The following is a 57,671-nucleotide window of genomic DNA, read 5'->3' as shown; positions in this document are numbered from 1 at the left end:
TCCGCAAGAACGGCCTCCGTCGTGGCGACGCCATCACCGGTGCCGTGCGGGTGCCGCGCGAGGGCGAGAACACGGGGAGCAACAGCAACAGCAACAACCCGCGTCAGAAGTTCAACCCGCTGGTCCGCATCGACACCATCAACGGTGGCCCGGTGGAGGACGCCAGGAACCGGCCGGACTTCACCAAGCTCACCCCGCTGTACCCGAATCAGCGGCTGCGCCTGGAGACGACGCCGGATCGCATGAGCACCCGCGTCATCGACCTGATCATGCCGATCGGCAAGGGCCAGCGCGCCCTGATCGTGTCGCCGCCCAAGGCCGGCAAGACGATGATCCTGCAGGACATCGCCAACGCGATCGCCACCAACAACCCCGAGTGCCACCTCATGGTGGTGCTGGTGGACGAGCGGCCCGAAGAGGTCACCGACATGCAGCGCAGCGTCAAGGGTGAGGTCATCGCCTCCACCTTCGACCGGCCGCCGTCAGACCACACGCAGGCCGCCGAGCTGGCCATCGAGCGCGCGAAGCGCCTGGTGGAGCAGGGTAAGGACGTCGTGGTGCTGCTCGACTCGATCACCCGTCTGGGCCGCGCGTACAACAACGCGTCGCCGGCATCGGGCCGCATCCTGTCCGGTGGTGTCGACTCCACGGCGCTGTACCCGCCGAAGCGCTTCCTCGGCGCGGCCCGCAACATCGAGTTCGGTGGGTCGCTGACGATCATCGCCACCGCGCTGGTGGAGACTGGCTCGACCGGTGACACGGTGATCTTCGAGGAGTTCAAGGGCACCGGCAACGCCGAACTCAAGCTCGACCGCAAGATCGCCGAGCGCCGGGTGTTCCCGGCCGTCGACGTCAACCCGTCGAACACCCGCAAGGACGAGTTGCTGCTCTCCACCGACGAGTTCGGCGTCGTGCACAAGCTGCGCCGGGTGCTGTCGGGGCTCGACTCGCATGCGGCCATCGACCTGCTGATGAGCCAGCTCCGCAAGACGAAGACGAACTACGAGTTCCTGGTGCAGGTCTCCAAGACCACGCCGGGCACTGATCGCGACTGACCGACACGGTTCGCCTCGACGGCCCCGCACGCTCCGGCGTGCGGGGCCGTCGTGCGTCGCGGGGGTGAGAGTCAGCCGGCGGGATCGGCACGCAGGCCGGGCATCACGTACCGGCGGACGTGGGTCAGCACCGCCGCCGGGTCGTCGACCTCGAAGTGGGCGCCGGGGACCGTGGTCAGCGACAGGATCGCCCGGGCGATCCACTCACTGGCCTCGTCGAGGTACACGTCCGGATGGACCTCGCCCGCATCCCGCGCGGTGAGCAGATACCGCTTCCAGAACGCGGCGAGGTCCGGCACGAGTCCGAGGACGCCCGCCCCCGCGCACGCGGCGAACTCCTCGGGTTCGTCGACGCGCAACTTCATCAGGATCGTGCCCGGATCGTCGTAGGCGGTGCGGCCATGGGTGATCCCCGCGGCGATCTGCTGGTCGAGCCCCTCGACCCCGGCGAGCAGCTGATGTGACTTCGACCAGTAGGCGTCGTTGAGGCGCACGATCGCCGCGCCCAGCAGCGTCGCCTTGTCGGGGAAGTGGCGATAGAGCCAGCCGCGCGAGACCCCGGCCACCTCGGCGACCTCGGACACCGTCGTCGCCCGGATGCCCCGCGCGCGCAGACACACCTCGGCCGCGTCGATCAGCCGATCGCGCACGCTGACGGGCCGCGGCGTCGACTCTGCCGACGCGTCGGCCGGGGTGGTGGTCACGGGAGTTTCCTCGTCATTCGTCTGCGGGTCGGTACGACACGGAGGCATTCTGCCAGTGCCAGACGGTACCGCTCGGCGGTCCGGCGATGGTAGACACTTCACGAGATCTGTTCACTACGCAGGACCGAGGTGGTCGAGGATGACGGACACGCTGCAGCAGCTGTTGCGCGAACGTGCCGAGGTGGACGCCACCGCGATCAGGCACGGCGATCGCACGTGGACGTGGCGTGACCACGTCGCCGAGGCATCCGCCCACGCGGCGAGCCTGATCGCCATGGCGGCCGGCGGACGTCCACTGCACGTCGGGACGCTGATGGGCAACACGCCGGACATGCTGACCGCGCTCGCGGCCGCCGCGCTCGGCGGATACGTCCTGTGCGGGGTGAACACGACCAGGCGCGGCGACGCGCTCGCCCGCGACGTCGCCCGCGTCGACTGCCAGATCCTGCTGACCGACGCCGAGCACCGTCACCTGCTCGACGGCGTGGAGCTGCCCGGCGTCACCGTCGTCGACGTGTCCACGCCCGCGTGGGCCGAAACGGTCTCCGCCGCACCGCCACTCACCCCGCACCGCGAGGTCGCCGCCGACGACACGTTCATGATGATCTTCACCTCGGGTACCAGCGGCGAGCCCAAGGCCGTCGAGGTACCCCACGCGATGGTGTTGTTCGCGGGCACCGCGCTCGTCGAGCGATACGGCCTCGGCGCGTCGGACGTCTGCTACCTCGCCATGCCGCTGTTCCACTCGAACGCCGTCTACGCGGGCTGGAGCGTCGCGCTCGGCGCCGGCGCGACGATGGTGCCGGCGATGTTCTCCGCGTCCCGGTTCCTGCCCGACGTGCGGCGGTACGGCGCCACCTACATGAACTACGTCGGCAAGCCGCTCGCGTACATCCTTGCGACGGCCGAACGCCACGACGACGCGGACAACACCCTGCGCATCGCGTTCGGCAACGAGGCGGCCGACCGCGACATCGAGGAGTTCGGGCGCCGATTCGGGTGCACGGTGTGGGACGGCTTCGGCTCCACCGAGACCGCGGTGATCATCACCCGGCCCGACGACTGTCCCACCGGGTCGATCGGCAGGGGCTTCCCCGGCGTCGCGATCTACGACCCGGAGACCGTCCAGGAGTGCGAGATCGCCCGCTTCGATGAGACGGGAGCCCTGATCAACGCCGACGCCGCCACCGGTGAACTCGTCAACACCCAGGGCAGCGGCCTCTTCCGCGGCTACTACAACGATCCCGGCGCCACCGACCAGCGGATGCGCCACGGCATGTACTGGTCGGGGGACCTCGCCTACCGCGACGCCGACGGCTGGATCTACCTGGCCGGGCGCACCGCGGACTGGATGCGGGTCGACGGCGAGAACCTCACCACCGCGCCGATCGAGCGGATCCTGCTGCGACTGCCGGTCATCAGCCGGGTGGCGGTGTACCCGGTACCGGACGAGTTCGTCGGCGACCAGGTGATGGCCGCGATCGTGCTGCGCGACGACGCGCATCTCGACGCCGACGAGTTCGCCGACTTCCTCGCCGCGCAGCGGGACCTGTCGCCCAAGGCGTGGCCGCGGATGGTCTGGCTGGCCGACGACCTCCCCAGCACCGCGACCAACAAGATCCTCAAGCGCGAACTCATCGCGATGGGCGTGGACCCCGCCGGCCGGACCCTGTGGCGCCGCGACGGCAAGCGCTTCCATCCCGTCGACCAGCGGGCGGTCAGCGGAACGGATCGGTGATCTCGCGCAGTTCGAGCAGGAGGTGACGGAGTCGGTCGTAGCCGGCATCGCCCAGGTGCTCGCGCCATTCGCGTTCCACGGCCGCCACCTCCGCGGCCGCCGCGGCGCAGAGCTCGCGGCCGCGACCGCTCAGGGTCACCAGCCGGGCGCGGGCGTCGGCGGGGTCGGCTGTCCGCTCGACGTACCCGTTGCGCTCGAGTTCGTCGACGAGCGCGCCGGCGGTCTGCTTGGTGATGCCTGCCCGCTCGGCCAGGTCCGTGACGCGGATGCCCTCGGGGTCGAGCCGCTGTGCGAGCTTCGTCTGCGCCGCGGTCAGGTCGCCGAAACCCGACGCGCGGAGGGCGGCGTGCACGCGGGACTCGGCGGCGCGGTGCGCGACGAACATCAACGTGGGCGTGGTCGGGTGGTCCATCGACGTCGACTCTAGCTTGCGATGGTCAGGATGACTGACTACATTGGTCAGGAGTCCTGACCAATCGAGGGAGTCCCGATGCACGACGACGACGTCTGGCGGCACATCGACGAGCAGCGGGCCGGCCTCGCCGACCTCCTCGACACGCGCACGCCGTCGCAGTGGTCGACACCGTCGCTGTGCGAGGGCTGGACCGTCCGCGACGTCGCGGCGCACCTCACCCACGCCAACGCACCCTGGGGTCAGATGGCCTGGCAGGCGCTCCGGTCCGGCTTCCGGTTCAACGCGATGATGCGTCGCGTCGTCGAACGCGACGTGCGCACCGCCGACGAGATCGTCACCGCGCTGCGCGCAATGGTCGGCGAGCGACGCCGGCCGCCGGGCACCGCCGTCGTCGACCCACTGCTCGACGCCCTCGTCCACGGTCAGGACGTCGCACGGCCGCTGGGGATCTCGCGGCCCATGCCACCCGACGCCGCCGTGGCCGTCGCGCACCGGCTCTGGGGTTCGAGCTTCCCGCTCAATCCGCGCAAGCGCTTCCCGGACATCGCATTCGTCGCGACGGACGCTCCGTTGACCGTCGGTTCCGGCAGCGTCGCATCCGGTCCGGTGGCCGACGTCGTGCTGGTGCTGGCCGGTCGCCGGGCAGGGCTCGGCGGGCTCACCGGAGAGGGCGCCGCCCTGGCCTCCGCCCGGGAATAGCAGCCGCTGCGCACTCGTTTATGACACTGACGGCTGACCTGGCATAATGGGCCGTCGACCTCGGTTCCGGTTCACGTTCGACATCTCCCAGGTCAGGGAGCGGGCGACCCGGCGACCACCCAACGAAGAGGACCTGATTATGAGAACGGGCATTCACCCCGCATACAACGAGACCAACGTGGTCTGCGGCTGCGGAAACACCTTCACGACGCGTAGCACGAAGGACAACGGCCACATCGTGGTCGAGGTCTGCTCCCAGTGCCACCCGTTCTACACGGGCAAGCAGAAGATCCTCGACAGCGGCGGCCGCGTGGCCCGCTTCGAGAAGCGCTACGGGAAGCGCAAGGCCGACGAGAAGGCCGACGCCGACAGCTAGCTACGTCAACGGCGCCCGACTCGACGCATCTCCGCGTCGGGTTCGGGCGCCGTTTTCGTTGATCAGTACCGACGGCTGAACAGAGAGGCCCAGCGTGAGCGACAACGCTCCCAAGATCGAGGCGCTGCTCGACGAGCACGCCGACCTCGAGCGGCAACTCGCCGACCCCGCACTCCATGCCGACGCCACGGCCGCCCGCCGCGTGGGCAAGCGGTTCGCCCAGGTGGCGCCCGTGGTCGCGGCCTACCGCAAGCTCGACGCCGCTCAGGGCGACCTCGAGACCGCGCGCGAACTCGCCGCCGACGACGCGTCGTTCGCCGAGGAGGTGCCCGAACTCGAGGCGCGCGTCCGCGAACTGGACGCCCTGCTCACCGACCTCCTCGCGCCGCGCGACCCGCACGACGCCGACGACGTCGTCCTCGAACTCAAGTCCGGTGAGGGCGGCGAGGAGTCGGCGCTGTTCGCCGCCGACCTCGCACGCATGTACATCCGCTACGCCGAGCGCCACGGGTGGACCGTCACCGTGCTCGACGAGACCACCTCCGACCTAGGTGGCTACAAGGACGCGACGCTCACGATCGCCAGCAAGGGCGACTCCATCGACGGCGTCTGGTCCCGGCTCAAGTTCGAGGGCGGCGTGCACCGCGTGCAACGCGTCCCCGTCACCGAGTCGCAGGGCCGCGTGCACACGTCGGCCGCGGGCGTCCTGGTGTACCCGGAGCCCGAGGACGTCGCCGAGGTCCAGATCGACGAGTCCGACCTCCGCATCGACGTCTACCGCTCGTCGGGCAAGGGCGGGCAGGGCGTCAACACCACCGACTCCGCCGTCCGCATCACCCACCTGCCGACCGGCATCGTCGTGACGTGCCAGAACGAGCGCTCGCAGCTGCAGAACAAGGCGCGCGCCATGGTGGTGCTCGCCGCCCGGCTCCAGGCGCTCGCCGAGGAGCAGGCCAACGAGAGCGCATCGGCGGACCGGGCCAGCCAGATCCGCACCGTCGACCGCAGCGAGCGCATCCGGACCTACAACTATCCCGAGAACCGCCTCGCCGACCACCGCATCAACTTCAAGGCGCACAACCTCGACCAGGTGCTCGACGGCGACATGGACCCCGTCCTGGACGCCCTGGCCGCGGCCGACAAGCAGGCGAGGCTGCAGGAGGCGTGATGCGCGTGCGGCAGGCCGTCGCCGCTGCCGCCGACCGGCTCGCGACCGCGGGGATCGACAGCGCCCGGGTCGACGCCGAACTGCTGGCCGCCCACGTCTCAGGCGTCGACCGGGGACGGCTGTTCATCACCGACCCCGGCGACGACTTCGAGTCGAGGCTGAGCGACCTGGTGGACGCGAGGGTCCGCCGCATCCCGCTGCAGCACATCGTGGGCACGGCGGCATTCGGTCCGGTCACGCTGGCCGTGGGGCCCGGAGTCTTCACCCCCCGCCCCGAGACCGAGGCATTGTTGGAATGGGCGCTCGCACAACGCCTTCCGGCGGCCCCGGTGGTCGTGGACCTGTGCACGGGATCCGGCGCGTTGGCCGTCGCGCTGGCGCGTGCCCTCCCCGCGGCCACCGTCGTCGCCGTCGAGGATTCACCCGCCGCGCTCGAGTACGCGCGCCGCAACGTCGCGGGAGTCCAGGTGGACCTGCGGGCCGCCGACGTCACTGCCGACGGGCTGCTCGCCGAGTTCGACGGCGCCGTCGACCTCCTGGTGGCCAACCCGCCGTACATCCCCGACGGTGCCCACCTCGATCCCGAAGTGGCCGACCACGACCCGGCGCGGGCACTCTTCGGCGGTCCCGACGGGATGGCGGTGATCCGGCCGATCGTCACCCATGCGGTCCGGCTGCTGCGCCGGGGGAGTGGGCTCATCGGCATCGAACACGACGACACCACCGCCGCCGCGACCGTCGCGACGTTCGAGCGGACGGGCGCGTTCGGCGCCGTCACCCCGCGACGGGACCTGACCGGCAGGCCGCGCTTCGTCACCGCCGTCCGGGCGGAGTGAGAAACTGCTTCACATGACACTCGACGACCACGCGCGCGAGGCGACATGACCGAATCGTTCGACTGCGCCGACCCCGGGCAACGCGCGACCGGCATCGCCTCGGCGGTCAACGCCCTCAAGGGCGGGCGCCTCGTGGTCATGCCGACCGACACCGTCTACGGCATCGGCGCGGACGCGTTCGACGGCACCGCCGTGTCGTCACTGCTGGCCGCGAAGGGCCGCGGCCGCGACATGCCGGTCCCGGTCCTCGTCGGGTCCTGGCACACCGTCGACGGTCTCGTCTACTCGGTGCCGGCAAGTGCGCGCGAACTGATCCGCGCCTTCTGGCCGGGCGCGCTGAGCCTCGTCGTCCGCCAGGCGCCGTCGCTGCAGTGGGACCTCGGCGACGCGAACGGCACCGTGATGCTGCGGATGCCGCTGCACCCCGTCGCCATCGAGTTGCTGCGCGAGGTCGGGCCGCTCGCGGTGTCCAGCGCCAACGTGTCCGGCCAGCCCGCCGCCGTCACCGCCGCCGAGGCCCGGGCCCAGCTCGGCGACCTCGTCGAGGTGTACCTCGAGGCCGGCCCGTCCGCGCGGCAGGCGGCGTCCACGATCGTCGACCTGACCGGTGCGCAGCCACGCGTGCTGCGGCAGGGACCCATCACCGCCGCGGCGATCGCCGACGTGCTCGGCGTCGACGCGGAATCGCTGGTCGCCGACGAGGACTGACGCGACGACGTTCGTGCTCTCAGCCGGGTCAAGTACGGTTCACCGGGTGGAGGGCCTGCTCGCGTTGTCCGACCGCGGCGCCGGCGTGCCGCTGCGGGAACTGGCGCTCGTCGGGCTCACCGCGGCCATCATCACCTACTTCGCGACGGGCTGGGTGCGCGCACTCGCCACCCGCTGGGGAGCGGTCGCCTACCCGCGGGAACGCGACGTCCACGTGCAGCCGACACCCCGCATGGGCGGGCTCGCGATGTACATCGGCGTCGTCGCCGCCGTGCTGCTGGCCTCCCAGCTGCCGGCGCTGACGCGAGGGTTCGTCTACTCCTCGGGCATGCCGGCCGTCGTGGTCGCAGGCGGCCTCATCATGGCCATCGGATTGATCGACGACCGGTGGGGCCTGGACGCGCTCACCAAGTTCGCTGGCCAGATCACCGCCGCCAGCGTGCTCGTCACGATGGGCGTCGCGTGGAGCGTGCTGTACATCCCGATCGGCGGCGTGGGCACCATCGTGCTCGACCAGGTAACGTCGATCCTGCTCACGCTCGCGCTCACCGTGTCGATCGTCAACGCGATGAACTTCGTCGACGGGCTGGACGGCCTGGCCGCCGGCCTGGGCTTCATCACCGCGGCGGCCATCTGCATCTTCTCGGTGGGACTGCTGCGCGACCACGGCGGCGACGTGCTGTTCTACCCGCCCGCCGTCATCTCGGTGGTGCTCGCCGGTGCGTGTCTGGGGTTCCTGCCGCACAACTTCCACCGCGCCCGGATCTTCATGGGCGATTCCGGATCGATGCTCATCGGGCTCATGCTCGCCGCGGCCTCCACGACCGCGGCCGGACCGATCTCGCAGAACGCGTACGGCGCGCGTGACGTCTTCGCGCTGCTGTCCCCGTTCCTGCTCGTCGTCGCCGTCATGTTCGTGCCCGCCCTCGACATGTTGCTGGCGATCGTCCGGCGCACGCGTGCGGGTCGCAGCCCCTTCAGCCCCGACAAGATGCACCTGCATCACCGGCTGCTGCAGATCGGACACTCCCACCGGCGGGTGGTCCTGCTCATCTACCTATGGGTCGGCATCGTCGCGCTGGGCGCCGCGAGCACCATCTTCTTCGACCCCAGATACACCGGCGCCGTCATGCTCGGAGCGATCGTCGTCGCGATCGTCGTGACCCTCATCCCGCTGCTGAACCGCCGCAACGAGGCTCCCAGCGACTTCGCAGACTAGGTCCGCGAATCCATGGCCGACGGGCTATACGACGTTTCGTAGTAGGCGCGTGATTTGGCTCTCTACCTTGTGGTACGTTACTCGCAGAACCCGAAAAACCTCGCGGGTTGCCGGCCCGGCCCATCGGTCAGGAAACACCGATCGGCGCCGACTTACGACCGACAAAGGGAGCTACCCCTTGGGTGATTCCAGTGCGCCGCCTGCCCTCCGATACGCTCGTCGGGCACGGCACCGGAGCATCGGCATTCAAAGGGGAATGGTCTCTCGTGGAAGCGGGATTGGGATGACGCAATGACGACGCCAGCGCAGGACGCGCCGTTGGTGTTCCCGGCAGTGGCCTTCCGGCCCGTCCGCCTCCTCATCGTCTGCGCCGCACTCACCGCCCTCGCCGTCGCGGCCTCGGCATTCGTCGGCAACGTGCTCTTCGGCGCGTTCTTCGGCGTCGGCCTGCTGCTCGGTTTGCTCAACGCCCTCATGGTGCGCAAGGCCGTCGAGGCCATCACCGCCGAGGACCACCCGCTCAAGAAGAAGATGGCCGTCAACTCGGCAACCCGCCTGTTGGCCATCACGGCGATCGCACTCACCATCGCGATCGTCTTCAGGACACACGGCGGCATCGCAGTGCTCTTCGGCCTCGCGATCTTCCAGGCACTGCTGGTGATCAGCACAAGCATCCCGGTGCTCAGGAAGATCCGCGGCGAGGGCCTGCACGTGGAAGACCATGACGTAGCCGCCACGGAATCGAAGGACTGATGACTGACACGATGAACCAGATCGTTCTCGCCGCCGAAGAGGGCGGCCCCGCCATCGAGGTCGGCCACCACATCCTGGTGTTCCAGCTGTTCGGCATGACGTTCAACGGCGACACCATCATCGCCACGGCCATCACCGCGCTCATCGTGATCGCGCTGGCGTTCTTCCTGAAGTCGAAGGTGACCTCGACGGGCGTTCCCGGTGGCGTGCAGCTGTTCTGGGAGGCGCTGACGATTCAGATGCGCCAGCAGATCGAGGGCTCGATCGGCATGAAGGTGGCGCCGTTCGTCCTCCCGCTCGCGGTGACCATCTTCGTCTTCATCCTGGTCTCGAACTGGCTGGCGGTCTTCCCGCTGCAGTACGGCGGACCCAACGGCGCGGCGGCGGAGCTGTACAAGGCACCCGCCTCCGACATCAACTTCGTGCTCGCGCTCGCCCTGTTCGTCTTCATCTGCTACCACGCAGCGGGCGTCTGGCGTCGCGGCATCATCGGACACCCGATCAAGGTCGTCAAGGGACACGTCGCGTTCCTGGCGCCGATCAACATCGTCGAGGAACTCGCCAAGCCGATCTCGTTGGCACTGCGACTCTTCGGCAACATCTTCGCCGGTGGCATCCTCGTGGCGCTCATCGCGATGTTCCCCTGGTACATCCAATGGCTGCCGAACGCGGTCTGGAAGACCTTCGACCTGTTCGTCGGCCTGATCCAGGCCTTCATCTTCTCGCTGCTGACGATCCTGTACTTCAGCCAGTCGATGGAACTCGATCACGACGAGCACTGACCACCCCTACCGAACCACGCACGATACGACCCGAACTCTGGTGGCACGGCCACCAGCTATCAAGGAGGAATAAGGAATGGATCCCAACGCCATCATCACGGCTGGCGCGCTGATCGGTGGCGGCCTGATCATGGGTGGCGGTGCCATCGGCGCCGGTATCGGTGACGGCATCGCCGGTAACGCGTTGATCTCCGGCATCGCCCGGCAGCCCGAGGCCCAGGGCCGGCTGTTCACGCCGTTCTTCATCACCGTCGGTCTGGTCGAGGCCGCCTACTTCATCAACCTGGCGTTCATGGCGCTGTTCGTCTTCGCCACGCCGGGTCTGCAGTAACTCGTCGGCATGGGTGAACTGACCGCAACAATTCTCGCCGCGGAAGAGGGCGAGGGGACCAGTAACTTCCTGCTCCCCAACGGCACCTTCTTCGCCGTGCTGCTGATCTTCCTGATCGTGCTCGGCGTGATCACGAAGTGGGTCGTGCCGCCGGTCAGCAAGGTTCTCGCCGAACGCGAGGCCATGCTGGCCAAGACCGCAGCGGACAACCGCAAGTCGGCGGAGCAGGTCGCAGCCGCGCAGGCGGACTACGACAAGGCGATGTCCGGCGCGCGTGGCGAGGCCTCGGCGATCCGCGACGAGGCCCGCAACCAGGGCCGGCAGGTGGTCGAGGAGAAGCGTGCCGAGGCCAGCAGTGAGGTCGCGGACACGGTGCGGTCTGCCGACGAGCAGTTGTCCCAACAGGGTTCGGCCGCACAGTCCGAACTCCAGTCGTCCGTCGACGGGCTGTCCGAAAGGCTGGCCAGCCGGATCCTCGGTGTCGAACTGAACTCAGGCGGGAGTCGCTAGGTGTCGATCTTCATCGGGCAGCTGATCGGCTTCGCGGTCATTGCCTTCATCATCTTCAAGTTCATCGTCCCGCCCGTGCGCAACCTGATGCACAAGCAGCAGGAAGCGGTTCGCGCAGCGCTGGCGGAGAGCGACGAGGCCGGCCGCAAGCTGGCCGACGCCGACGCGATGCACCAGAAGGCGCTGCAGAACGCGAAGGCCGAGTCGGAGAAGGTGACCGACGAGGCCAAGCACGACTCCGAGCGGATCGTCGAGCAGCTCAAGGAGCAGGCGGGCGCCGAGGCCGAGCGCATCAAGGTGCAGGGCGCACAGCAGATCCAGCTGATGCGGCAGCAGCTGATTCGTCAGCTGCGGGCGGGTCTCGGTGACGACGCCGTGCAGAAGGCAGCCGAGTTGGTGCGTTCGCATGTCTCGGATTCGGGAGCCCAGGCGGCCACGGTCGACCGCTTCCTCGACGAACTCGACCAGATGGCGCCGTCCGAGATCTCGATCGAGACCGGTGCCACGGCACGACTGCGTGCCGCGAGCCGCGACGCCCTGGAGGCCCTCACCGCCGAGTTCGACACGGCGGCAGGCAACCTGGACGCCGACGGCCTCACGACGCTGGCGGACGAACTCGTGTCGATCGCCCGTCTGCTGCTGTCGGAGCCCACGCTCAACAAGCACTTCGCCGGGCCCTCCGACGACGACACCGCCAAGGTGGCGCTCGCCGATCGGCTCTTCACCGGCAAGGTGGGCGACCCGACGCTGACCCTGCTGCGCACCGCGGTGTCGCAGCGCTGGTCCGCGGTGAGCGACCTGGTCGACGGCATCGAGCACACCGCTCGGTTGGCACTGCTCAAGCGTGCCGAGACGGCCGGCGAGGTGGACGAGGTCGAGGATCAGCTCTTCCGGTTCGGCCGGATGCTCGACTCCGAGCCGCGTCTGACCAGCCTGCTGAGCGACGACACCGCTCCCGTCGACGATCGAATCCAATTGCTGGACAAGGTCGTGACCGGCGGAACCGACGTCAACGGCACGGCTGCGGCGCTGCTCAAGCAGACCGTCGGCCTGCTGCGCGGCGAACGTGCCGACGAGGCGGTCGTGGACCTCGCCGAACTGGCGGTCGCCCGACGTGGCGAGATCGTCGCGCACGTGACCGCTGCCGCCGATCTGTCGGATGCCCAGCGCACCCGGCTCACCGAGGTGCTCACCCGTATCTACGGGCACCCCGTCGCCGTCCAACTCACCGTCGACCCCGAGGTCCTGGGTGGCCTGACGATCGCCGTCGGCGACGAGGTCATCGACGGCTCCATCGCATCCCGGCTGTCGGCCGCACAGACGCAGCTACCGGACTGACGAGCGCTTGCGCGACGACCCGATGGCACTGACTCAGACGCTTCATCAAAGACAAAGGTAGGAAGACGAGAACATGGCAGAGTTGACAATCTCCGCTTCTGACATCGAAGGCGCCATCGAGGACTACGTGTCCTCGTTCAGCGCCGACACGGAGCGCGAGGAGATCGGCACCGTGATCGACGCCGGTGACGGCATCGCGCACGTCGAGGGCCTGCCCTCGGTCATGACCCAGGAACTCCTCGAGTTCCCCGGTGGTGTCCTCGGTGTGGCACTGAACCTCGACGAGCACAGCGTCGGCGCGGTGATCCTGGGCGACTTCGAGAAGATCGAGCAGGGCCAGCAGGTCAAGCGCACCGGCGAGGTCCTGTCGGTCCCCGTCGGCGACGGCTTCCTGGGCCGCGTCGTGAACCCGCTGGGCCAGCCGATCGACGGTCAGGGCGACATCCAGACCGACAAGCGTCGCGCCCTCGAGTTGCAGGCCCCCTCGGTGGTCCAGCGTCAGGGCGTCGAGCAGCCGCTGCAGACCGGCATCAAGGCCATCGACTCGCAGACGCCGATTGGCCGCGGACAGCGCCAGCTGATCATCGGCGACCGCAAGACCGGCAAGACCGCGGTCTGCGTCGACACGATCCTCAACCAGCGGCAGAACTGGGAGACCGGCGATCCGGAGCAGCAGGTCCGCTGCGTCTACGTCGCGATCGGCCAGAAGGGCACCACGATCGCCAGCGTCAAGCGCGCCCTCGAAGAGGGCGGCGCGATGGAGTACACCACCATCGTGGCGTCGCCGGCATCCGACCCCGCCGGCTTCAAGTGGCTTGCGCCCTACACCGGTTCGGCCATCGGCCAGGAGTGGATGTACGACGGCAAGCACGTCCTCATCGTCTTCGACGACCTCTCCAAGCAGGCCGACGCGTACCGCGCCATCTCGCTGCTGCTGCGTCGCCCGCCGGGTCGCGAGGCCTTCCCCGGTGACGTGTTCTACCTGCACTCCCGTCTGCTGGAGCGGTGCGCGAAGCTGTCCGACGAACTCGGTGGTGGATCGATGACCGGCCTGCCGGTGATCGAGACCAAGGCCAACGACATCTCGGCGTTCATCCCCACCAACGTCATCTCGATCACCGACGGCCAGTGCTTCCTGGAGTCCGACCTGTTCAACCAGGGCGTGCGTCCGGCCATCAACGTCGGCGTCTCGGTGTCCCGCGTCGGTGGTGCCGCTCAGATCAAGGCGATGAAGGAGGTCGCGGGCTCACTGCGCCTCGACCTGTCGCAGTACCGCGAGCTGGAGGCGTTCGCCGCCTTCGCATCCGACCTGGACCCCACGTCCAAGGCGCAGCTCGAGCGCGGTGCCCGCCTGGTGGAGCTGCTCAAGCAGCCGCAGTACAGCCCCCTGTCGGTCGAGGAGCAGGTCGTCGCGATCTTCCTCGGCACCAAGGGCCACCTGGACTCGGTACCGGTGGAGGACGTGCAGCGCTTCGAGACCGAGTTCCTCGAGCACGTGCGTGCCTCGCACGAGGACGCGCTCACCCAGATCCGCGAATCCAAGAAGTTCCCCGAGGACGCCCAGGAGTCCATGGAGGGAATCGTCAACGAGTTCAAGAAGGGCTTCTCGGCCACTGACGGCAGCTCGGTCGTCGTCAACGAGTCCGAGACCGAAGCCATGGACCCGGATGACGTCGAGAAGGAATCGGTCAAGGTTCGCAAGCCGGCTCCGAAGAAGAACTAGGTAACCGATGGCAGCCACACTGCGAGAGTTACGCGGGCGCATCCGTTCCGCCGGGTCGATCAAGAAGATCACCAAGGCCCAGGAACTGATCGCGACGTCGCGAATCGCCAAGGCGCAGGCCCGAGTCGAAGCGGCTCGGCCCTACGCCGGCGAGATCACCAACATGCTCACCGAGCTTGCGGGCGCCAGCGCGCTGGACCACCCGCTGCTCGTCGAGCGTGAGTCGCCCAAGCGCGCAGGGGTCTTGGTGGTGTCGTCGGACCGCGGTCTGTGCGGCGCCTACAACGCCAACGTGCTGCGTCGCTCCGAGGAACTGTTCTCGCTGCTGCGCGACGAGGGCAAGGAGCCGGTGGTCTACACCGTCGGCCGAAAGGCGCTCGGCTACTACAACTTCCGTGGCCGGGACATCGTGGAGTCGTGGAGCGGCTTCTCGGAGCGTCCCACCTACGAGCAGGCCAGGGAGATCGCGGAGGTGCTCGTCTCGGCGTTCATGTCCGGTCAGGACGACGACGGCGACGACGCGGGCGATGACGGCATCCTCGGCGTCGACGAGTTGCACATCGTGTTCTCGGAGTTCAAGTCGATGCTGTCGCAGTCGGCGGAAGCCCGCCGGATCGCACCGATGGTCGTCGAGTACGTCGAGGACGCACCGGACGAGGGCCCGCAGACGCTGTTCTCGTTCGAGCCCAACGCGGAATCCCTGTTCGACGCGCTGCTGCCGCGGTACGTCGCCACCCGCGTCTACTCGGCGCTGCTCGAGGCCGCAGCGTCCGAATCTGCTTCGCGCCGCAGGGCGATGAAGTCGGCCAGCGACAACGCCGACGACCTGATCAAGGCACTCACGTTGGAAGCCAACCGCGAGCGCCAGGCCCAGATCACCCAGGAAATCAGCGAGATCGTCGGCGGCGCCAACGCGCTCGCCGACGCCAAGTAAGCCCCCGAGGAAGCGAAGAAGAGACATGACTGCCACCGCAGAGAGTTCCAAGACCGCAGGGCGCGTGGTCCGCATCACGGGCCCGGTCGTCGACGTCGAGTTCCCGCGCGGCTCCGTGCCGGAGCTGTTCAACGCGTTGCACGCCGAGATCACCTACGAGGAGATGGCGAAGACGCTGACCCTCGAGGTCGCGCAGCACCTCGGCGACAACCTGGTCCGCACCATCTCGATGCAGCCGACCGACGGTCTGGTCCGTGGCGTCGACGTCGTCGACACCGGTGCCTCGATCTCCGTGCCCGTGGGCGACGGCGTCAAGGGCCACGTGTTCAACGCCCTCGGCAACTGCCTCGACGAGCCCGGCTACGGCGAGGACTTCGACCACTGGTCGATCCACCGCAAGCCCCCGTCATTCGACTCGCTCGAGCCGCGTACCGAAATGCTCGAGACCGGTCTGAAGGTCGTCGACCTCCTCACCCCGTACGTCCGTGGCGGCAAGATCGCGCTGTTCGGCGGCGCGGGCGTGGGCAAGACGGTGCTCATCCAGGAGATGATCAACCGCATCGCCCGCAACTTCGGCGGCACCTCGGTGTTCGCCGGCGTGGGGGAGCGCACCCGTGAGGGCAACGACCTCTGGGTCGAACTCGCGGATGCCAACGTGCTCAAGGACACCGCGCTCGTGTTCGGTCAGATGGACGAGCCGCCGGGCACGCGTATGCGCGTCGCCCTGTCGGCGCTGACCATGGCGGAGTACTTCCGCGACGAGCAGGGCCAGGACGTGCTGCTGTTCATCGACAACATCTTCCGGTTCACCCAGGCCGGTTCCGAGGTGTCGACGCTGCTCGGCCGCATGCCCTCCGCGGTGGGCTACCAGCCGACGCTGGCCGACGAGATGGGCGAGCTCCAGGAGCGCATCACCTCGACGCGCGGTCACTCGATCACCTCGATGCAGGCCGTGTACGTGCCCGCCGACGACTACACCGACCCGGCGCCGGCGACCACGTTCGCGCACCTCGACGCCACGACGGAACTCTCGCGTGCGGTGTTCTCGAAGGGCATCTTCCCGGCGGTGGACCCGCTGGCGTCGAGTTCGACGATCCTGCACCCCAGCATCGTGGGCGACGATCACTACCGCGTGGCGCAGGAGGTCATCCGTGTCCTCCAGCGCTACAAGGACCTTCAGGACATCATCGCCATCCTCGGTGTCGACGAGCTGTCGGAAGAGGACAAGCAGCTGGTGTACCGCGCCCGCCGCATCGAGCGCTTCCTGAGCCAGAACATGATGGCGGCCGAGCAGTTCACCGGTCAGCCGGGTTCGACGGTTCCGCTGAAGGAGACCATCGAGGCGTTCGACAAGCTCACCAAGGGCGAGTTCGATCACCTGCCCGAGCAGGCGTTCTTCCTCATCGGTGGTCTGGACGATCTGGCGAAGAAGGCCGAGAGCCTCGGCGCCAAGCTCTGATGAGCGCTCCAATCCTCCGAAAGGCGGTGCGACATGGCTGAAATCCACGTCGAGATCGTGGCCGTGGAGCGCGAGCTGTGGTCGGGTGACGCGACATTCGTGTTCACCCGCACCACGGCAGGCGAGATCGGCATCCTTCCGCGGCACATCCCGCTGGTCGCCCAGCTCGTCGACGACGCGATGGTCCGCGTCGAGCGCGAGGGCGAGGACGATCTGCGGATCGCGGTCGACGGCGGGTTCCTGTCCGTCACCGAGGAAGCGGTCCGAATCCTGGTCGAGAACGCCCAGTTCGAGTCCGAGATCAACGCCGACGAGGCGAAGCAGGACTCCGAGTCGGACGACGAGCGCACCGCGGCCTGGGGTCGTGCGCGGCTGCGTGCCGTAGGTCAACTCGACTAGCCGCCGATGAGCGCGTCCATGGTGTTCATGGTCGCGCTGGTCGGTGTGTTGCTTCTGGTCGTCGGCGCGCTGAGCTACCGACTGTGGAAACTGCGCCAGGTGGGTGGCACGGCCGCCATCCTGCGCGACGTTCCCGCCGTCGGTGGCCACGGCTGGCGCCACGGCGTCATGCGGTACAAGGGTGGCGAGGCCGGCTTCTATCGACTGTCGAGCTTCCGGTGGTGGCCTGATCGCAGGTTGTCCCGCCGGGGGCTCGAAGTCGTTTCACGGCGTGCACCGCGCGGCGACGAAGCCGACATCATGAGCGACCAGATCGTGGTCCTCGAAGTGCGCGACACCGGCCCCGACCGTGGTCGGCGCTACGAGATCGCGCTCGACCGCGGCGCGCTCACCGCATTCACGTCCTGGCTGGAGTCGCGTCCGTCGCCGCGCGCCCGACGGCGTTCGGCCTAGCTGCGCTTGCCGCCCGGCTGCCAGAGCACGTCACCGTCGGGATTGGTGACCCGCGACAGGATGAACAGCAGGTCGGACAGCCGGTTCAGGTACTTGGCCGGCAGGACGTTGATCGACTCACCGTGCTGCTCGACCGCCCGCCACGCCGACCGCTCCGCGCGACGGGTCACCGTCCTGGCGACGTGGAGCAGCGCGGACAGTGCCGTCCCGCCCGGCAGGATGAACGAATTCAGTGCGGGCAGGTCCTCGTTGAACTCGTCGCACCACGCCTCGAGGCGGTCGACGTACTCCTGCCGAACCCGCAGCGGCGGGTACTCGGGGTTCTCGACGACGGGTGTCGACAGGTCGGCGCCGGCGTCGAACAGGTCGTTCTGGATCTGCCGCAGCACCGGGAGCACCCGCTCGTCCGGGTCGCCCATCGACACGGCGACGCCGATCGCTGCGTTGGCCTCGTCGCAGTCGGCGTAGGCCTCGAGTCGAGGGTCGTTCTTCGAGACCCGGCTGAAGTCGCTCAAACCGGTGGTCCCGTCGTCGCCGGTCCGGGTGTAGATGCGGGTCAGGTGGACTGCCATGGTGAAACCGTACCGCCGGCCGTACGTCGCGCGGATGGCCGACGGGGCTCGGGACCGGCCGGGCTGCCCTAAACTGAGGCCCGTGACAGAGCGATTCGTGGTGACCGGCGGACACCGGTTGTCGGGCCAGGTCGCCGTCGGGGGCGCGAAGAACAGCGTCCTCAAGCTGATGGCGGCGGCATTGTTGGCCGAGGGCGTCAGCACCATCACGAACTGCCCCGACATCCTCGACGTGCCCCTCATGGCCGAGGTGCTGCGGGGGTTGGGCGCGACCGTCGACCTCGACGGGTCGACCGTGACCATCACCTCGCCCGACGAGCTGAAGTACGACGCCGACTTCGCCGCGGTCCGGCAGTTCCGCGCGTCGGTGTGCGTGCTCGGGCCACTCGTCGGCAGATGCAAGCGGGCGCGGGTAGCTCTGCCGGGCGGCGACGCGATCGGATCGCGACCGCTCGACATGCACCAGGCCGGCCTTCGTCAGCTGGGGGCTCGGTGCAACATCGAGCACGGCTGCGTGGTCGCGGAGGCGGACCACCTACGTGGCGCCGACATCCAGTTGGAGTTCCCCTCGGTGGGAGCGACGGAGAACATCCTGATGGCGGCGGTGCTCGCCGAGGGGGTGACGACGATTCACAACGCGGCGCGTGAGCCGGACGTGGTGGACCTCTGCGAGATGCTCAATCAGATGGGTGCCCAGATCACGGGTGCGGGGTCGCACACCATGGTGATCACCGGGGTGGACAAGCTGCACCCCACCGAACACCGGGTGATCGGCGACCGGATCGTGGCGGCGACGTGGGGGATCGCCGCGGCGATGACCCGTGGCGACATCACGGTGACGGGCGTCGACCCGCAGCACCTCCAGTTGGTGTTGCACAAGCTGCACGACACCGGTGCCACGGTGACGCAGGACGACAACGGCTTCCGGATCGTGCAGTACGAGCGACCGAAGGCGATCAACGTCGCGACCCTCCCGTTCCCGGGATTTCCGACGGACCTGCAACCGATGGCGATCGGGCTGGCCTGCATCGCCGACGGCACGTCGATGATCACGGAGAACGTCTTCGAGGCGAGGTTCCGGTTCGTCGAGGAGATGATCCGGTTGGGCGCCGATGCGCGCACGGATGGTCATCACGCGGTGGTGCGTGGGCTGCCGCAGCTGTCGAGCGCTCCGGTGTGGGCGTCGGACATCCGCGCCGGCGCCGGCCTGGTGCTCGCCGGCCTCGTCGCCGACGGGGACACCGAGGTCCACGATGTCTTCCACATCGATCGCGGTTACCCGCTGTTCGTGGAGAACCTGGCGGCACTCGGCGCCGAGATCGAGCGCGTGCAGTAGCACGCAAATAGCTGTCCAACAGGGGTTTTGGGACTTTGGCCTTCTGTGTGTAAGGTTGTGTTCAAGCCCAGCGGCCCGGACCTCACGGAAAGGAGCCAAGGGGCTTGACTCCGCCGAATCAGAAGTTGTAGGCTGGCGGGGTTGCCTGAAAACCGGATCTCCGGTGTGTTGTTTGAGAACTCAATAGTGTGTTTGGTGGTTTTTGTTTGTTGTTTGGTCATGCCCTTTTTTTCCCGTTTAGGGGTGTGATGTTTTTGGGATGCCAGTTTTGGTGTTCTGGTTTTGTGATCGGATTTTTCTGATTCGGATGCACCTGACTTTGGTTGGGTTGTTTTTGTTTGGAGAGTTTGATTCTGGCTCAGGACGAACGCTGGCGGCGTGCTTAACACATGCAAGTCGAACGGAAAGGCCCTTCGGGGTACTCGAGTGGCGAACGGGTGAGTAACACGTGGGTGATCTGCCCTGCACTTTGGGATAAGCCTGGGAAACTGGGTCTAATACCGAATACACCTCATTGACTGCATGGTTGGTGGGGGAAAGCTTTTGCGGTGTGGGATGGGCCCGCGGCCTATCAGCTTGTTGGTGAGGTTACGGCTCACCAAGGCGACGACGGGTAGCCGGCCTGAGAGGGTGACCGGCCACACTGGGACTGAGATACGGCCCAGACTCCTACGGGAGGCAGCAGTGGGGAATATTGCACAATGGGCGCAAGCCTGATGCAGCGACGCCGCGTGGGGGATGACGGCCTTCGGGTTGTAAACTCCTTTCAGCACAGACGAAGCGCAAGTGACGGTATGTGCAGAAGAAGGACCGGCCAACTACGTGCCAGCAGCCGCGGTAATACGTAGGGTCCGAGCGTTGTCCGGAATTACTGGGCGTAAAGAGCTCGTAGGTGGTTTGTCGCGTTGTTCGTGAAAACTCACAGCTTAACTGTGGGCGTGCGGGCGATACGGGCAGACTTGAGTACTGCAGGGGAGACTGGAATTCCTGGTGTAGCGGTGGAATGCGCAGATATCAGGAGGAACACCGGTGGCGAAGGCGGGTCTCTGGGCAGTAACTGACGCTGAGGAGCGAAAGCGTGGGGAGCGAACAGGATTAGATACCCTGGTAGTCCACGCCGTAAACGGTGGGTACTAGGTGTGGGTTTCCTTCCTTGGGATCCGTGCCGTAGCTAACGCATTAAGTACCCCGCCTGGGGAGTACGGCCGCAAGGCTAAAACTCAAAGAAATTGACGGGGGCCCGCACAAGCGGCGGAGCATGTGGATTAATTCGATGCAACGCGAAGAACCTTACCTGGGTTTGACATGCACAGGACGCCGGCAGAGATGTCGGTTCCCTTGTGGCCTGTGTGCAGGTGGTGCATGGCTGTCGTCAGCTCGTGTCGTGAGATGTTGGGTTAAGTCCCGCAACGAGCGCAACCCCTATCTTATGTTGCCAGCGCGTCATGGCGGGGACTCGTAAGAGACTGCCGGGGTCAACTCGGAGGAAGGTGGGGATGACGTCAAGTCATCATGCCCCTTATGTCCAGGGCTTCACACATGCTACAATGGCCGGTACAGAGGGCTGCGAATCCGTAAGGTGGAGCGAATCCCTTCAAAGCCGGTCTCAGTTCGGATCGGGGTCTGCAACTCGACCCCGTGAAGTCGGAGTCGCTAGTAATCGCAGATCAGCAACGCTGCGGTGAATACGTTCCCGGGCCTTGTACACACCGCCCGTCACGTCATGAAAGTCGGTAACACCCGAAGCCGGTGGCCTAACCCCTTGTGGGAGGGAGCCGTCGAAGGTGGGATCGGCGATTGGGACGAAGTCGTAACAAGGTAGCCGTACCGGAAGGTGCGGCTGGATCACCTCCTTTCTAAGGAGCACCACGAGACTCGGTCCCGCCCACATCGTGTGGGGGTTCGGTGCACCGGGCGATTCGTTGGATGGCCTCTCGCCTGTAGTGGGTGGGGGTCTGGTGCACATGGCAGACATGCGGGTACCGGTGGGGAAATGCCGGCCCGCGATGAAATCACTGAACACACTATTGGGCTTTGAGACAACAAGCCCGCGGCGCGTGTACGCCACCCCGAATGCATCGTCCCCAGTGTGGGGAGGGTGTGGGGGTGGGGTCGGGGCGCCGGCTCGCAGGGATGCGGGTGGTTTGGTTGTTGCCCCAGGTTTTGGTGGTGGGGTGTGGTGTTTGATTCGTGGATAGTGGTTGCGAGCATCAAGCTGGCATGCGTGGAGGGGACGTCCGTCTTTCGGGATGGCGCCCCCCGCCTGTGTGGTGGCTTGTTGTGGTGTGATTTTTTCTTTGTTTATGGTTTTGTGCTTTGTAAGTGTTTAAGGGCGCATGGTGGATGCCTTGGCATCAGAGGCCGATGAAGGACGTGGGAGGCTGCGATATGCCTCGGGGAGCTGCCAACCGAGCGTTGATCCGAGGATGTCCGAATGGGGAAACCCAGCACGAGTGATGTCGTGTTACCCGTACCTGAATACATAGGGTGCGGGAGGTAACGCGGGGAAGTGAAACATCTCAGTACCCGTAGGAAGAGAAAACAAAAGTGATTCCGTGAGTAGTGGCGAGCGAAAGCGGAGGATGGCTAAACCGCATGCATGTGATACCGGGTAGGGGTTGTGTGTGCGGGGTTGTGGGACCCATGTTTCCAGTTCTATCCGACTGGAGGGCAGTGAGAAAATGTCGTGGTTAGCGGAAGTGGCTTGGGATGGCCTGCCGTAGACGGTGAGAGCCCGGTACGTGAAAACCCGACGTCTGCCTTGTGTGGTGTTCCCGAGTAGCAGCGGGCCCGTGGAATCTGCTGTGAATCTGCCGGGACCACCCGGTAAGCCTGAATACCTTCTGATGACCGATAGCGGATTAGTACCGTGAGGGAATGGTGAAAAGTACCCCGGGAGGGGAGTGAAATAGTACCTGAAACCGTGCGCCTACAAGCCGTCAGAGCCTTCGATTCGTCGTGGGGTGATGGCGTGCCTTTTGAAGAATGAGCCTGCGAGTCAGGGACATGTCGCGAGGTTAACCCGTGTGGGGTAGCCGCAGCGAAAGCGAGTCTGAATAGGGCGTATCCGCACAAGAGTGTGTGGTGTAGTGGCGTGTTCTGGACCCGAAGCGGAGTGATCTACCCATGGCCAGGGTGAAGCAGCAGTAAGATGTTGTGGAGGCCCGAACCCACTTAGGTTGAAGACTGAGGGGATGAGTTGTGGGTAGGGGTGAAAGGCCAATCAAACTCCGTGATAGCTGGTTCTCCCCGAAATGCATTTAGGTGCAGCGTTGCATGGTCCTTACTGGAGGTAGAGCTACTGGATGGCGGATGGGCCTCACAAGGTTACTGATGTCAGCCAAACTCCGAATGCCGGTAAGTCAACAGTGCGGCAGTGAGACGGCGGGGGATAAGCTCCGTGCGTCGAGAGGGAAACAGCCCAGATCGCCGGCTAAGGCCCCTAAGCGTGTGCTAAGTGGAAAAGGATGTGCAGTCGCGAAGACAACCAGGAGGTTGGCTTAGAAGCAGCCACCCTTGAAAGAGTGCGTAATAGCTCACTGGTCAAGTGATTGTGCGCCGATAATGTAGCGGGGCTCAAGCACACCGCCGAAGCCGCGGCATCCGCAAGGATGGGTAGGGGAGCGTCCTGCACACCGATGAAGCAGCCTAGTGATGGAGCTGTGGAGGGTGTGGGAGTGAGAATGCAGGCATGAGTAGCGATAAGGCAAGTGAGAACCTTGCCCGCCGAAAGACCAAGGGTTCCTGGGCCAGGCCAGTCCTCCCAGGGTGAGTCGGGACCTAAGGCGAGGCCGACAGGCGTAGTCGATGGACAACGGGTTGATATTCCCGTACCCGTGTATGCGCGCCCGTGATGAATCAGCGGTACTAACCGCCCAAAACCACGTTCACCGATCACCTTCGGGTGTGAGGGAACGTGGGGCTGCGCGGGACCTTCGCTGGTAGTAGTCAAGCGATGGGGTGACGCAGGAAGGTAGCCGTACCAGTCAGTGGTAATACTGGGGCAAGCCCGTAGGACGACATCTAGGCAAATCCGGATGTCACATAGTCCGAGAGGTGATGCATAGCCGATTGAGGCGAATTCGGTGATCCTATGCTGCCAAGAAAAGCCTCTAGCGAGTGCAGACACGGCCCGTACCCCAAACCAACACAGGTGGTCAGGTAGAGAATACCAAGGCGTACGAGTGAACTATGGTTAAGGAACTCGGCAAAATACCCCCGTAACTTCGGGAGAAGGGGGACCCCTATACCGTCCATGCCCTAGCGGCGGCCGGCGGGTGGGGGTGGCACAAACCAGTGAGAAGCGACTGTTTACTAAAAACACAGGTCCGTGCGAAGTCGCAAGACGATGTATACGGACTGACGCCTGCCCGGTGCTGGAAGGTTAAGAGGACCGGTTAATGCCCTTCGGGGTGTGAAGCTGAGAATTTAAGCCCCAGTAAACGGCGGTGGTAACTATAACCATCCTAAGGTAGCGAAATTCCTTGTCGGGTAAGTTCCGACCTGCACGAATGGCGTAACGACTTCTCAACTGTCTCAACCATAGACTCGGCGAAATTGCACTACGAGTAAAGATGCTCGTTACGCGCGGCAGGACGAAAAGACCCCGGGACCTTCACTACAACTTGGTATTGGCGCTCGGTACGGTTTGTGTAGGATAGGTGGGAGACTGTGAAACCCGCACGCCAGTGTGGGTGGAGTCATCGTTGAAATACCACTCTGATCGTATTGGGCTTCTAACCTCGAACCGTATATCCGGTTCAGGAACAGTGCCTGGTGGGTAGTTTAACTGGGGCGGTTGCCTCCAAAAAAGTAACGGAGGCGCCCAAAGGTTCCCTCAACCTGGACGGCAATCAGGTGTTGAGTGTAAGTGCACAAGGGAGCTTGACTGCGAGACGTACATGTCGAGCAGGGACGAAAGTCGGGACTAGTGATCCGGCACCCCCGAGTGGAAGGGGTGTCGCTCAACGGATAAAAGGTACCCCGGGGATAACAGGCTGATCTTCCCCAAGAGTCCATATCGACGGGATGGTTTGGCACCTCGATGTCGGCTCGTCGCATCCTGGGGCTGGAGCAGGTCCCAAGGGTTGGGCTGTTCGCCCATTAAAGCGGCACGCGAGCTGGGTTTAGAACGTCGTGAGACAGTTCGGTCTCTATCCGCCGCGCGCGTCAGAAGCTTGAGGAAACCTGTCCCTAGTACGAGAGGACCGGGACGGACGAACCTCTGGTCTACCAGTTGTCCCACCAGGGGCACCGCTGGATAGCTACGTTCGGACAGGATAACCGCTGAAAGCATCTAAGCGGGAAACCCCCTCCAAGACCAGGCTTCTCACCCATTAAGTGGGATAAGGCCCCCCGCAGACCACGGGATTGATAGACCAGACCTAGAAGCCCAGCAATGGGTGCAGGGAACTGGCACTAACCGGCCGAAAACTTACACACAACAACCACCCCCACACGGGGGTTCAAAGAAAACGTGTAAGTCACACCACAACACGCGTACGCAACCACGCATCCACATATGAGTCGAACAGACCACACCCCACCACCAAATAACACCAAAACCATTGGGGCTGAAAAAGAAAATAGAGTTACGGCGGTAATAGCGGCAGGGAAACGCCCGGACCCATCCCGAACCCGGAAGCTAAGCCTACCAGCGCCGATGATACTACCCCTACGGGTGGAAAAGTAGGACACCGCCGAACACAATTTAAGTCCCGTGGCCCCCAATTTCGATTGGGGGCCACGGGCATTTTCATGTCTGAAGCCATTTCCGCGAATTCGAATGCAAATCCGTCAATCGAACAACGTGGCCACGGGCGCCATTCGATTGCGTTCCATGTCGAGTAAATGGCGCTTTCTCTCCAATCCGCCGCCATAACCGGTGAGGCTGCCATTGGCGCCGATCACCCGGTGGCACGGCACGATGATGCCGATCGGATTGTGTCCGTTCGCAAGACCGACGGCGCGCGAGGCGCCGGCCGATCCGATTTCCCGTGCTATTTGTCCGTAGGTTCGCGTCTCGCCGTACGGAATGGTGAGCAGAGCCTGCCACACCTTCCGCTGAAATTCGGTTCCGATCAGGTCGAGATCCAGATCGAAGGCGAGCAGATCGCCGGCGAAGTACGCGTCCAATTGTTCTGCCACGTCCGCGAATACCTGTTCGTCGGGCACCCATCCCTCGCGGCTGGGTTCGTACGTCTGGTCGACCATTCGAAGGTGACGGACGCGCCCGTCGACGCCGGCGAGGGTGAGCGGTCCGACCGGACTGTCGACGGTTCGGAACAGAACTGCGGTCATCACGTCTCCTTCGGGGGCCACACGTTGACGTCATGGTCCAGTGCGGTCCACAGGTGCTGGGTGGCGTAGGCGCGCCAGGGCCGCCATCGCGTGCTGTGCGCGATCAACGCGCGTGCCTCGGACGGCAGCCCCACCTGCTTCGCGGCGTTGAGCACGCCGAGGTCGCTCGCGGGGAAGGCGTCGGGATCGCCGAGACCCCGCATGGCGACGACCTCCGCGGTCCACGGCCCGATGCCCGGCAGGGCGGTCAGCTGTTCGCGTGCGGTGTTCCAGTCGCTTCCCGGTCCCAGGGACACGTGGCCCTCGGCGAGGCCGCGGATCAACCCCACCACCGTGCGCTGGCGGGACTTCGGAAACGCCATCAGGGCCGGGTCGATGTCGGCGAGCTGCGCGACGTCGGGAAAGGCGTGCGTCAGGCCGCCACCGGGATCGGCGACGGGCGAGCCGTACGCCTCCACCAGACGCCGGGCATGCGTCCGTGCGGCCTTCACCGACACCTGCTGCCCCAGCACCACCCGGACCGCCAGTTCTGCGGCGTCGACGGTTCCGGGGATGCGCTGTCCAGGTGCCTTGGCCACGACGGCGGCGAGATGTTCGTCGGCGCCGAGATGCTCGACGACCGCTTCCGGGTCGGCATCCAGGTCGAGCAGCCGACGGGCGCGTGCGATCGCCGTGGACAGGTCCCGGACGTCGTCGAGGACCAGTTCGCATCGGACGTGATCGGCGTGCGGTCGGAGCGACATCACCGCGTTGCCCGACGGCAGGCGCAGCGTCCTGCGGAAGGCGCCGTCGCGATACTCCTCCACTCCGGCGATGGAGCTGGCGGCGAGATGGCCGAACAGTCCCTCGTAGGCGAAGGGCTGCCGCACCGCGAGTCGCAGCGACATCACCCCCGAGCCGGCGGAGGCGGTGCCGTCGCCGAAGGACGTTCGAGCCTGCCGGCGCAGTTCGGTCGGGGTCTGCGCGGCGGCAGCCCGCACGGTGTCGTTGAACTGACGGATGCTCGAGAAACCCGACGCGAACGCGACGTCGCCGAACGGCAGGTCCGTCGTCTCGATCAGCACCCGAGCGGTCTGCATGCGTTGCGCCCGTGCGAGGGAGACGGGGTTGGCGCCAACCTCGGCCTGCAGCAGGCGTTCCAACTGCCGCGTGGTGTACCCGACCCTCGTCGCCAGCCCGGTCACGCCCTCCCGGTCGACGGTCCCGTCCGCGATCAGGCGCATCGCCCTGGCCACCGCGTCGGTGCGGACGTTCCACTCGGGCGAGCCCGGTGACGCATCCGGGCGGCATCGCTTGCAGGCGCGGAATCCGGCGCCCTGCGCGGCGGCTGCCGTCGGGAGGAAGCGGACATTCTGGGCGAAGGGCGGCCGGGAGGGGCAACTGGGTCGGCAGTAGATGCCGGTCGTCAGCACCGCGGTGACGAACCACCCGTCGAACCGGGCGTCCTTCGATTGGACTGCCCGATAGCAGCGGTCGAAGTCGTCGTACATCTCTCGACGATTACACGACGCCACCGACAACTCTGGCGGAAAACCGACATCGCGGTGTCGGCGGGTACGCCCCGGACCGGTGACGCCCGGTCAGATTCATCGTGCAGCAAATGGACATTCGCGGCTATCAGGTGGGTAGTGTCCAGGTATGAGGCTCCGGAGAGCCCACCGTCTGCGACGCTCCTGGGGGGTGTCTGTGCTGGTGATGGCGCTCCTGATCTTTGCTGTGGGCTGCAGTCCGGAACCGCGGCCACAGCCCGTGCCGTCCGGTGCTGCAGCAAACGTCGAATCGCATCACCGGGTGGGCGTCGACGGAACTTCGCTGACGTTCGACGGCGCCCCGTGGTGGCCGGTCGGCATCAACGCCTATCAGCTGGGCACCGACTGGGAGGTCAACGCGGGCTGCGGGGCCGAGGTCGATCTGGACCGCTTCTTCGGCAGCCTGCCGCCGCACTCGCTCATCCGCGTCAACGTGTACTCGGCGTTCGCGGTCAACAAGTTCACCGGCCAGGTCGACTTCTCCGCGCTCGACGCGATCTTCTCCGCCGCGAGCCGCCACGAACAGCTGCTCGTCGGGGTCCTGACGGGCGGGGAGGGCGGCTGCGAGAACGAGTACGTCAAGAACCACGACTGGTACCGCTGGGGGTGGCGGCACGAGGTGTCGCACGGACTTCCGATGGCCTACGAGGTGTGGGTCGATCTCGCCGTACGGCGCTGGGCCAACTCGCCGGCGCTGGTGGGGTGGACGCCCGTCGGCGAGCCGGAGCCGTCGACGTGTGGCGACGCGTCGTGCACCTGGCAGGCCCGGTCGTGTCCGGGCGACGCCGCGACGGTCCTGCGGACCTTCTTCGACGACGTCGGCTCGCGGATCCGCAGCATCGACCCCGACGCCATCGTCTTCAGCGGTCACACCGGGGGCGGGCAGTGCGGATCGGCGGGCGAGGACTACGAGATCGTGGCCGCGTCGCCGGGGATCGACGTCGTGGAGTACCACTTTTATCAGGCCGACGACTACTTCCCCGGCGATCCGCGGGACGGCCTCCGGCGCCGCGTCGAACAGGCCCGGCTCCTCGACAAGCCCCTCGTCGTCGCGGAGGTCGGCGTGCAGGCCGGGACGTGCAACTCCCTCGAGCAGCGCAAGATCGAGGTGTCGGTGCTCGTCTCGGCGGCACGCGAGCACGGCGCCGCCGGGGCGATGTTCTGGTCCTACGTCCCCGACCCGCGAATGGATCAGTGCACCTTCGACATCGGACCCGGTGACCCGCTCCTCGGCATGGTCGGCGCGGACGCGTGACGAAGCCGGAGGCGCGCGCCGACGGGCGGATTGTTCCACCGGGGCGGCGACGGGCCATGATTGAGCCATGAGCCTCTTCCCGGCGCCGACGCGCGTCCTCAGCGACTCCGAGGTGGCGTGCGTGCTGACCCGGGCCGTCGGCATCATCAACCCGCTGCTCGACCTGCTCGCCTCCGACCCCGTCGGGCTCAAGGAGCGCACCCGGGATCTCACCGCGGACGGCGCCGCGGGCAAGGTGCTCGACGCTGCGGCGTGGGTGCTCGACGCCGCCGACGTGCCGGGCACGAAGGCCTGGGAGGAGATGGACGTGGACGCCCGGGTGCACTGGTGGGTACGCCGCGTCGGCGCGATAGACACGATCATCGTCGCCTTCCCCGGCGTCCTCGGCGTGATCGCCGACCGACTGCCGCTCCAGGACTTCCTCGGGTTCGCGAACCAGGCCGTCATCCTGTGTGCGGTCGCACGCGAGCACGGCGTCACCGACCGCCGCCAGCAGGTCCGCCTACTGGCCTCGGTCATGTGCGATCGCAACGTCGGCCGCGACGACGAGGTCGCCAGCCCGGCCGAGGAGGAGTCCGCTCCCATCGAATGGTCGTTCGCCGGCATCGGCAGGGCGCTGTGGCAGCTCGCCGGTCTGATGCGCGCGATCGGCAACGAACTGGTCAAGCGGCAGCGTCCCAAGGGCATCTACCGCTACCTGGGAATGCTGCCCGCTGCGGGCGCCGTCGCCGACTTCCTCGGCGAGTTCGGTGCGCTCAACCGCGCCGCAAAAGAGGGCCGGGCCTGGATCGGCGCGCACCAGGCCGTCACCGCCTAGTTCGGAGCACGCCGGGCCGTTTCGGCGCGGCACCTACACTCACCAGTCGTGGCTCAACTGGTGCAGGACTACCTCGACCGCATCCGCGCCGAGCACGCCGACGCGAGTGACGGCGCACTGGCCGACTACATCCCCGAACTGGCCGGCGTCGATCCGAACGGTTTCGGCGTGAGTCTCTCGTCCTCCGACGGCTTCGTGTACGGGTCCGGCGACGCGACAATCGAATTCACGATCCAGTCGATATCCAAGGCCTTCACCTACGCGTTGGCGCTCGACCGGATCGGCGAGGTCGCGGTGGATGCGCGGATCGGTGTCGAACCGTCGGGCGAGGCGTTCAACGAGATCAGCGTCGACAAGACCAGCCGGATCCCGAAGAACCCGATGATCAACGCCGGCGCCATCGCGGCCGTGTCACTGATTCCCGCCGGATCACCCGACGAGCGGTTCGCGCTGATCCACGACTTCTACTCCGCCTGCGCGGGCAGGCATCTCGACCTCGACGCCGAGGTCTACGCCTCGGAGAAGGCCACCGGCAGCCGCAACCGGGCCATCGCCTACATGCTCGACAGCTTCGGCGTGCTCGAGGACGATCCCGACGACGTGCTCGACGTCTACTACCGGCAGTGCTCGCTGAAGGTGACGACCACCGACCTCGCACGCATGGCCGCCACTCTCGCGCGCGGCGGCCTCAACCCCATGACCGGTCGGCGGGTGACGGACGCGGCGGTCGTGAAGCGGACGCTGTCGGTGATGGTCACCTGCGGCATGTACGACGCGGCGGGGGACTGGGTGAGTGCGGTCGGCATGCCCGCCAAGAGCGGCGTGGGCGGCGGCATCGTCGCGGTGCTGCCCGGCCAACTCGGCATCGGGGTGTACTCGCCGCTGCTGGACGACAAGGGCAACAGCGTGCGTGGAGTCCGACTGTGCCGCAGCCTGTCCGAACAACTGGGCCTGCACTTCCTGACCGTGTCCCGGGACTCGCGGGCGGCGTTGCGGGCCGTCTACTCGCCGCGCGAGGGTGTGCGCGTCTACGAGACGCACGGTGATCTGTCGTTCTGCGGCGCCGAGCAGGTGATCCGCACCGTCGACCGGGAACTGCGCGACGTCGAGGTCGTGATACTCGACGTCACGCGCGTCGACGACATCGACGGCGCCGCCCGGGGGCTGCTGTCCGGAATGTCGGAAGTGCTGCGCGCGCAGGGGAAGACGGGTTACCTCGTCGACCCCGATCGCATCGTCGACCGCAGCGGCGACGACCGGGAGTCGACCCGCTTCCGCACCGTCGACGACGCCGTGGCCGCCGCGCCGATGGTCAGGCCTTGTTGAGCGGGCAGGCGATGTCGACCGACACCGGGCTGGTGGTCGTCGGGTCCGACGACGGTCCACCGGGGTTGTGGATGGTGGTCACGACGCAGGTGGTCAGCAGCGACGTGTCCCCGCTGGGGAGGCCGTTGACCGTGACGTCGAACCCCTCCTCGCGAAGCTGCTCGACGACGGCCGACGCGGGTTCGCCGTCGATGTCGGGATCCGTCGAGGCCAAGGGTGCCAGCGTGATCGCCGCCGCGAAGGCGATCAACGCCGGTGCGAGGTATCGCGGTGTAGATGACATGTCGGAGCCTTCCCGCGGTACTCAGATCGCCTGAGCCGTGCCTGTGAGAACGCTCGAACGCTAACCGTCCCCGGAGGCCACGTCGGCGTTCTGGACGGGCGTGGCGAGGGTCGTTGCCTCATCGTGACCGCGCAGTGTCACGCTCTTGCCCAACGTCCACCGATCGGCCTCGGCATCGCCGGCATTGGCGACGGTCTCGGCCGACGCCACCAGGTTTCCCTCGATCTCCTTGGACAGTTCGCACAGCCGCGCCGCCTCGTTGACCGGCGCGCCGATCACGGTGTACTCGAACCGCTCCTTGGCACCCACGTTGCCCGCCACCACCTGACCGGACGCCACCCCGATGCCTGCCTTGCACTCGGGGACCTCGCTGCGCAGCCGTCGGGCCATCGCCCGCGCCGCCGCGAGGGCCTCCTCCTCGGCGTTCTCCAGCGACACCGGTGCGCCGAAGACGGCGAGCACGGCGTCGCCCTCGAACTTGTTGACCAGGCCGTGGTGCAGGTCCACCTCGTCGACGACGACGGCGAAGAACCGGTTGAGCAACTCGACCACCTCGACGGCCGGCCTGCTGGTGACCAGCTGGGTCGAGCCGATGATGTCGACGAAGATGACGGCGGCGTGGCGCTCCTCGCCGCCGAGCTTCGGCCGCTCCTTCTCGGCGAGCAACGCGACCTCGCGTCCCACGTGCTTGCCGAACAGGTCGCGCACCCGCTCGCGGTCGCGCAGGCCCTGCACCATCGAGTTGAATCCGCGCTGCAACTGGCCCAGCTCGGTCCCGTCGAACACCACCAGGTTCGTGTCGAGGTCGCCGCGTTCCACCCGGTCGAGCGCGTTGCGCACCGACCGGACGGGTGTCGCGGTGAGCCAGGCCAGGATCCACATCAGGATGAAGCCGAAGGCCAGCGCGAAGACGGCCAGGATCATCACGGCCACGGTGAACTGCGTGGGCGAGACGATCTGCAGCGTCAGCGTGATGATGGCGGCCAGCAGGATCCCCAGCACCGGCACGCCGGATCCCACCGCCCAGACGGTCAGCACGCGGCCCATCAGGCCCGGCGCGAAGCGACGCGGCGGCGGCCCCACCTCGAGCGCCTGCGCGGCGACCGGGCGCAGCGCGAACTCGGTGAACAGGTAGCAGCTGGCGGATACGACGATGCCCGGAAAGCTGATGCCCAGCAGCACCTTCGGGATGTAGTTGGTGTCCTGCAGCCCGTAGAGCAGCGTCAGCAGGATGGTGCCGCCGCTCCACAGGACGAGGAGTACGCGGGTCAGGCGCCACGGCGCGAAGAACGTGTTGCGCTGGTCCTTCGGGGTGGGCACGCGTTCCTCGATGGCCCATCGGACGTTCCTGATGACACGGCTCGTCGCCCAGATCACCCCGACGATGAGTGCGGAGCCGATGTACGCCGGCGCCACGGCGGCGGTGATCCACACGACCTTGGAGTCGAACACGCTGGGGACGGGGAAGGTCACGGTGATGACCAGGAGTGCGACGCCGATGCCGATCAGGTTCGCGATCACGACGAACGTCGTGAGGATCAGCTGGATGCGGACGCGTCGCCGCTCCTGCTTCTCGGAGACGCGGCCGAGGATCCACGACCCGTACTCCGCGGACGACGGCCCGTGGCTGCTCTGGCTGGTGACCCGTGCGAGGACTCGGCCCAGCCGCTGCGCGGTGCTCTTCTCGTCCGTCATGGTGGCGTCAGCCTAGTGACCGGACACCGACGATCTATGGTTGTTCGGTGCGGCTCGTCATTGCTCGGTGCACGGTCGACTACGTCGGTCGGCTCACCGCCCATCTCCCGTCCGCGCGGCGGCTCCTGCTCATCAAGGCCGACGGGTCGGTCAGCGTGCATGCCGACGATCGCGCGTACAAGCCCCTGAACTGGATGAGTCCACCGTGCTGGATCGTCGAGGAGAACGACGGACCGGCACCGGTGTGGGTGGTGGAGAACAAGGCCGGTGAGCAGCTCCGCATCACCCTCGAGGACGTCGAACTGGACTCGGTGCACGAACTCGGCATCGATCCCGGGCTCATCAAGGACGGCGTCGAGGCGCACCTGCAGGAGCTGCTGGCCGAACACGTCGAGCTGCTCGGCGTCGGCTACACGCTGGTGCGCCGCGAGTACATGACGGCCATCGGGCCGGTGGACCTGCTGTGCCGCGACGAGACCGGCGCCTCAGTGGCGGTCGAGATCAAGCGTCGCGGTGAGATCGACGGGGTCGAACAGCTCACCCGGTACCTCGATCTACTCAACCGGGACAGCGTGCTGGCGCCGGTCGCGGGCGTCTTCGCCGCCCAGCAGATCAAGCCGCAGGCGCGCACCCTGGCGGTGGATCGCGGGATTCGCTGCGTCACATTGGATTACGACGCGATGCGCGGACTCGACACCAGCGAGTTCCGGCTGTTCTGAACACCTAGACTGAACGGGTGCCCCGGCGTCGACCACCACCTCCGCGGCAGCGGTCGCCGCTGCCGGTGCCGCACCAGCGCCGCGTGGAGACCGGGCCGGACGGTCACGAGTACGAGGTGAAGGCGGTCGCGGGATCCCGTGCGGTGAAGACCTACCGCTGTCCCGGGTGCGATCACGAGGTCAGGCCGGGCACCGCCCACGTCGTCGTGTGGCCCGCCGACGACGGCGGAGGGGTCGAGGACCGCAGGCACTGGCACACGCCGTGTTGGGCCAATCGCGCGAACCGGAGTCCGACGCGGCGGTGGTCCTAGCCGTCAGTGCTCGGCGGCCGCCGGCTCGACGAGTTCCACCAGCACGCCGCCGGCGTCCTTGGGATGGATGAAGTTGATGCGGGAGTTTGCGGTGCCCCTGCGGGGCTCGTCGTAGAGCAACCGGGTGCCCTGCTCGCGCAGCCGCTCGGTGAGCGCATCGATGTCGCTGACGCGGTAGGCGAACTGCTGCAGGCCGGGACCGCGCTTGTCGAGGAACTTGGCGATGGTCGACGTCTCGTCGAGCGGGGACATCAACTGGACCTGGGCGCTGCCCTTCGGCGCGCCTCTGACGGAGAGCATCGCCTCGCGAATGCCCTGCTCCTCGTTGACCTCTTCGTGCAGCACGATCATGCCGAGGTGGTCGTGGTACCACTTGATCGCGACGTCGAGATCCGGCACCGCGATCCCCACGTGGTCGATGGCCGTGACGAGGGCACTTGCGAGCGTCGGACGGGCGTCTACGTGCTCGGTGGTCATCTCGTAACGGTAACCTTTACGTGAATGTTTGCGGAATGTGTGATCGGCCACACATCGCGCATCCCCACATCTGGAGGTAGCAAATGACGACGTCGGTAATCGTTGCTGGAGCCCGTACTCCCGTAGGCAAGCTCATGGGTTCGCTGAAGGACTTTTCGGGCAGCGATCTCGGGGCCATCGCCATCAAGGGCGCGTTGGAGAAGGCCGGCGTCGCGGCGTCGGCGGTCGACTACGTGATCATGGGCCAGGTGCTGACCGCGGGCGCGGGCCAGATGCCGGCGCGTCAGGCCGCCGTCGACGCGGGCATCGGCTGGGACGTCCCGTCGCTGACCATCAACAAGATGTGCCTGTCGGGCATCGACGCGATCGCCCTGGCCGATCAGCTGATCAGGGCCGGCGAGTTCGAGGTCGTCGTCGCCGGCGGCCAGGAGTCGATGACCAAGGCGCCGCACCTGCTGGTCGACAGCCGGTCGGGCTACAAGTACGGCGACGTGACGGTGCGTGACCACATGGCCTACGACGGTCTGCACGACGTGTTCACCGACCAGCCGATGGGCGCGCTCACCGAGCAGCGCAACGACGTCGACCAGTTCACCCGCGCCCAGCAGGACGAGTTCGCCGCGCGGTCGCACCAGCTGGCGGCGGCGGCGTGGAAGGACGGTGTCTTCGCCGACGAGGTGGTGCCGGTGTCGATCCCGCAGCGCAAGGGCGACCCGATCGAGTTCGCCGAAGACGAGGGCATCCGGGCCAACACGACGGCGGAGTCGCTGTCGAGCCTGAAGCCCGCGTTCCGCAAGGACGGCACGATCACCGCCGGTTCGGCGTCGCAAATCTCCGACGGCGCATGCGCGGTCGTGGTCATGAGCAAGACGAAGGCACAGGAGCTGGGCCTCGAATGGCTGGTGGAGATCGGCGCCCACGGCGTGGTCGCCGGCCCCGACTCGACGCTGCAGAGCCAGCCCGCCAACGCGATCAAGAAGGCGATTGCCAAGGAGGGCATCACCGTCGACCAGCTCGACGTCATCGAGATCAACGAGGCGTTCTCGGCGGTCGGGCTGGCCTCGACGCGGGAACTCGGCATCGACGCCGACAAGGTCAACGTCAACGGTGGCGCGATCGCGATCGGGCACCCGATCGGCATGTCCGGTGCGCGCATCACCCTGCACGCGGCGCTGGAACTCGCGCGCAAGGGCTCCGGCTACGCGGTGGCGGCGCTGTGTGGCGCGGGCGGCCAGGGCGACGCGCTGATCCTGCGTAGGCCCTGACTCGCGACGATTGTCAACGACGCTGCGTAGTAGCTTCGAGCGGCGTGCGGCACAATGGCAGGCATGACAAGCACGTTCGGCGTCCGGCGCAATGGTGCGAAGGTCGCGGGTTGGTTCCGGGTGATCGCCTTCGCGGAGGCGGTCAGCTGGGCCGGCCTGCTGATCGGGATGTACTTCAAGTACCTGGGTTCGCCCCGTACCGAGGTCGGGGTGAAGATCTTCGGCCCCATCCACGGTGGCGTCTTCGTCGCGTTCGTGGTGGCGGCGATACTCGTCGGCCTCGCCCACAGGTGGGGCGTGGTGACGTGGATCCTGGCATTGCTGGGGAGCATCGTGCCGCTCGGCAGTGTGATCTTCCTCATATGGGCTGATCGAACGGGTCGCATGACGGCTCCGGGGTCGACTCCGGCCGCCCCCTCGGGTGCCGAATCGACGTGACAGAATCGTGGACGTGACGCGTCCACGACCCATAGGGCCCGCGCTGGCCGGAGCGATCGACCTGTCGGCCCTCAAGCAGCCACCCCCGTCGGCGGCCCCGGCGGATTCCGGTTCCGGCGCCCCGGCCGGCGTCGAGATCACCGAGGCCAACTTCGAGTCCGAGGTGCTTGCCCGTTCCAACCAGGTTCCCGTCGTCGTCCTGCTGTGGACCCCTCGGAGCCCGTCGAGCGTGCAGCTCGCCGAGATACTCGGCGCGCTGGCCGCCCAGGACGGCGGAACGTGGTCGTTCGCGAGGGTCAACGTCGACGTGGTGCCTCAGGTCGCGCAGGCGTTCGGTGCCCAGGGCGTACCGACCGTGGTGGCGCTGGCCGCCGGCCAACCGCTGTCCAGCTTCCAGGGCGCGCAGCCTCCCGAACAACTCCGCCGCTGGGTCGACTCGCTCCTCGAGGCGACCGCGGGCAAGCTGGCCCAGGGTGAGGGCGACGAGGCCGAGATCGTCGACCCGGAGGTCGCCGAGGCGCGGGCCTTCCTCGACGCCGGTGACTTCGACGCCGCACTGACCGCGTATGAGGCGATCCTGGCCGCCCGACCCACCGACGACGAGGCCAAGGGTGCGGTGCGACGGCTGACGTTCGAGAAGCGCGCCGCCGCCCATCCGGCCGACGCCGTCGCGAAGGCCGACGCGGCACCCGACGACGTCGAGGCCGCGTTCGCCGCCGCCGACGTCGACGTCCAGCAGTGGAATCTCGCGGCGGCCTTCGACCGGCTCATCGCGCTGGTGAAGCGCACGGCCGGCGACGACCGCACCGCCGTACGCACGCGGCTGATCGAGCTGTTCGAGCTGTTCGACCCCGCCGATCCGGACGTCATCGCCGGTCGGCGCAACCTGGCCAACGCGCTGTACTGAGAGCCGCGCGAACAGTCCGCAAGCGGCTCCGGCGAAATCCCCTAATTACCGAGTAATCAGGGGATTTCGCGTCTGTTCGTGGGGACGGCGGCGGGGACTAGCCGGCAGCCTCGGGCGGGGCCGGCTCGAACCACAGCGCTGCCAGCGGCGGCAGCACCATCAGCGCCGACGCGGGCCTGCCGTGCCACGGCTCGTCGGTCGCCTCGACCGCACCGTAGTTGCCGATGCCGGAGCCGTTGTAGCTCGACGCGTCGGTGTTGAGCACCTCGCGCCACGTCCCCGTGTGCGGCAACCCGAGCCGGTAGCGCGAGTGCTCGGAGCCGGAGAAGTTGAAGACGCAGGCCAGCGTCGACCCGTCGTCGCCGAAGCGCAGGAAGCTCAGCACGTTGTTGCCGGAGTCGTTGGCGTCGATCCACGAGTAGCCCTCGTGGCTCGGGTCGCGGGACCACAGCGCGCGCCGGTCCTGGTAGACGCCGTTCATGTCCCGGACCATCCGCTGGATGCCGCCGGAGAAGCCCTGCTCCTCGAGCTGGAACCAGTCGACGCCGCGCTCCTCGGACCACTCGGCGCGCTGCCCGAACTCCTGGCCCATGAAGAGCAGCTGCTTGCCGGGATGCGCCCACTGGTAGGCCAGCAGGCCGCGCAGGCCCGCGGCCTTCGCGTGGTCGTCGCCGGGCAGTCGGCCCCACAGCGTGCCCTTGCCGTGCACGACTTCGTCGTGGCTGATCGGCAGCACGAAGTTCTCGCTGAACGCGTAGATCATCGAGAACGTGATCTCGCCGTGGTGGAAGCCGCGGTAGATGGGGTCACGCGCGACGTACTCGAGCGTGTCGTTCATCCAGCCCATGTTCCACTTCATCGAGAAGCCGAGGCCGCCGAGATTCGTCGGGCGGGTGACGCCGGGCCACGAGGTGGACTCCTCGGCGATGGTGACGATCCCGGGCGTGACCTTGTGCACCGTGGCGTTCAGCTCCTGCAGGAACTGCACGGCCTCGAGGTTCTCGCGGCCGCCGTGGATGTTGGGCGTCCACCCGTCCGCCGGGCGCGAGTAGTCCAGGTAGAGCATCGAGGCGACGGCGTCGACGCGTAGCCCGTCGACGTGGAACTCCTGCAGCCAGAACAGCGCGTTGGCCACCAGGAAGTTGCGCACCTCGGCCCGGCCGAAGTCGAAGACGTACGTGCCCCAGTCGAGTTGCTCGCCACGGCGCGGATCGGAGTGCTCGTAGAGCGGGGTGCCGTCGAAGCGCCCGAGCGCCCATGCGTCCTTGGGGAAGTGGGCGGGCACCCAGTCGACGATGACGCCGATGCCGGCCTGGTGCAGCGTGTCGATCAGGAACCGGAGGTCGTCCGGCGTACCCGGCCGGGGCATCGGCGCGTAGTAGGACGTCACCTGGTAGCCCCACGACCCGCCGAACGGGTGCGCGGCCACCGGCAGCATCTCGACGTGCGTGAAGCCCTGCTCCAGGACGTACTCGGTCAGCTCGACGGCGAGTTCGCGATAGGTCAGGCCGGGCCGCCAGGACGGCAGGTGCACCTCGAGGGTGCTCATCGGCTCGAAGACGGGGTTCTTCAGGGCGCGCTCGGTCATCCAGTCGTCGTCGCCCCAGGTGTACTCGCTGACGGTGACGCGTGACGCCGTCTGCGGGGGCACCTCGGCGGCGAAGGCCATCGGGTCGGCCCGGTCGGTCACCGAGCCGTCGGCGCCGTGCACGCGGAACTTGTAGAGACCGTCGGCAGGGAAGTCCGGCCAGAACAGCTCCCAGACGCCCGACGAGCCCAGGACCCGCATGGGCGCGTCGCTGCCCCAGTAGTTGAATTCACCGATCAGGTTGACGCCCTTGGCATTCGGCGCCCACACCGCGAACGAGACGCCCGTCACCGGACCGTCGGGCGTGGTGTAGGTGCGCGGGTGTGCGCCGAGCACGTCCCACAGGCGTTCGTGGCGGCCCTCGCCGAACAGGTGCAGGTCCATCTCGCCGAGGGTCGGCAGGAAGCGGTACGGATCGGCCACGGTGTGCGAGACCGGGGTGTCGCTGCCGGACGGGTAGCTGACCTCGAGGCGGTAGTCGATGAGCCCCGTCACCGGTACGGCGACCGCGAACAGCGCATCCTCGACGTGTTCGAACGGGTACCGCTCGCCGCCGATGATGGCGGTGACCTCTTGCGCGTTGGGTCGCAGCGCGCGGATCACGGTGTGGTCGGCGTACTCGTGCGCCCCGAGGATCGAGTGGGGGTCGTAGTGCTCGCCGGCGAGTAGCCGGCCGAGGTCGGCGGCGTCGGGCCGCAGGTTCTCGCTGGTGAACGGGTTGGTGCGGGTCATGTTGTTCACTCCCTCCGCAACAGTTCGAGTCGCTTTTCGTAGGGGATCGAGGGCATGTTCAGGACGTGGGCCACCGCGCGCGACGGATCGATGCGCACGTAATTGGCCTGGCCCCACTGGTATTCATCACCGGTGATCTCGTCGCGTACCCAGAATCGGTCCCAGTCCGACATGCCCAGGGCGGCCATGTCGAGCCAGAGGGTGGCGTCTTCGGGTCCGAACGCGTTGAGGGTCACCACGACCAGCACGCAGTCGCCGGTGATCGGGTCGAACTTGCTGTAGGCCAGCAGCGCGTCGTTCTCGACGGTGTGGAACTTGATGGTGCGCAGCTGCGCCAGGGCGGGGTGCAACCGGCGAATCTCGTTGAGCCGCCCGAGGAACGGTTCGAGCGACTCACCCCTGGCGAGGGCGCCGTCGAAGTCGCGGGGCCGCAGCTCGTACTTCTCCGAGTCCAGGTACTCCTCGCTGCCCTCGCGGACCGCCTTGCCCTCGAACAGTTCGTAGCCGGAGTAGACGCCCCACGTCGGGCTCATCGTGGCGGCCATCACGGCGCGAATCGCAAACATGCCCGGTCCGCCGTGCTGCAGGCTCTCGTGCAGGATGTCGGGCGTGTTGGTCCACAGGCTCTGCCGGGCGTAGTCGGCGTGCTCGGCGAGTGATTCACCGAACTCGGTCAGCTCCCACTTCGCCGTGCGCCAGGTGAAGTAGGTGTACGACTGCGTGTAGCCGAGCTTGGCCAGCCCGAACAGGCGGGCGGGGCGGGTGAAGGCCTCCGCCAGGAACAGCACGTCGGGATCCTCGCGCTTGACCTCGCCGATGAGCCAGGCCCAGAAGTTCGGTGGCTTGGTGTGCGGATTGTCGACGCGAAAGACCTTGACGCCGTGCGAGATCCAGAATCGGACCACCCGCAGCACCTCGGCATACAGCCCCGCGGGGTCGTTGTCGAAGTTGAGCGGGTAGATGTCCTGGTACTTCTTCGGCGGGTTCTCCGCGTAGGCGATGGTCCCGTCGGGAAGCACCGTGAACCACTCCGGATGTGCGGCCGCCCACGGGTGATCGGGGGCGCACTGCAGGGCCAGGTCGAGGGCGACCTCGAGGTTCTGCTCGCGTGCCGCGGCCACGAACGCGTCGAAGTCGTCGATGGTGCCGAGGTCGGGATGGACCGCGTCGTGTCCACCCTCGTCGCTGCCGATCGCCCACGGCGAGCCGACGTCGTCGGGCGCTGCGGTGACGTTGTTGTTCTTGCCCTTGCGGTGCACCTTGCCGATCGGGTGGATGGGCGGCAGGTAGACGATGTCGAAGCCCATGCGCGCCACGCGCGGCAGCGCCTCGGTGGCGGTGGCGAAGGTGCCGTGCACGGGTGCGCCGTCGCCATCCCACCCGCCGGTCGAGCGGGGGAACAGCTCGTACCAGGCGCTGAACCGCGCCAGGGGGCGGTCCACCCACACGCCGTGCTGATCGCCGCGGGTGACGAGTTCGCGCAGCGGATACAGCTCGAGCAGGTCGGTCACGTCGGAGGCCAGCGCGGCGCCGGCCCGGTCGAACGGATCGCCGGGCTCGCGGAGCCGGGCGGCGGCGTCGATCAGCGGGAACCTGTCCTGACGGGGGACTCCGGTGGCGGCCCGCTCGATCAGCTGCGCTCCGATGATGAGGTCGTTGTCCAACTCGGCCTCGGTCTGGCCGGCGTCGAGCTTCGCCGTGACGTTCTTGCGCCACGTGCTGATGGGGTCGCCCCAGCCGTCCACGCGGAAGGTCCACAGGCCCACGGCGTCCGGAGTGAACTGGCCGTGGAACACGTCGGGCGTGCGGCCCGTCGACATCGCGAGGTGTTGCCGCTTCACCTTCGCCGGCGCCACGACCTCCGCGATCGGCACCGGGGTGGTCTCGGGGGACAGCCCGGCCGGCGGCGTCGACAGCGACGGGTACGACGGTCCGTGATAGCGGACGACCAGCGTCGCGGCCACGGCGTCGTGCCCCTCCCGCCAGACGGTCGCCGTCACGGGCAGTACCTCGCCGACCACCGCCTTCGCCGGATAGCGTCCACCCGAAACCACGGGTGCGACGTCGTCGATTCCGATACGACCGGCCACCAACCAGCTCCTCACGTTGGCGCAGCCCCCTCGGGGCGCGCGGTGTTCGTCTGCTTCGCAAAGCCTCGTCGCGCTCTATACCCACCGTAGTGTCCGACTGAACCCGACGGAGGGTGAAGCATCCGTCGCGGCACTCCCTCGTGCCCCTTCCGCACCATCGACCGGTCGGTAAGGTGAGGTCACGTGAAAGCCCTTCGTCGTTTCACCGTCCGCGCCCACCTCCCCGGACGTCTTGCCGCCCTCGAACGGCTCTCGGTGAACCTGAGGTGGTCCTGGGACACGCCGACGCAGGACCTGTTCGCGGCCATCGATCCCGACCTCTGGGCCCAGGCGGACGCCGACCCCGTCGCGCTGCTCGGGCTCGTCAGCCCGTCGCGGCTCGACGAACTCGCGGCCGATCAGTCGTTCCTCGACCGGCTCAACCACGTCGCGGCAGATCTGGACGACTATCTGAGCCGCCCGATGTGGTACCAGCAGCGCTCCGAGTCCGGCGAGGTGCTGCCCACCGGAATCGCCTATTTCTCCATGGAGTTCGGCGTCGCCGAGGTGTTGCCCAACTACTCCGGCGGCCTCGGCATCCTCGCGGGCGACCACTTGAAGTCGGCATCCGACCTCGGGTTGCCGCTCATCGCGGTGGGGCTGTACTACCGCTCCGGGTACTTCCGGCAGTCGTTGACCGCCGACGGATGGCAACACGAGAACTACCCGTCGCTCGACCCGCAGGGACTGCCCCTGCGTCTGCTGACCGACGCCGCCGGCCAACCCGTCCTGGTGTCGCTCTCGCTGCCCGACGACGGCGAACTCAACGCACGCGTGTGGATCGCGCAGGTCGGCCGAATCCCGCTGCTGCTGCTCGACTCGGACACCCCCGAGACCGAGCACGATCTACGCGGCGTCACCGACCGGCTCTACGGCGGCGACCAGGAGCACCGCATCAAGCAGGAGATCCTGGCCGGCATCGGCGGGGTCCGGGCGATCCGCGCCTTCACCGCGATCGAGGGTCTTCCCGAACCGCAGGTCTTCCACATGAACGAGGGTCACGCGGGCTTCCTCGGCCTCGAACGCATCCGCGAACTCGTCACCGACGGTGACCTCGACTTCGACACGGCGCTCGCGGTGGTGCGGTCGTCGACCGTGTTCACCACCCACACCCCGGTGCCCGCAGGCATCGACCGCTTTCCCGTCGACATGGTCGAGCACTACTTCGGGGGGACCGGGGAATCGCGGTTGCTGCCGGGCGTGCCCGTGGACCGCGTCGTCGCCTTCGGCGCGGAGGACGACCCGTCGAAGTTCAACATGGCCCACATGGGCCTGCGGCTCGCGCAGCGTGCGAACGGCGTGTCCCTGCTGCACGGGCAGGTCAGCCGCGGCATGTTCAACGAGCTGTGGCAGGGTTTCGACACCGACGAGGTGCCGATCGGGTCGATCACCAACGGCGTGCACGCGCCGACGTGGGCGGCGCCGCAGTGGATGCAGCTCGGCCGCGAGCTGCTCGGCAGCGACGACCTGGGGTCGCTCAGCGAGCCCGACACCTGGCAGCGCCTGCAGCAGGTCGAACCCGGTCACCTGTGGTGGATCCGCTCACAGCTGCGCGCATTGCTGATCGACGACGTGCGCGCCCGGTTGCGCAGGTCGTGGCTCGAGCGCGGCGCATCCGAGGCCGAATTGGGTTGGATCGCTGACGCGTTCGATCCCGACGTGCTGACCATCGGCTTCGCTCGGCGGGTTCCGACCTACAAGCGGCTGACGCTGATGCTGCGCGACCCCGAGCGACTCGAGCAGTTGCTCCTCGACGAGGACCGGCCGGTACAGCTCATCGTGGCCGGCAAGTCGCACCCCGCCGACGACGGCGGCAAGGCGCTGATCCAGCAGGTGGTGCGCTTCGCCGACCGGCACGAGGTGCGGCATCGCATCGCGTTCCTGCCCGACTACGACATGTCGATGGCGCGGTTGCTGTACTGGGGCTGCGACGTGTGGCTCAACAATCCGCTGCGGCCGCTGGAGGCCTGCGGGACGTCCGGCATGAAGAGCGCACTCAACGGGGGACTCAACCTGTCGATCCGCGACGGCTGGTGGGACGAGTGGTACGACGGCGAGAACGGCTGGGAGATCCCGACCGCCGACGGTCTCGCCGACGAGACGCGTCGCGACGACCTCGAGGCCGCCGCGCTCTACGGCCTGCTCGCCAACTCGGTCACGCCCAAGTTCTACGACCGCGACGAGCACGGGGTGCCCACCCGCTGGGTGGAGATGGTGCGCCACACGTTGCAGGCGCTCGGCCCGAAGGTGTTGGCGTCACGCATGGTTCGGGACTACACCGAGAAGTACTACGCGCCAGCCGCCCGGTCTCTGCACAGCACCATCGAGGCCGTCGACGGCGTGCCGTTCGGCGCCGCCCGCGACCTCGCCGCCTACCGCAGGCGCGCCGAACAGGCCTGGCCGAGCATCCAGATCACCGACGTCGACAGTTACGGACTGCCCGACACCCCGCTGCTGGGCTCCGAGCTGACCCTCACCGCGACCGTCGACCTGGCCGGGCTCGGTCCCGACGAGGTGGCGGTCGAGGCGGTGGTCGGCCGGGTCGATGCGACCGACGCCCTCGTCGAGCCGTCCACGGTGCAGATGGAGCACGTCGGCACCTCCGACGCCGGTCACGACCTGTTCTCGACCACGACACCGCTGCCGGTGGCGGGACCCGTCGGGTACACGGTCCGGGTGCTGCCGCACCATCGGCTGCTCGCGGCGGACGACGAACTCGGCCTCGTCACACTGGCGTGAGCAGGATCCTCGAAGTTCCCCTCGAGGGCGGGCCGTACGGCCTCGCTCCGGGACCCGACGGCGCGATGTGGGTCACGCTGGTGCACGGTGGTGCCGTCGCGCGGGTGACGCCCTCGGGCGAGGTGCGCGAGTTCGCGGTGGGCGACGACGCCAGGCCGTCGCTGATCACGGCGGGCCGCGACGGCGCACTGTGGTTCACCCGTTCCGGCGACGACGGCATCGGGCGGATCACCCCCGACGGCGAGCAGTCGGTGATCGGATTGCGCAGCGGCAGCGCGCCATTCGGTATCGCGTTAGGGCCGGACGGCGCCATCTGGTTCACCACCATGGACGGCGGCACCGTGGGCCGGATCGACGACGACGGCGGCGTCGACGAGTGGCCCGTCGGAGGCAGACCGTCGATGATCACCGCCGGACCCGACGGTGCGCTCTGGTTCACGATGAACGGCGCGAACGCCATCGGCAGGCTCGACACCTCGGGCCGGCTCACCACGCGGGAACTCCCCACCCGCGGTGCGGGTCCGGTCGGCATCACCGCGACGCACGACGACACGGTCTGGTTCACCGAGGTGCTGGCCGACAAGATCGGCCGCATCCCGATGGCCGACGCGATCCAGGAACTGGACCTCCCCGGCAAGCCGCACGCCATCGTGGCCGACCCGACCGGCGGGGTGTGGGTGAGCCTGTGGGGCGCCGACCAGTTGGCGCGGGTGAGCGCCGACGGCGAGGTGGACACCATCGACCTGCCCGCCGGGAGCGAGCCGCACGGTGTCGCCATCGACCGCGAGGGCGGGCTGTGGGTGGCCCTCGAGGCTGGCTACGTGCTGCGATTTCCCACGGGCTGAGGCGATTCCCGAAACCGCGAGGCGCGAAGCTTAGGCGAGGTAAGTTCCGAAGATCGTTCAACAGAGGGGACCTTCGTGCGCTGTCGTCGTCTAACCGTGGTGGCGTCGGTCGCCGCCGTCGGGCTGCTGAACCTGCCGGTGGCCGGCGCCGAACCCGAACCCACGATCGACACCGTGGCGGCGGAGGCGTCGCCGCCGGGGCCCGCGGGCGCGCCGCCTGCCGACGACGGCCGGGTGGTGTCACCGCCGCCGCAGACGCTCACCTCGCCGGACGGGTGGACGCTGACCCTGTCGGCGAAGGACGAGACCCAGGTGACGAGTGCGCCGCTGACGACCGCGCTGTCGTCGCGCGAGTACGTCGTGGGTGGCACGTACACCGGATCGCTGGAGGGGCCCGGCGACGGCGAGGAACCCGGCGGCACCATCGAGGTCGGATACCAGATCGGCTGCGGCATCGACATGAGCACCTCGAACGGCGTCTCGCTGACCGGCACCGTCGGACTCAGCCCGTCACTGGGCATCCTGGGCACCGAGGTCGTGTCACCGCTGCCGGACGGCATCCTGCCCGGGATCGGCGGCAACATCGGCGGGGGCATCACGGTCGGACTGAAGCCCGGCATCATCAACGTCGTACCGGTCACGAAGAAGGACTTCGAGGGCTCCGCGCCGTGGGTGATGATCAGTAACTTCCACGTGAAGATCGACGGCTGCGTCGGGGAGTCGTTCATCCGGTCGTACGCGTTCCTGACGCGCTCCACCAAGATGTCCGACGCCATCGTCGCGTACTACGGCGAGACGAAGGTCGTCTAGTCGAAGCGCACGAAGCACCGCTCGGTGTCGCCGAGCACGCCGACCCGGAATGCGTCGATGCGCGAGAAGCCCGACGGCACCGAGTCACCGTTGACGTCGCTGGCCACCAGGCCGTTCAGCAGGATGCCCGAGACGGCCTCGTCGACGTCGCCGGCCGTCAGTGCGATGGTGCCGCCGTCGGCGGTGGTCACGGCCTCGGTCATCTTCGAGGTCGCCACGCCCGTCAGGCATGCGGTGCGCAACGCGGCCTCCGCGTCGTCGAGGTCGACCCCGCCGTGCTCGCGCTGGATCGCCTGCATGTAGCGCGACACCAGGATCGAGTAGGCGGTGTTGTCGCCGCTGGCGAGCCCGCCGCCGTCCTCGTCCTCGGACGGGGTGCCCGCCGCCCGCAGCTCCGGCAGGTCGACGACGATCGTGTTGGTCGCCGGACAGTACGCGGCGGGCGGGCGGATCCTGGCGTCGGCGCACTCCTGGGCGTCGAACGTCAGCGCGGGCGGGTTCGCCGGCGTGAACAGGATGGTCATCGCGTCGACGATCGACCGCACGGACTCCTCGGTCACGGGCAGTTCGCCGGTCTCGTCCTCGGGGAGCAGCACCGGCAGGTCGCCGCGTCGCTGCTCGATCTCCCGAGCGTCGATGGCCGCGCACGACGTCGGGCCGTCGGTGAAGCCGAACTGGAACGCCGAGACCCGTTCGAAGGCCGACCCGTGTTCGTCCTCGGCGGCCTCGGGATCGTCCTCGTTGAGCAGCGGGTCGCGGAACGCGATCATCGCGGCGAGCAGGTTGTTGAGGCCGTCCGCCGTGCTGAGGGTGAACCGCGGGGAGTCGCCCTCCGCCACCCAGCGCAGGTAGGCCCCGGCCAGACAGTCGGCCTGCTGCTCGCCGACGAGCGTCGGGGTGTCCGGGCCCACCAGCCCGGCCCGGTGCTGCACGGCGTGACCGTACTCGTGCGCGAGCACCATGGTGACGGCCATGTCGCCGTTGGCACTTCGCAACGCCGGCAGCAGCTCGCCGCGGTCCCATCCGATGGTCTCGTCGTCGAAGCAGTAGCCGGCGTTGACCAGACCGTAGGTCTCCGATCCGCAGAACACGCCGTCGAATCCGGTGCTGTCCCAGGAGTACACCTCGTCGACGGGCGTGAAGTCACCGCCGAACGCCTCGCCGTAGGCCGATGCCCAGTAGTCCTCGATGTCGCTGACCGCCTGGCTCCCCAGCTCGTCGATGTCGCCGCCGTCGGTGCCGACCGGTACGCGCGCCGGTGCGGGCGCGTCGTCCCGCAGTCCGGTGGGGCCATCGCCGGCGGGCAGGCCCGCGACCTTGAACGGGTCGCTGAAGACCGAGACGGCGGTGCCCTCCAGCGTCGTCGCGCAGGCGGAGAGCAGCAGTGCCACGCAGGAGGCGATACCGAGGGGCAGGAGGTGACGTCGACGCATGGACGCTGCCTTTCGAGTCGCCCTGCGGCCGGGCGGCACGCACAGAGGAGTGGGTGTCGAGACTAGTGAACCCGCGGGTCCGCCACGGTGGTATCGAGCGTCACCCGTCGCGGAGGCGTTCCAGCGCGGACCGCACGCGGGCGCCGTCGGTGGTGGCCCAGTACGGCGGAAGCGACGCGCGGAGGTAGCCGGCGTACCGTGCCGTCGCCATCCGCGAGTCGAGGACGGCGACGACCCCGCGATCGTCGACGCTGCGCAGCAACCGACCCGCGCCCTGCGCGAGCAGCAGGGCGGCGTGGCTGGCCGCCACGGCCATGAACCCGTTGCCCCCGTGGGCCGCAACGGCACGCTGCCGGGCGGTGATGAGCGGGTCGTCGGGTCGCGGGAACGGGATGCGGTCGATCAGCACCAGGGTCAGTGACGGACCTGGGACGTCGACGCCCTGCCACAGCGACAGGGTGCCGAACAGCGAGGTCTCGTCGTCGTCCGCGAACTTCCGCACCAGGGCGGACGTGGTGTCCTCGCCCTGGCAGAGCACCGGGGTGTCCAGGCGGCCGCGCATGGCCTCGGCCGTCGCCTTCGCCGCCCGCATCGACGAGAACAGACCCAGCGTGCGCCCACCCGCCGCGGTGACCAGGCCGGCGATCTCGTCGAGCTGCTCGGCCGATCCGACGCTGTCGCGGCCGGGCGGGGGGAGGTGCGCGGCGACGTAGAGAATGGCCGACTTGGCATGCGAGAACGGCGATCCCACGTCCAGGCCGCGCCACTTCGCGCCTTCGTTGTCCTCGCCGAACTTCAGGCCCCACGACCTCGCCATCGAGTCGAACGTGCCGCCGACCGTCAACGTCGCCGAGGTGAGGATCACGGTCGACTGGTCGAAGATGCGGTTGCGCAGCAGACCGGCCACCGACAGAGGCGCCACCCGCAGCACGACCCTGACGACCCCGCGGATCTCGTCGCGGTCCAACCACACCACGTCGGTGCGGTCCGGGATCGCCGGCCCGTAGGACGACAGGACCCGGGTGGCGGTGTCGCGCAGGTCGGTCAGCGCCGTCACCGCCTCGTTGCGCGCCGAGGCGGCCTTCGGATCGCTGGGCGCGGTGTCGATCGAGGAGCGCACCTTGTCCGCGGCGTCGCGCAGCACCGTCAGGTAGGTGGCCAGCTCCTCGTCGAGATGATCCTTGCGGCCGGGCTCCTCGTCGTGCAGCGCCGAGGTGAACGTCGCGATGGCGGCCTCGAGGCGTTGCGCCACTTCGGGATCCACCAGGCGGCCGGCCCTCCGGAGCGCCACGCCGAGCGAGGTTGCCGACAGCTCGCCGGTCGCGACGCTGGTGACGCGGTCGACGAGTTCGTGGGCTTCGTCCACGACCAGCATGTCGTGCTCGGGCAACACGTTGACGTCGGCGATCGCGTTGATCGCCAGCAGGGCGTGGTTGGTGACGACGACGTCTGCGGTGCCGGCCTTGGCGCGCGCCTTCTCGGCGAAGCAGTCGGTGCCGTAGGTGCAGCGGGTCGCGCCGATGCACTCGCGTGCAGACACGCTGACCTGGCCCCACGACCGGTCGGGGACGCCCGGGACCAGTTCGTCGCGGTCACCGGTCTCGGTGTCGGAGGACCACTCGTTGAGTCGCTTCACGTCACGGCCCAGCTGGGTGGAGGCGACGGCGTCGAACAGCTCCTCCTGGGGACGGTCATCGGGATCGCTGCTCGCGCCGCCGTGAATCTTGTTCAGGCACAAATAGTTTCCGCGCCCCTTCAGCAGCGCGAATACGGGCCGGCGGGGCAGCTCGGGCGCCAGCGCATCGGCCAGGCGCGGCAGGTCGCGGTCGACGAGTTGGCGTTGCAGCGCGATGGTCGCCGTGGACACCACGACGGGGTGGTTCGACTCGACAGCGTGCGAGATGGCGGGGACCAGGTACGCCAGCGACTTTCCCGTGCCGGTGCCCGCCTGCACCGCGAGGTGCTCGCCGGAGGCGAAGGAGCGCTCGACGGCCTCGGCCATCTCGACCTGTCCGTCGCGCTGCGTGCCGCCCAGCGCGGTCACCGCGGCGGAGAGCAACCCCGTGACGCGTGTCGGTGCGGTGGGCAACGGATCACCCGGCCCGGTGTCCGGGCCCGACCATCCGGGTCGGGACGGCGGCCTCGCCGCGGGAGAGCTTCAGGCCGTCCCACGGCAGGCTCTTCAGACCCGACTCGACCCGGGCGCGCGCATCGGCGAGCGACGGCTCGCCGACCAACCGACCGCCGCGGACCAGGGGGACCGCGAGGTCCCGCGCCACCAGACCGTCGGGGGTCTCCGGTGCCGCGCCGGCGGGATGCACGACCTCCTCGACGATCGTGCCGGAGTCCTTGGCCAGGCGGACCGCCTGCTTGCGGCCGCCGTGGGACTCCTTGTGGCTGCTGCGCTTGGCCACCGGGATGCCGTCGACCTCGACGAGCTTGTAGACCATGCCGGCCGTGGGCGCGCCCGACCCCGTGACCACCGACGTGCCGACGCCGTAGGTGTCGACGGGAACCGCACTCAGCGCCGCGATGGCGAACTCGTCGAGGTCGCTGGACACCACGATCCGGGTGTCCGTCGCACCGAGGTCGTCGAGCTGGGTGCGCACCTGGCGCACCAGCACGCCGAGTTCGCCGGAGTCGATGCGCACGGCGCCCAACCCGGTGCCGGCGGCGGCGATGGCGTTCACGACCCCGGTGGTGATGTCGTAGGTGTCGACGAGCAGCGTGGTGCCCACCCCTAGCGCGTCGACCTGGGCCGCGAAGGCGGCCCTCTCGTCGGGGCCGTCGGCGCCCGTGTGCAGCAGGGTGAACGCGTGTGCACTGGTGCCGAGCGCGGGGACGCCGTGACGGAGTTCGGCGGCGAGGTTGGACGAACCGGCGAAACCGGCCAGGTAGGCGGCCCGGGCCGCGGCGACGGCGGCCTCCTCGTGGGTGCGCCGCGACCCCATCTCGATCAGCGGCCGACCGCCCGCGGCACTGACCATGCGGGCTGCCGCCGAGGCGATGGCGCTGTCGTGGTTGAGGATGGACAGCGCGAGCGTCTCGAGGATGACGCACTCGGCGAAGGTGCCGTGCACCGACAGCACCGGCGAACCGGGGAAGTACAGCTCACCCTCGGGATAGCCGTCGACGTCGCCGCCGAATCGGTAGTCGGCGAGGAAGGCGAGCGTCTCGGCGTCGAGGAAGCCGCCGAGCAGTTCGAGTGCGGCCTCGTCGAACGTGAACTGCGGCAACGCTTCCACGAGCCGTCCCGTTCCCGCGACGACGCCGTACCTGCGGCCGTCGGGCAATCGGCGTGCGAACACCTCGAAACTGGTGCGCCGATGGGCGGTGCCGTTGCGCAGGGCAGCCGCAAGCATCGTCAGTTCGTACTTGTCGGTCAGCAACGCCGGAGACAACGAGGTCACCCGCCAACCGTAGCGGCTGCCGAGTGCCCCCGGTCGCAGCGCTGCAACGCGCCGGATTCATCCCCGGGTCGCTACGCTCCTGCCCGCCGGTTCCTTCCCCGGGTCGCTACGCTCCTGCCCGCCGGTTCCTTCCCCGGGTCGCTACGCTCCTGCCCGCCGATACCTTCCCCGGGTCGCTACGCTCCTGCCCGCCGGAACCCACTCGCTATCCTTGGCCCCATGGTCACCCCAGCGCGGACCCGTCCGGGTACCAGCGAGGAGAGCGTCGTCGAGGTCGCCGAGGCGACCGACAGCCCCTGGGTGACGATCGTCTGGGACGATCCGGTGAACCTGATGTCGTACGTGACCTACGTCTTCCAGAAGCTGTTCGGCTACAGCGAGCCGCACGCCACCAAGCTGATGATGCAGGTGCACGAGGAGGGCAAGGCGGTCGTGTCGTCCGGAACCCGCGAGTCGATGGAGGTCGACGTGGCCAAACTTCACGCTGCGGGGCTGTGGGCCTCCATGCAGCAGGACCGCTGAGGGCTGGGGTTCGACGGGTGCGGAAGTGGAAGCGCGTCGACACCGCCGACGGTGCGCGGTATCGGTCGGCGCTGGCGGCGCACGAATCGGCGCTGCTGGTGAACCTGGTGACCTCCCTGCTCGAGATGCTCACCGATCGCGAATCGGATTCACCCCGAGACGCACTCGAGGAGATCACCGGCATGCGGACGGGGAACTCGAAGGCGCCCGAGGACGACACCATGCGTCGCCTGTTGCCCGACTTCTACCGTCCCGCAACCGAACACCCGGCGGGTTCCAACACCGCGGACAGCCTCAACTCGGCGTTGCGCAGCCTGCACGAGCCGGCCATCATCGACGCGAAACGCGAAGCGGCGCAACGCCTGCTGGACACCGTGCCGTCGGCGGGCGGGAAGTTCGAACTCACCGAGGAGGATGCCCACTCCTGGGCGGCGGCGGTCAACGACGTGCGACTCGCGCTGGGCACCATGCTCGAGATCGGCGCCGACGGGCCGGACCGGCTGCCGCCCGAGCATCCGATGGCCGGCCATCTCGACGTCTACCAGTGGCTGACCGTCCTGCAGGAGTACCTGGTCCTCACCCTGGTGAACTCGTCGCGGTGAGCGGATCCATCACCGACGTCGCGGGCATCCTCGTCGGACAGCACCACCGCCTCGACGACGACGCGACACTCGGAACGGGCTGGGCCAGCGGCACCACCGTGGTGCTCGTGCCGCCGGGGACGGTCGGCGCCGTCGACGTCCGCGGTGGGGCACCGGGCACCCGCGAGACCGACCTGCTGGATCCCTCGAACAGCGTGCGGTACGTGGACGCGGTGGTGCTCACCGGTGGCAGTGCCTACGGACTGGCCGCGGCCGACGGCGTCATGCAGTGGCTGGAGGAGCACGACCGCGGCGTCGTCATGGACGGCGGGCTGGTTCCGATCGTGCCCGCGGCGGTCATCTTCGACCTCCCCGTCGGCGGCTGGCAGTGCCGGCCGACCGCCGAGTTCGGCCGCGCCGCAGCGGAATCGGCGAGCCGTGACGTGGCGGTCGGTACCGTCGGTGCGGGCGTCGGCGCACGTGCCGGCGTCCTGAAGGGCGGCCTGGGCACGGCGTCGATGCGGCTCGACGACATCGGCGTCACCGTCGGTGCCATCGTCGCCGTCAACTCGGCGGGGAACGTGGCCGACCCGCGCACCGGTCTGCCGTGGATGGCGGAGTTCGTCGCCGAGTTCGGTCTGACCCCACCGCCGCCGGAGGAGGTCGACGCGTTCGCCGCTCGCGACGCGGAGCTGTCGCCGTTCAACACGACCATCGCGGTCGTCGCCACCGACGCCCTGCTGAGCCCCGCCGCGTGCCGACGGGTCGCCGTCGCCGCGCAGGACGGTCTGGCACACACGATCCGCCCGGTCCACACCCCCCTCGACGGCGACTCGGTGTTCGTGCTGGCGACCGGTGCCATCGAGGTGGAACCCGCGCACGACACCCCTGCGGCGATGTCGCCGGAGACCGCGCTGGCCGCCGCGGTCGGCGCCGTCGCCGCCGAGTGCCTGGCGCGGGCGGTGATGGTCGGCGTGCTCGCCGCGGAGTCGGTGGCCGGAATACCCACCTACCGGGACATGTTGCCCGGAGCGTTCGCCGAAGCCGAGGGAAGTGGGGCATGACGTGTTGGTGATCCGTGACGACCTGGTCCGGGCCATGGTCGAGCACGCGCGCGCCGATCACCCCGACGAGGCGTGCGGCATCGTCGCGGGGCCCGAGGGGTCGGACCGGCCTGAGCGCTTCGTGCGGATGGAGAACGCCGAGCGGTCGCCCACGTTCTACCGATTCGACTCGATGGAGCACTTCCGGGTGTGGCGGGCGATGGACGAGGCCGACGAGGTCCCCGTCGTCATCTACCACTCGCACACCGGCACCGAGGCCTACCCGAGCCGGACCGACGTCGCCATCGCCGCGGAACCCGACGCGCACTACGTGCTGATCTCCACCCGCGACCCCGACGACCACGAGCTGCGCAGCTACCGCATCGTGGACGGCGTCGTCACCGAGGAACCCGTCACCATCGTCGAGCAGTACTAGAGCCCGCCCCGAAAGGACCAGCCCATGACCGTGAACGTCTCCATCCCCACCATCCTGCGCACCCACACCGGGGGCGAGAAGCGCGTGACCGCCACCGGGGACACCCTCGGCGCGGTGATCGGCGACCTCGAGGCCAACTACTCGGGCATCACCGAGCGGATCGTCGACAAGGACAACGCCGGCAAGCTGCACCGCTTCGTGAACGTCTACGTCAACGACGAGGACGTGCGCTTCTCCGGCGGTCTCGAGACCCCGATCGCCGACGGCGACTCGGTGACGATCCTGCCCGCCGTCGCCGGCGGGTCGACGGCGGTCTGATTCGTGGCCCGTCACGACTCGCTGCTCGACGCACTCGGGAACACGCCACTGGTCGGCCTGCCGCGACTCTCCCCGCGCTGGGACGACGGCGCGGACGGGCCGCACGTCCGGCTGTGGGCAAAGCTCGAGGATCGCAACCCGACCGGTTCGATCAAGGACCGGCCGGCGCTGCGGATGATCGAGCAGGCCGAGCGAGACGGACTGCTGGCCCCCGGCGCCACCATCCTCGAACCGACGAGTGGCAACACCGGCATCTCGCTGGCGATGGCGGCCGTCCTCAAGGGTTACCGGCTCATCTGCGTGATGCCCGAGAACACCTCGATCGAACGCCGCCAACTGCTCGAGCTGTACGGCGCGAGGATCATCTACTCGCCCGCCGAGGGCGGCTCCAACACCGCCGTCGCCACCGCCAAGCAACTCGCGGCGGAACACCCCGAGTGGGTGATGCTGTACCAGTACGGCAATCCGGCTAACGCCGCCGCGCACTACGACGGCACCGGACCCGAGCTGCTGGCCGACCTCCCCGAGATCACGCACTTCGTCGCCGGTCTCGGCACCACCGGCACCCTGATGGGCGCCGGCCGGTTCCTGCGCGAGCACGTGCCGGGCGTGCAGATCGTCGCCGCCGAACCGCGCTACGGCGAGGGCGTGTACGCGCTGCGCAACATCGACGAGGGGTTCGTGCCCGAGCTGTACGACCCCGAGGTGCTCACCACGCGGTACTCCGTCGGGGCCTTCGAGGCGATCAAGCGGACCCGTGAGATCGTCGAGGTCGAGGGAATCTTCGCGGGCATATCGACCGGCGCCATCCTGCACGCCGCGCTCGGCATGGGCGCCAAGGCGCTGAAGGCCGGTGAACGCGCCGACATCGCGTTCACGGTGTGCGATGCGGGCTGGAAGTATCTCTCGACCGGCGCGTACGCCGGTAGCCTGGATGATGCGGAGGACGCGCTGGAGGGGCAACTATGGGCTTGAACGTCGACGGCGGCGCGACGGTGGCCGGACGATGACCGTCCCCGGCTACCCGCAGCCCACCCCGTCCCAGCCCACCCGGCGGCCGGCCTGGCTCGTCGGCGGGATCACCATCGTCAGCTTCGTGGCGCTGCTCTACGTCATCGAGGTCTGGGACAACCTGACCGGACACCGGCTGGACTACAACGGCATCCGCCCGCTGGAGACCGACGGGCTGTGGGGCATCGTGTTCGCGCCGCTGCTGCACTCCAACTGGCAGCACCTGATCGCGAACACCGGCCCGGCGCTGGTCCTGGGCTTCCTGATGACGCTCGCCGGCATGGCCCGGTTCATCTACGCCACCGCCATCGTCTGGATCCTCGGGGGCTTCGGGACCTGGCTGATCGGCAACTCCGGCGCGCCCGCCGGGGTGGAGACCAACCACATCGGCGCGTCCGGACTGATCTTCGGCTGGCTGACGTTCCTGATCGTCTTCGGCTTCTTCACCCGCAAGGTGTGGGAGATCGTGGTCGGCGTGATCGTGCTGTTCGTGTACGGCGGTGTGCTGCTCGGCGTCCTCCCGGGAACGTTCGGCGTCTCGTGGCAGGGGCACCTGTGCGGTGCGGTCGCCGGAGTGGTCGCCGCCTACCTGCTCTCCGGTCCCGAACGCAACGAACGCGAGCGCCGCAAGGGCTCGGCGGCACCCCGACTCGGCGTGTGAAGCACCGTCGCGGTAATTTGCTGAAATGAGGCGTACGCCACAATTTCCCCGCTCGGTGGTGGCCGCCCTCCGCGGGGTCTCGCCAGGTGAGATCTCACATCTGACGCAATTGATGAAACTCGCCGCCCAAAGCGATGATGTTTTCGTCACATGCCCGTGGGGCATGGCAAGCTAGTGGGCGTGCGAATCACCGTACTGGGCTGCTCCGGAAGTGTGACGGGGCCCGATTCGCCTGCCTCCGGCTATCTGGTCACCGCGCCGGACACCCCACCCCTGGTCCTCGACTTCGGTGGCGGCGTCCTCGGCGCGCTGCAGCGGCACGCCGATCCCGGCACCGTCGGCGTCCTGCTGTCGCACCTGCACGCCGACCACTGCCTCGACCTGCCCGGCCTGTTCGTCTGGCGTCGCTACCATCCGTCGCCCCCGCAGGGCCGCGCGCTGATGTACGGCCCCGAGGCCACGTGGGCGAGGCTGGGCGCCGCGTCGTCGCCCGAGGGCCGCGAGATCGACGACTTCACCGACGTCTTCGACGTCCGCCGGTGGGTCGACGCCGAGCCCGTGCAGATCGGCACGCTCAGCGTCCTGCCGCGTCTGCTGTGCCACCCGACCGAGTCGTACGGCATGCGCTTCACCGACCCCGACGGCGCCACGTTCGTCTACAGCGGCGACACCGGATACTGCGACGAACTGATCGAACTCGCCCGCGACGCCGACGTGTTCCTGTGCGAGGCGTCGTGGACCGACAGCCCCGACCGGCCGCCGAAGTTGCACCTCTCCGGCGCCGAGGCGGGCCGGGCCGCCAGGAACGCCGGCGTGAAGGAACTGTTGCTGACCCACATCCCGCCGTGGACGTCCCGCGAGGACGTGATCGGCGAGGCGAAGGCCGAGTTCGACGGGCCGGTGCACGCCGTGGTGTGCGACGAGACGTTCGACGTCGTCGCACACTGATTCCGGCGCATCACCACGAAAGGTCGCCCGATAGGGTTGGCGCGTGTCCAGACGAGAAGACGGCCGCCTCGATGACGAGCTCCGCCCGGTAACCATCACCCGCGGGTTCACCACCCATCCGGCGGGGTCGGTGCTGGTGCAGTTCGGCGAGACGCGGGTCATGTGCACCGCCTCCGTGACCGAGGGCGTGCCCCGGTGGCGCAAGGGATCCGGTCAGGGCTGGCTCACCGCCGAATACGCGATGCTGCCCGCCGCCACGCACGACCGCTCCGACCGCGAGTCGGTCAAGGGTCGCGTCGGCGGCCGCACCCAGGAGATCAGCCGTCTCATCGGCCGATCGCTGCGCGCCTGCATCGATCTCGGGGCGCTGGGGGAGAACACCATCGCGCTCGACTGCGACGTGTTGCAGGCCGACGGCGGCACCCGCACCGCGGCGATCACCGGCGCCTACGTCGCACTGTCCGACGCCGTCACGTACCTGGCCGCCGGCAACAAGCTGTCCGACCCGCGGCCGCTGTCGTGTGCGATCGCGGCGGTGTCCGTCGGCGTCGTCGACGGCCGCGTGCGCGTCGACCTGCCCTACACCGAGGACTCGCGCGCGGAGGTCGACATGAACGTCGTCGCCACCGACACCGGCACGCTCGTCGAGATCCAGGGCACCGGCGAGGGCGCGACCTTCCCGCGGTCCACGCTCGACAAGATGCTGGACCTCGCCATGGCCTCCTGCGAGCAGTTGTTCGTCATCCAGAACGCCGCGCTGGAACTGCCGTACCCGGGCGTGCTGCCGGAGCCGTCGGGACCGGCCAAGAAGGCGTTCGGAAGCTGACCGCCCTGCTGGTCGCCAGCCGCAACGCCAAGAAGCTGGCCGAACTCCGCCGCGTGCTCGACGCCGCGGGGGTGACGGGTCTGCACCTGCTGTCGCTGGACGACGTGCCCGCCTTCGACGAGGCGCCGGAAACCGGTGCCACGTTCGAGGAGAACGCACTAGCCAAGGCTCGCGACGCGTTCCGGGCGACGGGCCTGGCCGCGGTGGCGGACGACTCGGGCATCGCGGTGGATGCCCTGAACGGCATGCCGGGCGTGCTGTCGGCACGGTGGTCGGGCGTGCACGGCGAGGACGAGCGCAACACCGCGCTGCTGCTGGGCCAGATGCGGGACGTGCCCGCCGAGCGGCGCGGAGCCGCGTTCGTGTCGGCCTGCGCGCTGGTGTCACCGGCGGGGGAGACGGTCGTGCGCGGCGAGTGGCCGGGTGTGGTCGGCACCGAACCGCGGGGGTCGGGTGGATTCGGTTACGACCCCGTGTTCATCCCCGAGGGTTCGTCGAGATCGGCGGCCGAACTGACCCCCGACGAGAAGGACGCGGCATCGCACCGCGGACGGGCACTGGCGTTGCTGGTACCGGCGCTGCGCGCTCTGGTCTGACGACCTCGGCGCCGTTTTTCATAGTTCGACTAACGATGTAGTGTTCGCGACGTGGGTCGTCCTACTGCCAAGAGGTCCCGGATCTCGCCGTCGTCGGTGCACCCCTCACTGCTCATCGCGGTCCTGTCGGCCGCGGGCATCAGCGTCTCGCTGATGCAGACGCTGATCATCCCGCTGCTGCCGGAGCTGCCGAAGCTCTTGGACGCCAGCGCC

The 57,671-nt window shown here is 68.1% G+C and carries 54 protein-coding genes and 3 rRNA genes (2 of these 57 running past the window's edge); 44 read left to right on the top strand and 13 right to left on the bottom strand.

Annotated features, from left to right (window positions below; translation table 11 throughout):
- Positions 1-1,055 carry the 3' portion of a transcription termination factor Rho gene (gene rho / locus AC1MEY_RS14460; protein ID WP_480226199.1) on the top strand. The gene continues 1,207 nt to the left of window position 1, outside the view, so 1,055 of the gene's 2,262 nt are visible here — the last part of the coding sequence; the start codon falls outside the window, past its left edge; it ends in the stop codon at positions 1,053-1,055.
- A gap of 71 nt (positions 1,056-1,126) precedes the next feature.
- Here rho and AC1MEY_RS14455 read toward each other — a convergent pair whose 3' ends face one another.
- The gene (locus AC1MEY_RS14455; protein ID WP_480226198.1) at positions 1,127-1,759 is read right to left on the bottom strand and encodes a TetR/AcrR family transcriptional regulator; all 633 of its coding nucleotides are present in this window, start codon (positions 1,757-1,759) and stop codon (positions 1,127-1,129) included.
- Positions 1,760-1,898: 139 nt separating this feature from the next.
- Here AC1MEY_RS14455 and fadD1 point away from each other — a divergent pair, with 139 nt between their 5' ends.
- Entirely contained in the window at positions 1,899-3,497 is a 1,599-nt protein-coding gene (gene fadD1 / locus AC1MEY_RS14450) for a fatty-acid--CoA ligase FadD1 (RefSeq protein WP_480226197.1), read from the top strand.
- Here fadD1 and AC1MEY_RS14445 read toward each other — a convergent pair.
- Positions 3,478-3,909: a MarR family winged helix-turn-helix transcriptional regulator gene (locus AC1MEY_RS14445; protein WP_480226196.1), complete on the bottom strand. Its 432-nt coding sequence runs from the start codon at positions 3,907-3,909 to the stop codon at positions 3,478-3,480. The genes fadD1 and AC1MEY_RS14445 overlap by 20 nt on opposite strands.
- Before the next feature lie 78 nt (positions 3,910-3,987).
- On the opposite strand from AC1MEY_RS14445, the gene AC1MEY_RS14440 reads away from it, so the two are divergent.
- The 16 genes from AC1MEY_RS14440 (at position 3,988) to AC1MEY_RS14365 (ending at position 17,600) form a co-directional block, all read left to right on the top strand.
- The gene (locus tag AC1MEY_RS14440) at positions 3,988-4,611 is read left to right on the top strand and encodes a maleylpyruvate isomerase family mycothiol-dependent enzyme (protein ID WP_480226195.1); all 624 of its coding nucleotides are present in this window, start codon (positions 3,988-3,990) and stop codon (positions 4,609-4,611) included.
- 139 nt (positions 4,612-4,750) lie between these two features.
- The gene (gene rpmE, locus AC1MEY_RS14435) at positions 4,751-4,987 is read left to right on the top strand and encodes a 50S ribosomal protein L31 (protein WP_480226194.1); all 237 of its coding nucleotides are present in this window, start codon (positions 4,751-4,753) and stop codon (positions 4,985-4,987) included.
- A 94-nt stretch (positions 4,988-5,081) separates the two neighbouring features.
- Positions 5,082-6,155 (top strand): peptide chain release factor 1, encoded by a 1,074-nt coding sequence (gene prfA, locus AC1MEY_RS14430; RefSeq protein WP_480226193.1) that lies wholly within the window; start codon positions 5,082-5,084, stop codon positions 6,153-6,155.
- The gene (gene prmC / locus AC1MEY_RS14425) at positions 6,152-6,991 is read left to right on the top strand and encodes a peptide chain release factor N(5)-glutamine methyltransferase (RefSeq protein ID WP_480226192.1); all 840 of its coding nucleotides are present in this window, start codon (positions 6,152-6,154) and stop codon (positions 6,989-6,991) included. The genes prfA and prmC overlap by 4 nt, the downstream gene beginning before the upstream one ends.
- A 45-nt stretch (positions 6,992-7,036) precedes the next feature.
- Positions 7,037-7,699 carry an L-threonylcarbamoyladenylate synthase gene (locus AC1MEY_RS14420; protein ID WP_480226191.1) on the top strand — a complete coding sequence of 221 codons (663 nt, stop codon included), beginning with the start codon at positions 7,037-7,039 and terminating at the stop codon, positions 7,697-7,699.
- A gap of 13 nt (positions 7,700-7,712) precedes the next feature.
- Positions 7,713-8,918 (top strand): glycosyltransferase family 4 protein, encoded by a 1,206-nt coding sequence (locus tag AC1MEY_RS14415; protein ID WP_480226190.1) that lies wholly within the window; start codon positions 7,713-7,715, stop codon positions 8,916-8,918.
- 291 nt (positions 8,919-9,209) lie between these two features.
- Positions 9,210-9,671, top strand: coding sequence for an ATP synthase subunit I (locus AC1MEY_RS14410; RefSeq protein WP_480226189.1), 462 nt, complete (start codon positions 9,210-9,212; stop codon positions 9,669-9,671).
- 11 nt (positions 9,672-9,682) lie between these two features.
- Complete coding sequence (gene atpB, locus AC1MEY_RS14405; RefSeq protein WP_480231488.1) at positions 9,683-10,453, top strand: F0F1 ATP synthase subunit A; 771 nt, start codon at positions 9,683-9,685, stop codon at positions 10,451-10,453.
- A 76-nt stretch (positions 10,454-10,529) separates the two neighbouring features.
- On the top strand, positions 10,530-10,784 hold the full coding sequence (locus AC1MEY_RS14400; RefSeq protein ID WP_163924093.1) for a F0F1 ATP synthase subunit C: 255 nt from the start codon (positions 10,530-10,532) through the stop codon (positions 10,782-10,784).
- 9 nt (positions 10,785-10,793) lie between these two features.
- The gene (locus AC1MEY_RS14395; protein WP_480226188.1) at positions 10,794-11,294 is read left to right on the top strand and encodes a F0F1 ATP synthase subunit B; all 501 of its coding nucleotides are present in this window, start codon (positions 10,794-10,796) and stop codon (positions 11,292-11,294) included.
- Positions 11,295-12,632: a F0F1 ATP synthase subunit B/delta gene (locus AC1MEY_RS14390; protein ID WP_480226187.1), complete on the top strand. Its 1,338-nt coding sequence runs from the start codon at positions 11,295-11,297 to the stop codon at positions 12,630-12,632.
- A gap of 73 nt (positions 12,633-12,705) precedes the next feature.
- Positions 12,706-14,355: a F0F1 ATP synthase subunit alpha gene (gene atpA, locus AC1MEY_RS14385; protein ID WP_480231250.1), complete on the top strand. Its 1,650-nt coding sequence runs from the start codon at positions 12,706-12,708 to the stop codon at positions 14,353-14,355.
- A 7-nt stretch (positions 14,356-14,362) separates the two neighbouring features.
- Positions 14,363-15,289 (top strand): F0F1 ATP synthase subunit gamma, encoded by a 927-nt coding sequence (locus tag AC1MEY_RS14380; RefSeq protein WP_480231249.1) that lies wholly within the window; start codon positions 14,363-14,365, stop codon positions 15,287-15,289.
- 25 nt (positions 15,290-15,314) lie between these two features.
- Positions 15,315-16,748: a F0F1 ATP synthase subunit beta gene (gene atpD / locus AC1MEY_RS14375; protein ID WP_480231248.1), complete on the top strand. Its 1,434-nt coding sequence runs from the start codon at positions 15,315-15,317 to the stop codon at positions 16,746-16,748.
- A 33-nt stretch (positions 16,749-16,781) separates the two neighbouring features.
- The gene (locus AC1MEY_RS14370) at positions 16,782-17,147 is read left to right on the top strand and encodes a F0F1 ATP synthase subunit epsilon (protein ID WP_480231247.1); all 366 of its coding nucleotides are present in this window, start codon (positions 16,782-16,784) and stop codon (positions 17,145-17,147) included.
- 6 nt (positions 17,148-17,153) lie between these two features.
- Positions 17,154-17,600, top strand: a complete 447-nt coding sequence (locus tag AC1MEY_RS14365) for a DUF2550 domain-containing protein (protein WP_480231246.1) — start codon at positions 17,154-17,156, stop codon at positions 17,598-17,600.
- On the opposite strand, the gene AC1MEY_RS14360 is transcribed toward AC1MEY_RS14365, so the two are convergent.
- Complete coding sequence (locus tag AC1MEY_RS14360) at positions 17,597-18,172, bottom strand: cob(I)yrinic acid a,c-diamide adenosyltransferase (RefSeq protein ID WP_480231245.1); 576 nt, start codon at positions 18,170-18,172, stop codon at positions 17,597-17,599. The genes AC1MEY_RS14365 and AC1MEY_RS14360 overlap by 4 nt on opposite strands.
- Positions 18,173-18,254: 82 nt before the next feature.
- On the opposite strand from AC1MEY_RS14360, the gene murA reads away from it, so the two are divergent.
- The 4 genes from murA (at position 18,255) to rrf (ending at position 25,213) form a co-directional block, all read left to right on the top strand.
- Positions 18,255-19,508 carry a UDP-N-acetylglucosamine 1-carboxyvinyltransferase gene (murA, locus tag AC1MEY_RS14355; protein WP_480231244.1) on the top strand — a complete coding sequence of 418 codons (1,254 nt, stop codon included), beginning with the start codon at positions 18,255-18,257 and terminating at the stop codon, positions 19,506-19,508.
- 335 nt (positions 19,509-19,843) lie between these two features.
- A 16S ribosomal RNA gene (locus AC1MEY_RS14350) occupies positions 19,844-21,364 on the top strand.
- 460 nt (positions 21,365-21,824) lie between these two features.
- Positions 21,825-24,950: ribosomal RNA gene (locus AC1MEY_RS14345) — 23S ribosomal RNA — on the top strand.
- 150 nt (positions 24,951-25,100) lie between these two features.
- Positions 25,101-25,213, top strand: a 5S ribosomal RNA gene (rrf, locus tag AC1MEY_RS14340).
- The 16S, 23S and 5S rRNA genes sit together here, the layout of an rRNA operon.
- A gap of 91 nt (positions 25,214-25,304) precedes the next feature.
- Here the strand turns inward: rrf and AC1MEY_RS14335 are convergent.
- Complete coding sequence (locus AC1MEY_RS14335) at positions 25,305-25,808, bottom strand: methylated-DNA--[protein]-cysteine S-methyltransferase (RefSeq protein WP_480231243.1); 504 nt, start codon at positions 25,806-25,808, stop codon at positions 25,305-25,307.
- Positions 25,808-27,298 (bottom strand): AlkA N-terminal domain-containing protein, encoded by a 1,491-nt coding sequence (locus tag AC1MEY_RS14330; protein WP_480231242.1) that lies wholly within the window; start codon positions 27,296-27,298, stop codon positions 25,808-25,810. Before AC1MEY_RS14330 ends, AC1MEY_RS14335 begins: the two co-directional genes overlap by 1 nt.
- Positions 27,299-27,599: 301 nt before the next feature.
- Between AC1MEY_RS14330 and AC1MEY_RS14325 the strand changes: the two genes are divergently transcribed.
- The 3 genes from AC1MEY_RS14325 (at position 27,600) to glsA (ending at position 30,735) form a co-directional block, all read left to right on the top strand.
- Complete coding sequence (locus tag AC1MEY_RS14325) at positions 27,600-28,592, top strand: glycoside hydrolase family 5 protein (protein WP_480231241.1); 993 nt, start codon at positions 27,600-27,602, stop codon at positions 28,590-28,592.
- A 67-nt stretch (positions 28,593-28,659) separates the two neighbouring features.
- Positions 28,660-29,409, top strand: a complete 750-nt coding sequence (locus AC1MEY_RS14320) for a hypothetical protein (RefSeq protein ID WP_480231240.1) — start codon at positions 28,660-28,662, stop codon at positions 29,407-29,409.
- Positions 29,410-29,457: 48 nt separating this feature from the next.
- The gene (gene glsA, locus AC1MEY_RS14315) at positions 29,458-30,735 is read left to right on the top strand and encodes a glutaminase A (protein ID WP_480231239.1); all 1,278 of its coding nucleotides are present in this window, start codon (positions 29,458-29,460) and stop codon (positions 30,733-30,735) included.
- Here glsA and AC1MEY_RS14310 read toward each other — a convergent pair.
- Together AC1MEY_RS14310 and AC1MEY_RS14305 are read right to left on the bottom strand one after the other, a co-directional pair.
- A complete protein-coding gene (locus AC1MEY_RS14310; protein ID WP_480231238.1) occupies positions 30,722-31,018 on the bottom strand; it encodes a hypothetical protein in 297 nt (98 codons plus the stop codon). The two genes, glsA and AC1MEY_RS14310, sit on opposite strands and share 14 nt — an antisense overlap.
- A 60-nt stretch (positions 31,019-31,078) precedes the next feature.
- Complete coding sequence (locus AC1MEY_RS14305; protein WP_480231237.1) at positions 31,079-32,713, bottom strand: adenylate/guanylate cyclase domain-containing protein; 1,635 nt, start codon at positions 32,711-32,713, stop codon at positions 31,079-31,081.
- Between the two features lie 47 nt (positions 32,714-32,760).
- Between AC1MEY_RS14305 and nucS the strand changes: the two genes are divergently transcribed.
- Together nucS and AC1MEY_RS14295 are read left to right on the top strand one after the other, a co-directional pair.
- Positions 32,761-33,432 carry an endonuclease NucS gene (gene nucS, locus AC1MEY_RS14300; RefSeq protein ID WP_480231236.1) on the top strand — a complete coding sequence of 224 codons (672 nt, stop codon included), beginning with the start codon at positions 32,761-32,763 and terminating at the stop codon, positions 33,430-33,432.
- Positions 33,433-33,449: 17 nt separating this feature from the next.
- A complete protein-coding gene (locus tag AC1MEY_RS14295; protein ID WP_480231235.1) occupies positions 33,450-33,743 on the top strand; it encodes a hypothetical protein in 294 nt (97 codons plus the stop codon).
- 3 nt (positions 33,744-33,746) lie between these two features.
- Here the strand turns inward: AC1MEY_RS14295 and mce are convergent, their stop codons facing one another.
- Complete coding sequence (mce, locus tag AC1MEY_RS14290) at positions 33,747-34,220, bottom strand: methylmalonyl-CoA epimerase (RefSeq protein ID WP_480231234.1); 474 nt, start codon at positions 34,218-34,220, stop codon at positions 33,747-33,749.
- Between the two features lie 83 nt (positions 34,221-34,303).
- On the opposite strand from mce, the gene AC1MEY_RS14285 reads away from it, so the two are divergent.
- Genes AC1MEY_RS14285 through AC1MEY_RS14275 form a run of 3 tightly spaced genes read left to right on the top strand, consistent with a single transcriptional unit; the run spans position 34,304 to position 36,830 of the window.
- Positions 34,304-35,485, top strand: a complete 1,182-nt coding sequence (locus AC1MEY_RS14285; RefSeq protein ID WP_480231233.1) for an acetyl-CoA C-acetyltransferase — start codon at positions 34,304-34,306, stop codon at positions 35,483-35,485.
- Positions 35,486-35,539: 54 nt separating this feature from the next.
- Positions 35,540-35,923: a DUF3817 domain-containing protein gene (locus tag AC1MEY_RS14280; protein ID WP_480231232.1), complete on the top strand. Its 384-nt coding sequence runs from the start codon at positions 35,540-35,542 to the stop codon at positions 35,921-35,923.
- A 13-nt stretch (positions 35,924-35,936) separates the two neighbouring features.
- Entirely contained in the window at positions 35,937-36,830 is an 894-nt protein-coding gene (locus AC1MEY_RS14275) for a tetratricopeptide repeat protein (RefSeq protein WP_480231231.1), read from the top strand.
- Positions 36,831-36,927: 97 nt separating this feature from the next.
- On the opposite strand, the gene glgB is transcribed toward AC1MEY_RS14275, so the two are convergent.
- Positions 36,928-39,150, bottom strand: a complete 2,223-nt coding sequence (glgB, locus tag AC1MEY_RS14270) for a 1,4-alpha-glucan branching protein GlgB (RefSeq protein WP_480231230.1) — start codon at positions 39,148-39,150, stop codon at positions 36,928-36,930.
- A 5-nt stretch (positions 39,151-39,155) separates the two neighbouring features.
- On the bottom strand, positions 39,156-41,240 hold the full coding sequence (locus tag AC1MEY_RS14265; protein WP_480231229.1) for an alpha-1,4-glucan--maltose-1-phosphate maltosyltransferase: 2,085 nt from the start codon (positions 41,238-41,240) through the stop codon (positions 39,156-39,158).
- Positions 41,241-41,423: 183 nt separating this feature from the next.
- Here AC1MEY_RS14265 and glgP point away from each other — a divergent pair, with 183 nt between their 5' ends.
- From glgP to AC1MEY_RS14250, 3 genes are all read left to right on the top strand, one after another.
- The gene (gene glgP, locus AC1MEY_RS14260) at positions 41,424-44,018 is read left to right on the top strand and encodes an alpha-glucan family phosphorylase (RefSeq protein ID WP_480231228.1); all 2,595 of its coding nucleotides are present in this window, start codon (positions 41,424-41,426) and stop codon (positions 44,016-44,018) included.
- Positions 44,015-44,863, top strand: a complete 849-nt coding sequence (locus tag AC1MEY_RS14255; RefSeq protein ID WP_480231227.1) for a Vgb family protein — start codon at positions 44,015-44,017, stop codon at positions 44,861-44,863. Before glgP ends, AC1MEY_RS14255 begins: the two co-directional genes overlap by 4 nt.
- 99 nt (positions 44,864-44,962) lie before the next feature.
- Positions 44,963-45,673 carry an MspA family porin gene (locus AC1MEY_RS14250; RefSeq protein WP_480231226.1) on the top strand — a complete coding sequence of 237 codons (711 nt, stop codon included), beginning with the start codon at positions 44,963-44,965 and terminating at the stop codon, positions 45,671-45,673.
- On the opposite strand, the gene AC1MEY_RS14245 is transcribed toward AC1MEY_RS14250, so the two are convergent.
- From AC1MEY_RS14245 to AC1MEY_RS14235, 3 genes are all read right to left on the bottom strand, one after another.
- Entirely contained in the window at positions 45,670-47,106 is a 1,437-nt protein-coding gene (locus AC1MEY_RS14245) for a neutral zinc metallopeptidase (RefSeq protein ID WP_480231225.1), read from the bottom strand. The genes AC1MEY_RS14250 and AC1MEY_RS14245 overlap by 4 nt on opposite strands.
- Positions 47,107-47,206: 100 nt before the next feature.
- Positions 47,207-49,195: an ATP-dependent DNA helicase gene (locus AC1MEY_RS14240; RefSeq protein ID WP_480231224.1), complete on the bottom strand. Its 1,989-nt coding sequence runs from the start codon at positions 49,193-49,195 to the stop codon at positions 47,207-47,209.
- 4 nt (positions 49,196-49,199) lie between these two features.
- A complete protein-coding gene (locus AC1MEY_RS14235; RefSeq protein WP_480231487.1) occupies positions 49,200-50,468 on the bottom strand; it encodes a nicotinate phosphoribosyltransferase in 1,269 nt (422 codons plus the stop codon).
- A gap of 267 nt (positions 50,469-50,735) precedes the next feature.
- Between AC1MEY_RS14235 and clpS the strand changes: the two genes are divergently transcribed.
- From clpS to AC1MEY_RS14180, 11 genes are all read left to right on the top strand, one after another.
- Complete coding sequence (gene clpS, locus AC1MEY_RS14230) at positions 50,736-51,038, top strand: ATP-dependent Clp protease adapter ClpS (RefSeq protein WP_480231223.1); 303 nt, start codon at positions 50,736-50,738, stop codon at positions 51,036-51,038.
- Between the two features lie 17 nt (positions 51,039-51,055).
- A complete protein-coding gene (aosR, locus tag AC1MEY_RS14225; protein WP_480231222.1) occupies positions 51,056-51,640 on the top strand; it encodes an oxidative stress transcriptional regulator AosR in 585 nt (194 codons plus the stop codon).
- Positions 51,637-52,683, top strand: a complete 1,047-nt coding sequence (locus AC1MEY_RS14220) for a P1 family peptidase (protein ID WP_480231221.1) — start codon at positions 51,637-51,639, stop codon at positions 52,681-52,683. Before aosR ends, AC1MEY_RS14220 begins: the two co-directional genes overlap by 4 nt.
- A gap of 34 nt (positions 52,684-52,717) precedes the next feature.
- Positions 52,718-53,098 (top strand): M67 family metallopeptidase, encoded by a 381-nt coding sequence (locus tag AC1MEY_RS14215; RefSeq protein WP_480231486.1) that lies wholly within the window; start codon positions 52,718-52,720, stop codon positions 53,096-53,098.
- A gap of 24 nt (positions 53,099-53,122) precedes the next feature.
- Positions 53,123-53,416, top strand: coding sequence for a MoaD/ThiS family protein (locus AC1MEY_RS14210; RefSeq protein ID WP_480231220.1), 294 nt, complete (start codon positions 53,123-53,125; stop codon positions 53,414-53,416).
- A gap of 3 nt (positions 53,417-53,419) precedes the next feature.
- A complete protein-coding gene (locus AC1MEY_RS14205; protein ID WP_480231219.1) occupies positions 53,420-54,391 on the top strand; it encodes a PLP-dependent cysteine synthase family protein in 972 nt (323 codons plus the stop codon).
- Positions 54,392-54,422: 31 nt separating this feature from the next.
- The gene (locus tag AC1MEY_RS14200; protein ID WP_480231218.1) at positions 54,423-55,088 is read left to right on the top strand and encodes a rhomboid family intramembrane serine protease; all 666 of its coding nucleotides are present in this window, start codon (positions 54,423-54,425) and stop codon (positions 55,086-55,088) included.
- Positions 55,089-55,262: 174 nt separating this feature from the next.
- The gene (locus tag AC1MEY_RS14195; RefSeq protein ID WP_480231485.1) at positions 55,263-56,036 is read left to right on the top strand and encodes a cyclic nucleotide-degrading phosphodiesterase; all 774 of its coding nucleotides are present in this window, start codon (positions 55,263-55,265) and stop codon (positions 56,034-56,036) included.
- A 43-nt stretch (positions 56,037-56,079) separates the two neighbouring features.
- A complete protein-coding gene (gene rph / locus AC1MEY_RS14190; RefSeq protein WP_480231217.1) occupies positions 56,080-56,862 on the top strand; it encodes a ribonuclease PH in 783 nt (260 codons plus the stop codon).
- Positions 56,859-57,458 (top strand): RdgB/HAM1 family non-canonical purine NTP pyrophosphatase, encoded by a 600-nt coding sequence (gene rdgB / locus AC1MEY_RS14185; protein WP_480231484.1) that lies wholly within the window; start codon positions 56,859-56,861, stop codon positions 57,456-57,458. Before rph ends, rdgB begins: the two co-directional genes overlap by 4 nt.
- A gap of 153 nt (positions 57,459-57,611) precedes the next feature.
- Positions 57,612-57,671, top strand: the 5' end (the start) of a protein-coding gene (locus tag AC1MEY_RS14180; RefSeq protein WP_480231483.1) for an MFS transporter. Its footprint extends 1,308 nt past the window's final position; the window shows 60 of its 1,368 coding nt (coding positions 1-60); its start codon is at positions 57,612-57,614; its stop codon lies off the right edge, out of view.

It is taken from the genome of Mycobacterium sp. PTI7, assembly GCF_056679845.1.
This window is presented reverse-complemented; position numbering and strand designations above follow the sequence as displayed.

Bases quoted from the DNA above. Each gene is read 5' to 3' on its own strand.
- mce (WP_480231234.1), bottom strand. From the start codon at position 34,220: ATGACCACCGAGCACGTAGACGCCCGTCCGACGCTCGCAAGTGCCCTC.
- AC1MEY_RS14245 (WP_480231225.1), bottom strand. From the start codon at position 47,106: ATGCGTCGACGTCACCTCCTGCCCCTCGGTATCGCCTCCTGCGTGGCA.
- AC1MEY_RS14310 (WP_480231238.1), bottom strand. From the start codon at position 31,018: ATGTCATCTACACCGCGATACCTCGCACCGGCGTTGATCGCCTTCGCG.
- AC1MEY_RS14200 (WP_480231218.1), top strand. From the start codon at position 54,423: ATGACCGTCCCCGGCTACCCGCAGCCCACCCCGTCCCAGCCCACCCGG.
- AC1MEY_RS14420 (WP_480226191.1), top strand. From the start codon at position 7,037: ATGACCGAATCGTTCGACTGCGCCGACCCCGGGCAACGCGCGACCGGC.
- AC1MEY_RS14395 (WP_480226188.1), top strand. From the start codon at position 10,794: ATGGGTGAACTGACCGCAACAATTCTCGCCGCGGAAGAGGGCGAGGGG.
- atpB (WP_480231488.1), top strand. From the start codon at position 9,683: ATGAACCAGATCGTTCTCGCCGCCGAAGAGGGCGGCCCCGCCATCGAG.
- AC1MEY_RS14365 (WP_480231246.1), top strand. From the start codon at position 17,154: ATGAGCGCGTCCATGGTGTTCATGGTCGCGCTGGTCGGTGTGTTGCTT.
- glgB (WP_480231230.1), bottom strand. From the start codon at position 39,150: ATGACCCGCACCAACCCGTTCACCAGCGAGAACCTGCGGCCCGACGCC.
- AC1MEY_RS14335 (WP_480231243.1), bottom strand. From the start codon at position 25,808: ATGACCGCAGTTCTGTTCCGAACCGTCGACAGTCCGGTCGGACCGCTC.
- clpS (WP_480231223.1), top strand. From the start codon at position 50,736: ATGGTCACCCCAGCGCGGACCCGTCCGGGTACCAGCGAGGAGAGCGTC.
- AC1MEY_RS14215 (WP_480231486.1), top strand. From the start codon at position 52,718: ATGGTCGAGCACGCGCGCGCCGATCACCCCGACGAGGCGTGCGGCATC.
- AC1MEY_RS14320 (WP_480231240.1), top strand. From the start codon at position 28,660: ATGAGCCTCTTCCCGGCGCCGACGCGCGTCCTCAGCGACTCCGAGGTG.
- AC1MEY_RS14440 (WP_480226195.1), top strand. From the start codon at position 3,988: ATGCACGACGACGACGTCTGGCGGCACATCGACGAGCAGCGGGCCGGC.
- AC1MEY_RS14210 (WP_480231220.1), top strand. From the start codon at position 53,123: ATGACCGTGAACGTCTCCATCCCCACCATCCTGCGCACCCACACCGGG.
- AC1MEY_RS14305 (WP_480231237.1), bottom strand. From the start codon at position 32,713: ATGACGGACGAGAAGAGCACCGCGCAGCGGCTGGGCCGAGTCCTCGCA.
- AC1MEY_RS14410 (WP_480226189.1), top strand. From the start codon at position 9,210: ATGACGACGCCAGCGCAGGACGCGCCGTTGGTGTTCCCGGCAGTGGCC.
- atpA (WP_480231250.1), top strand. From the start codon at position 12,706: ATGGCAGAGTTGACAATCTCCGCTTCTGACATCGAAGGCGCCATCGAG.
- rpmE (WP_480226194.1), top strand. From the start codon at position 4,751: ATGAGAACGGGCATTCACCCCGCATACAACGAGACCAACGTGGTCTGC.
- AC1MEY_RS14370 (WP_480231247.1), top strand. From the start codon at position 16,782: ATGGCTGAAATCCACGTCGAGATCGTGGCCGTGGAGCGCGAGCTGTGG.
- fadD1 (WP_480226197.1), top strand. From the start codon at position 1,899: ATGACGGACACGCTGCAGCAGCTGTTGCGCGAACGTGCCGAGGTGGAC.
- AC1MEY_RS14330 (WP_480231242.1), bottom strand. From the start codon at position 27,298: ATGTACGACGACTTCGACCGCTGCTATCGGGCAGTCCAATCGAAGGAC.
- AC1MEY_RS14400 (WP_163924093.1), top strand. From the start codon at position 10,530: ATGGATCCCAACGCCATCATCACGGCTGGCGCGCTGATCGGTGGCGGC.
- atpD (WP_480231248.1), top strand. From the start codon at position 15,315: ATGACTGCCACCGCAGAGAGTTCCAAGACCGCAGGGCGCGTGGTCCGC.
- AC1MEY_RS14280 (WP_480231232.1), top strand. From the start codon at position 35,540: ATGGCAGGCATGACAAGCACGTTCGGCGTCCGGCGCAATGGTGCGAAG.
- AC1MEY_RS14445 (WP_480226196.1), bottom strand. From the start codon at position 3,909: ATGGACCACCCGACCACGCCCACGTTGATGTTCGTCGCGCACCGCGCC.
- AC1MEY_RS14360 (WP_480231245.1), bottom strand. From the start codon at position 18,172: ATGGCAGTCCACCTGACCCGCATCTACACCCGGACCGGCGACGACGGG.
- AC1MEY_RS14380 (WP_480231249.1), top strand. From the start codon at position 14,363: ATGGCAGCCACACTGCGAGAGTTACGCGGGCGCATCCGTTCCGCCGGG.
- AC1MEY_RS14285 (WP_480231233.1), top strand. From the start codon at position 34,304: ATGACGACGTCGGTAATCGTTGCTGGAGCCCGTACTCCCGTAGGCAAG.
- AC1MEY_RS14235 (WP_480231487.1), bottom strand. From the start codon at position 50,468: ATGCTTGCGGCTGCCCTGCGCAACGGCACCGCCCATCGGCGCACCAGT.